The organism is Nonomuraea sp. NPDC049129, assembly GCF_040648495.1.
Taxonomy (GTDB): domain Bacteria; phylum Actinomycetota; class Actinomycetes; order Streptosporangiales; family Streptosporangiaceae; genus Nonomuraea.
Map to the genome: position 1 here is coordinate 1 of NZ_JBEZDU010000043.1, position 56,204 is coordinate 56,204.

At 68.4% G+C, this 56,204-nt stretch carries 57 protein-coding genes (1 of these 57 running past the window's edge); 32 read left to right on the forward strand and 25 right to left on the reverse strand.

Annotation, left to right across the window (positions count from 1 at the left end):
- Positions 1-378 precede the first annotated feature (378 nt).
- Positions 379-1,626, forward strand: coding sequence for a hypothetical protein (locus tag AB0B64_RS57295; RefSeq protein ID WP_358204341.1), 1,248 nt, complete (start codon positions 379-381; stop codon positions 1,624-1,626).
- On the opposite strand, the gene AB0B64_RS57300 is transcribed toward AB0B64_RS57295, so the two are convergent.
- The 4 genes from AB0B64_RS57300 to AB0B64_RS57315 all read right to left on the reverse strand — a co-directional run bounded on the left by AB0B64_RS57300 (position 1,623) and on the right by AB0B64_RS57315 (position 4,119).
- Positions 1,623-2,531, reverse strand: a complete 909-nt coding sequence (locus AB0B64_RS57300) for an aminoglycoside phosphotransferase family protein (RefSeq protein WP_358204347.1) — start codon at positions 2,529-2,531, stop codon at positions 1,623-1,625. The genes AB0B64_RS57295 and AB0B64_RS57300 overlap by 4 nt on opposite strands.
- Positions 2,528-3,220: a GntR family transcriptional regulator gene (locus AB0B64_RS57305; RefSeq protein WP_358204351.1), complete on the reverse strand. Its 693-nt coding sequence runs from the start codon at positions 3,218-3,220 to the stop codon at positions 2,528-2,530. Before AB0B64_RS57305 ends, AB0B64_RS57300 begins: the two co-directional genes overlap by 4 nt.
- 322 nt (positions 3,221-3,542) lie before the next feature.
- A complete protein-coding gene (locus AB0B64_RS57310; protein WP_358204354.1) occupies positions 3,543-3,863 on the reverse strand; it encodes a hypothetical protein in 321 nt (106 codons plus the stop codon).
- Entirely contained in the window at positions 3,847-4,119 is a 273-nt protein-coding gene (locus tag AB0B64_RS57315) for a hypothetical protein (protein ID WP_358204358.1), read from the reverse strand. The genes AB0B64_RS57310 and AB0B64_RS57315 overlap by 17 nt, the downstream gene beginning before the upstream one ends.
- A gap of 138 nt (positions 4,120-4,257) precedes the next feature.
- On the opposite strand from AB0B64_RS57315, the gene AB0B64_RS57320 reads away from it, so the two are divergent.
- Positions 4,258-4,713 carry a winged helix-turn-helix domain-containing protein gene (locus AB0B64_RS57320; RefSeq protein WP_358204361.1) on the forward strand — a complete coding sequence of 152 codons (456 nt, stop codon included), beginning with the start codon at positions 4,258-4,260 and terminating at the stop codon, positions 4,711-4,713.
- A gap of 440 nt (positions 4,714-5,153) precedes the next feature.
- On the opposite strand, the gene AB0B64_RS57325 is transcribed toward AB0B64_RS57320, so the two are convergent.
- Positions 5,154-8,294: a WD40 repeat domain-containing protein gene (locus tag AB0B64_RS57325; RefSeq protein WP_358204365.1), complete on the reverse strand. Its 3,141-nt coding sequence runs from the start codon at positions 8,292-8,294 to the stop codon at positions 5,154-5,156.
- 577 nt (positions 8,295-8,871) lie between these two features.
- Here AB0B64_RS57325 and AB0B64_RS57330 point away from each other — a divergent pair.
- Complete coding sequence (locus AB0B64_RS57330; protein WP_358204370.1) at positions 8,872-9,915, forward strand: serine protease; 1,044 nt, start codon at positions 8,872-8,874, stop codon at positions 9,913-9,915.
- Positions 9,916-10,949: 1,034 nt separating this feature from the next.
- On the opposite strand, the gene AB0B64_RS57335 is transcribed toward AB0B64_RS57330, so the two are convergent.
- The 9 genes from AB0B64_RS57335 to AB0B64_RS57375 all read right to left on the reverse strand — a co-directional run bounded on the left by AB0B64_RS57335 (position 10,950) and on the right by AB0B64_RS57375 (position 19,426).
- Positions 10,950-11,297 carry a hypothetical protein gene (locus tag AB0B64_RS57335; RefSeq protein WP_358204379.1) on the reverse strand — a complete coding sequence of 116 codons (348 nt, stop codon included), beginning with the start codon at positions 11,295-11,297 and terminating at the stop codon, positions 10,950-10,952.
- Positions 11,294-12,853 (reverse strand): Na+/H+ antiporter, encoded by a 1,560-nt coding sequence (locus AB0B64_RS57340; protein WP_358204385.1) that lies wholly within the window; start codon positions 12,851-12,853, stop codon positions 11,294-11,296. Before AB0B64_RS57340 ends, AB0B64_RS57335 begins: the two co-directional genes overlap by 4 nt.
- A gap of 166 nt (positions 12,854-13,019) precedes the next feature.
- Positions 13,020-13,340, reverse strand: coding sequence for an Atu4866 domain-containing protein (locus AB0B64_RS57345; protein ID WP_358204391.1), 321 nt, complete (start codon positions 13,338-13,340; stop codon positions 13,020-13,022).
- 157 nt (positions 13,341-13,497) lie between these two features.
- Positions 13,498-14,874, reverse strand: coding sequence for an amidohydrolase family protein (locus AB0B64_RS57350; protein WP_358204395.1), 1,377 nt, complete (start codon positions 14,872-14,874; stop codon positions 13,498-13,500).
- Between the two features lie 25 nt (positions 14,875-14,899).
- Positions 14,900-15,469, reverse strand: coding sequence for a flavin reductase family protein (locus AB0B64_RS57355; protein WP_358204401.1), 570 nt, complete (start codon positions 15,467-15,469; stop codon positions 14,900-14,902).
- A 70-nt stretch (positions 15,470-15,539) separates the two neighbouring features.
- Complete coding sequence (locus tag AB0B64_RS57360; protein WP_358204408.1) at positions 15,540-16,322, reverse strand: SDR family oxidoreductase; 783 nt, start codon at positions 16,320-16,322, stop codon at positions 15,540-15,542.
- Between the two features lie 156 nt (positions 16,323-16,478).
- Complete coding sequence (locus AB0B64_RS57365; RefSeq protein WP_358204416.1) at positions 16,479-17,321, reverse strand: SDR family NAD(P)-dependent oxidoreductase; 843 nt, start codon at positions 17,319-17,321, stop codon at positions 16,479-16,481.
- Positions 17,322-17,508: 187 nt separating this feature from the next.
- On the reverse strand, positions 17,509-18,381 hold the full coding sequence (locus AB0B64_RS57370; RefSeq protein ID WP_358204422.1) for a helix-turn-helix transcriptional regulator: 873 nt from the start codon (positions 18,379-18,381) through the stop codon (positions 17,509-17,511).
- A 112-nt stretch (positions 18,382-18,493) separates the two neighbouring features.
- On the reverse strand, positions 18,494-19,426 hold the full coding sequence (locus tag AB0B64_RS57375; RefSeq protein WP_358204429.1) for an NADP-dependent oxidoreductase: 933 nt from the start codon (positions 19,424-19,426) through the stop codon (positions 18,494-18,496).
- A 245-nt stretch (positions 19,427-19,671) separates the two neighbouring features.
- On the opposite strand from AB0B64_RS57375, the gene AB0B64_RS57380 reads away from it, so the two are divergent.
- From AB0B64_RS57380 to AB0B64_RS57410, 7 genes are all read left to right on the forward strand, one after another.
- On the forward strand, positions 19,672-19,926 hold the full coding sequence (locus AB0B64_RS57380) for a hypothetical protein (protein WP_358204434.1): 255 nt from the start codon (positions 19,672-19,674) through the stop codon (positions 19,924-19,926).
- The gene (locus AB0B64_RS57385; RefSeq protein ID WP_358204442.1) at positions 19,923-20,630 is read left to right on the forward strand and encodes an NADP-dependent oxidoreductase; all 708 of its coding nucleotides are present in this window, start codon (positions 19,923-19,925) and stop codon (positions 20,628-20,630) included. Before AB0B64_RS57380 ends, AB0B64_RS57385 begins: the two co-directional genes overlap by 4 nt.
- An 80-nt stretch (positions 20,631-20,710) precedes the next feature.
- Complete coding sequence (locus AB0B64_RS57390) at positions 20,711-21,469, forward strand: ATP-binding protein (protein ID WP_358204450.1); 759 nt, start codon at positions 20,711-20,713, stop codon at positions 21,467-21,469.
- A 7-nt stretch (positions 21,470-21,476) separates the two neighbouring features.
- Positions 21,477-23,420, forward strand: a complete 1,944-nt coding sequence (locus AB0B64_RS57395; protein WP_358204455.1) for a helix-turn-helix transcriptional regulator — start codon at positions 21,477-21,479, stop codon at positions 23,418-23,420.
- Between the two features lie 27 nt (positions 23,421-23,447).
- Entirely contained in the window at positions 23,448-26,180 is a 2,733-nt protein-coding gene (locus AB0B64_RS57400; RefSeq protein WP_358204462.1) for an AAA family ATPase, read from the forward strand.
- 106 nt (positions 26,181-26,286) lie between these two features.
- Complete coding sequence (locus AB0B64_RS57405) at positions 26,287-27,105, forward strand: helix-turn-helix transcriptional regulator (protein ID WP_358204469.1); 819 nt, start codon at positions 26,287-26,289, stop codon at positions 27,103-27,105.
- The gene (locus AB0B64_RS57410; RefSeq protein ID WP_358204474.1) at positions 27,105-27,503 is read left to right on the forward strand and encodes a hypothetical protein; all 399 of its coding nucleotides are present in this window, start codon (positions 27,105-27,107) and stop codon (positions 27,501-27,503) included. Before AB0B64_RS57405 ends, AB0B64_RS57410 begins: the two co-directional genes overlap by 1 nt.
- Positions 27,504-27,974: 471 nt before the next feature.
- Here the strand turns inward: AB0B64_RS57410 and AB0B64_RS57415 are convergent, their stop codons facing one another.
- Positions 27,975-28,643: a Type 1 glutamine amidotransferase-like domain-containing protein gene (locus AB0B64_RS57415; protein ID WP_358204480.1), complete on the reverse strand. Its 669-nt coding sequence runs from the start codon at positions 28,641-28,643 to the stop codon at positions 27,975-27,977.
- Positions 28,644-28,889: 246 nt separating this feature from the next.
- On the opposite strand from AB0B64_RS57415, the gene AB0B64_RS57420 reads away from it, so the two are divergent.
- Positions 28,890-29,315: a hypothetical protein gene (locus AB0B64_RS57420; protein WP_358204486.1), complete on the forward strand. Its 426-nt coding sequence runs from the start codon at positions 28,890-28,892 to the stop codon at positions 29,313-29,315.
- Between the two features lie 401 nt (positions 29,316-29,716).
- On the opposite strand, the gene AB0B64_RS57425 is transcribed toward AB0B64_RS57420, so the two are convergent.
- Positions 29,717-29,872 (reverse strand): hypothetical protein, encoded by a 156-nt coding sequence (locus AB0B64_RS57425; protein WP_357954921.1) that lies wholly within the window; start codon positions 29,870-29,872, stop codon positions 29,717-29,719.
- A gap of 221 nt (positions 29,873-30,093) precedes the next feature.
- Between AB0B64_RS57425 and AB0B64_RS57430 the strand changes: the two genes are divergently transcribed.
- Positions 30,094-31,719: a hypothetical protein gene (locus AB0B64_RS57430; protein WP_358204496.1), complete on the forward strand. Its 1,626-nt coding sequence runs from the start codon at positions 30,094-30,096 to the stop codon at positions 31,717-31,719.
- Between the two features lie 58 nt (positions 31,720-31,777).
- Here AB0B64_RS57430 and AB0B64_RS57435 read toward each other — a convergent pair whose 3' ends face one another.
- Entirely contained in the window at positions 31,778-32,062 is a 285-nt protein-coding gene (locus AB0B64_RS57435) for a DUF3027 domain-containing protein (protein ID WP_357954925.1), read from the reverse strand.
- 169 nt (positions 32,063-32,231) lie between these two features.
- Between AB0B64_RS57435 and AB0B64_RS57440 the strand changes: the two genes are divergently transcribed.
- On the forward strand, positions 32,232-32,600 hold the full coding sequence (locus tag AB0B64_RS57440; RefSeq protein WP_357954927.1) for a hypothetical protein: 369 nt from the start codon (positions 32,232-32,234) through the stop codon (positions 32,598-32,600).
- A gap of 35 nt (positions 32,601-32,635) precedes the next feature.
- Here AB0B64_RS57440 and AB0B64_RS57445 read toward each other — a convergent pair whose 3' ends face one another.
- Entirely contained in the window at positions 32,636-33,109 is a 474-nt protein-coding gene (locus tag AB0B64_RS57445; RefSeq protein ID WP_357954929.1) for a GNAT family N-acetyltransferase, read from the reverse strand.
- Between the two features lie 48 nt (positions 33,110-33,157).
- Between AB0B64_RS57445 and AB0B64_RS57450 the strand changes: the two genes are divergently transcribed.
- Together AB0B64_RS57450 and AB0B64_RS57455 are read left to right on the forward strand one after the other, a co-directional pair.
- Positions 33,158-34,099, forward strand: coding sequence for an RNA polymerase sigma-70 factor (locus tag AB0B64_RS57450; protein WP_357954931.1), 942 nt, complete (start codon positions 33,158-33,160; stop codon positions 34,097-34,099).
- A gap of 81 nt (positions 34,100-34,180) precedes the next feature.
- Positions 34,181-35,365 (forward strand): FAD-dependent oxidoreductase, encoded by a 1,185-nt coding sequence (locus tag AB0B64_RS57455; protein ID WP_358204512.1) that lies wholly within the window; start codon positions 34,181-34,183, stop codon positions 35,363-35,365.
- 121 nt (positions 35,366-35,486) lie between these two features.
- On the opposite strand, the gene AB0B64_RS57460 is transcribed toward AB0B64_RS57455, so the two are convergent.
- Positions 35,487-36,254, reverse strand: a complete 768-nt coding sequence (locus AB0B64_RS57460; protein WP_358204519.1) for a DUF4184 family protein — start codon at positions 36,252-36,254, stop codon at positions 35,487-35,489.
- 56 nt (positions 36,255-36,310) lie between these two features.
- Positions 36,311-37,069, reverse strand: a complete 759-nt coding sequence (locus tag AB0B64_RS57465) for a helix-turn-helix transcriptional regulator (RefSeq protein ID WP_358204525.1) — start codon at positions 37,067-37,069, stop codon at positions 36,311-36,313.
- Positions 37,070-37,159: 90 nt separating this feature from the next.
- Between AB0B64_RS57465 and AB0B64_RS57470 the strand changes: the two genes are divergently transcribed.
- From AB0B64_RS57470 to AB0B64_RS57480, 3 genes are all read left to right on the forward strand, one after another.
- Positions 37,160-37,966, forward strand: coding sequence for a phytanoyl-CoA dioxygenase family protein (locus tag AB0B64_RS57470; protein WP_357954939.1), 807 nt, complete (start codon positions 37,160-37,162; stop codon positions 37,964-37,966).
- Positions 37,963-38,223, forward strand: a complete 261-nt coding sequence (locus tag AB0B64_RS57475; protein ID WP_225302771.1) for a hypothetical protein — start codon at positions 37,963-37,965, stop codon at positions 38,221-38,223. The genes AB0B64_RS57470 and AB0B64_RS57475 overlap by 4 nt, the downstream gene beginning before the upstream one ends.
- A gap of 230 nt (positions 38,224-38,453) precedes the next feature.
- Entirely contained in the window at positions 38,454-39,245 is a 792-nt protein-coding gene (locus AB0B64_RS57480) for a phosphatase PAP2 family protein (protein WP_357954941.1), read from the forward strand.
- Positions 39,246-39,315: 70 nt separating this feature from the next.
- Here AB0B64_RS57480 and AB0B64_RS57485 read toward each other — a convergent pair whose 3' ends face one another.
- Positions 39,316-40,071, reverse strand: coding sequence for a TetR/AcrR family transcriptional regulator (locus tag AB0B64_RS57485; RefSeq protein ID WP_358204537.1), 756 nt, complete (start codon positions 40,069-40,071; stop codon positions 39,316-39,318).
- A gap of 73 nt (positions 40,072-40,144) precedes the next feature.
- Between AB0B64_RS57485 and AB0B64_RS57490 the strand changes: the two genes are divergently transcribed.
- The 12 genes from AB0B64_RS57490 (at position 40,145) to AB0B64_RS57545 (ending at position 52,564) form a co-directional block, all read left to right on the forward strand.
- Entirely contained in the window at positions 40,145-41,590 is a 1,446-nt protein-coding gene (locus tag AB0B64_RS57490) for a DHA2 family efflux MFS transporter permease subunit (RefSeq protein ID WP_357954945.1), read from the forward strand.
- A 229-nt stretch (positions 41,591-41,819) separates the two neighbouring features.
- Positions 41,820-43,499 carry an aromatic amino acid ammonia-lyase gene (locus tag AB0B64_RS57495; protein ID WP_357954947.1) on the forward strand — a complete coding sequence of 560 codons (1,680 nt, stop codon included), beginning with the start codon at positions 41,820-41,822 and terminating at the stop codon, positions 43,497-43,499.
- A 377-nt stretch (positions 43,500-43,876) separates the two neighbouring features.
- Entirely contained in the window at positions 43,877-44,155 is a 279-nt protein-coding gene (locus AB0B64_RS57500) for a hypothetical protein (protein ID WP_358204550.1), read from the forward strand.
- A gap of 51 nt (positions 44,156-44,206) precedes the next feature.
- Positions 44,207-45,607 carry a DHA2 family efflux MFS transporter permease subunit gene (locus AB0B64_RS57505; protein ID WP_358204557.1) on the forward strand — a complete coding sequence of 467 codons (1,401 nt, stop codon included), beginning with the start codon at positions 44,207-44,209 and terminating at the stop codon, positions 45,605-45,607.
- 116 nt (positions 45,608-45,723) lie between these two features.
- The gene (locus tag AB0B64_RS57510) at positions 45,724-46,398 is read left to right on the forward strand and encodes a hypothetical protein (RefSeq protein ID WP_358204563.1); all 675 of its coding nucleotides are present in this window, start codon (positions 45,724-45,726) and stop codon (positions 46,396-46,398) included.
- Between the two features lie 426 nt (positions 46,399-46,824).
- Positions 46,825-46,989, forward strand: coding sequence for a hypothetical protein (locus AB0B64_RS57515; protein WP_357954955.1), 165 nt, complete (start codon positions 46,825-46,827; stop codon positions 46,987-46,989).
- 49 nt (positions 46,990-47,038) lie between these two features.
- Complete coding sequence (locus tag AB0B64_RS57520) at positions 47,039-47,299, forward strand: hypothetical protein (RefSeq protein WP_358204571.1); 261 nt, start codon at positions 47,039-47,041, stop codon at positions 47,297-47,299.
- 135 nt (positions 47,300-47,434) lie between these two features.
- Positions 47,435-47,755 (forward strand): GYD domain-containing protein, encoded by a 321-nt coding sequence (locus tag AB0B64_RS57525; protein ID WP_357655454.1) that lies wholly within the window; start codon positions 47,435-47,437, stop codon positions 47,753-47,755.
- Between the two features lie 324 nt (positions 47,756-48,079).
- Complete coding sequence (locus AB0B64_RS57530) at positions 48,080-48,643, forward strand: glycoside hydrolase family 3 N-terminal domain-containing protein (RefSeq protein ID WP_358204579.1); 564 nt, start codon at positions 48,080-48,082, stop codon at positions 48,641-48,643.
- Positions 48,644-48,690: 47 nt separating this feature from the next.
- Positions 48,691-49,554 (forward strand): glycoside hydrolase family 3 C-terminal domain-containing protein, encoded by an 864-nt coding sequence (locus AB0B64_RS57535; protein WP_358204585.1) that lies wholly within the window; start codon positions 48,691-48,693, stop codon positions 49,552-49,554.
- 100 nt (positions 49,555-49,654) lie between these two features.
- Entirely contained in the window at positions 49,655-51,160 is a 1,506-nt protein-coding gene (locus tag AB0B64_RS57540; protein WP_358204591.1) for a glycoside hydrolase family 2 TIM barrel-domain containing protein, read from the forward strand.
- A gap of 276 nt (positions 51,161-51,436) precedes the next feature.
- Complete coding sequence (locus tag AB0B64_RS57545; RefSeq protein WP_358204654.1) at positions 51,437-52,564, forward strand: hypothetical protein; 1,128 nt, start codon at positions 51,437-51,439, stop codon at positions 52,562-52,564.
- Here the strand turns inward: AB0B64_RS57545 and AB0B64_RS57550 are convergent.
- From AB0B64_RS57550 to AB0B64_RS57560, 3 genes are all read right to left on the reverse strand, one after another.
- Entirely contained in the window at positions 52,553-53,530 is a 978-nt protein-coding gene (locus AB0B64_RS57550; RefSeq protein WP_357954966.1) for a LacI family DNA-binding transcriptional regulator, read from the reverse strand. The two genes, AB0B64_RS57545 and AB0B64_RS57550, sit on opposite strands and share 12 nt — an antisense overlap.
- 67 nt (positions 53,531-53,597) lie before the next feature.
- Complete coding sequence (locus tag AB0B64_RS57555; protein ID WP_358204602.1) at positions 53,598-54,224, reverse strand: hypothetical protein; 627 nt, start codon at positions 54,222-54,224, stop codon at positions 53,598-53,600.
- Between the two features lie 29 nt (positions 54,225-54,253).
- The gene (locus tag AB0B64_RS57560; protein ID WP_357954970.1) at positions 54,254-54,556 is read right to left on the reverse strand and encodes a helix-turn-helix domain-containing protein; all 303 of its coding nucleotides are present in this window, start codon (positions 54,554-54,556) and stop codon (positions 54,254-54,256) included.
- A 107-nt stretch (positions 54,557-54,663) separates the two neighbouring features.
- Here AB0B64_RS57560 and AB0B64_RS57565 point away from each other — a divergent pair, with 107 nt between their 5' ends.
- On the forward strand, positions 54,664-55,110 hold the full coding sequence (locus AB0B64_RS57565; protein WP_358204609.1) for a DUF4440 domain-containing protein: 447 nt from the start codon (positions 54,664-54,666) through the stop codon (positions 55,108-55,110).
- A 175-nt stretch (positions 55,111-55,285) separates the two neighbouring features.
- On the opposite strand, the gene AB0B64_RS57570 is transcribed toward AB0B64_RS57565, so the two are convergent.
- A complete protein-coding gene (locus tag AB0B64_RS57570) occupies positions 55,286-55,873 on the reverse strand; it encodes an XRE family transcriptional regulator (protein ID WP_357954974.1) in 588 nt (195 codons plus the stop codon).
- 107 nt (positions 55,874-55,980) lie between these two features.
- Between AB0B64_RS57570 and AB0B64_RS57575 the strand changes: the two genes are divergently transcribed.
- Positions 55,981-56,204 carry the 5' end (the start) of a class I SAM-dependent methyltransferase gene (locus AB0B64_RS57575; RefSeq protein ID WP_358204616.1) on the forward strand. It continues 451 nt past the right edge of the window, so 224 of the gene's 675 nt are visible here — the first part of the coding sequence; it begins with the start codon at positions 55,981-55,983; its stop codon lies off the right edge, out of view.

Genomic DNA, 56,204 nt, shown 5'->3' on the forward strand with positions numbered 1-56,204 from the left:
CTGCAGCCCGAGCAAGGCCGGCCACCTCTGCAAGGCCATCGCCGTCCTGCAAAATCACCGCGTTGCCCAAGCCGCCTGGGGATGAAAAGGGGTCACCGTGCTCATGATCGGGACTGAATGCACAGGGGGTGCTTTATGGGGGTGATTCAAGCCCTGACCAGGAGAAACGCGAGCCGGAATTTCTCGGGAACGCGGGCCTATGAGGCCGTGTTCGCGTCATGATTGCCGAGGCGTGCACATGTGGAGGTGAAGATGTCCCGAATGCCCAATGTGGGGCTTGCAGACGCGATGCGGCGTGCTGATTGTTCTAATTCGGGGCTGGCTTCACGAGTGCGACAGATTGCACAAGAAGATGGCGTAACGCTGAGTTGTACACATGTGGACGTCAAACGCTGGCTTGACGGGGTGAAGCCGCGGCCGGCCACTGCGAGGTTCATTGCCGACGCGCTCAGCAAGAAGGCGGGAACGACCTTCACGCTGGATGACATCGGTTTCGCGAGCGTTGTGACGCCGGAGACACTGGAACGCAGTCTTGCACATGGCGGCGGCATATCCGATGTGGGAAGCCGACTGCTGGGCCTCACGCGCCGGGACCTCGCCGACGATCCTGTGGCGCTTCAGTCGGTGGTCGTTCCGGATGCGTGGAACGAATCTCTCATCGCATGGCTGCTGTCGCGTCCGGAGCCGCTATCGATGAGAGAGCATGCGCGGTCATCCGTTGGTATCTGGGATGTCCAAACCATTCGCGCCACCACCGAGCTGTTCGCGAACATGGGTTTTCAGTTCGGCGGCGGCCATGCGCGTTCTGCGCTGGTCCAGTATTACAACCGTGAAGTCGTTCCCATGCTCGATGGGAAGTTCGAAGAGTCGGTAGGACGAGCGTTGTACGCGGCGGCGGCCGAAATCACGGAACTGGTCGCCTGGACGGCGTACGACCTCGGCCGGCATGGGCTCGCACAGCGCTATTTCCTGCAAGGGCTGCGTCTCGCTCAGGTGTCCGGAGATCGTATGCTGGGTGGCCTGATCCTGGCCGACATGAGTCACCAGGCCAACTACCTGGGCAGATATGATCAGGCCATCCAACTCGCGCGTGCGGCGCAGGAGGGCTGCCGTGGCGCGTCCACCGCGACGCCCATGGCCTTGTTCTTTGCCATGGAGGCCCGTGCCCACGCTGGGAATGGCGATGAAACCTCCTGTGCGCGTGCCCTGCTTGAGGCTGAGAAGTGGTTCGCGAAGCGCAACGTGGACGATGATCCGTCGTGGGTCGGCTACTTCGACGCCGCCGAGCTGGCGAGCGAAGGCGCGCATTGTTACCGCGATCTGCAGAGGCCGTCGCAGGCGATGGAATTCGTCGGCCAGGCGGTCGGGCTCTGCGATCCAATGTACGTGCGAACCCTGGCCTTCGACCGGCTGGTCCAGGCGGCGAGCTACGTGCACATGGGCGAACCTTCCCAGGCTGCGGCTGTCGCATTGGAGGCCATCGACCTCGCCGGGCCGCTCAAGTCGGAGCGCTATCTCCGGTACATCCGAGACCTGCAAGCAGACCTGAACGCTTACGCGGGCGATGGTCGCGTAGCAGAGTTCAATACCGTTGTTGCTCGGAAGTATTCGCTGGAGAGCGATTAGAAAGCGCGCCAGAGCCGGGGCGCGTCGGGATTCCGTAGGGAGTCCATGCGATTGCGGAACTCCTGCGCTATGGCTGCGTCTTCATCGACGTTCTGCATGAGCCAGGTCGTCATCTTCAGTTCATTGATATCTCTGAGAACTGGGTAACCGTCCCACGCCAGAACGTCGAATCCGTACCGCTCGGCGAACTGGTCATATTCGGCTCGCGTTCCCCATCCGACGGTGTGCTCGATGGCGGTGACGGCGAGGTCCGTTTCCGGCGGGCCGAACGCGAAGCGCTCGAAGTCGATGAGAAGGACGGTTCCGTCGACGGTTCTGATGAGATTTTCGTTGTGCGCGTCACCATGAACCGCGCATGGTGTGAGGGGGAAAGCCAGCGCGTCGTAGGCGCTTTGCAGCTCGCGCCGCCGCGTCAACAGGAAGTCCCGATCCTCGTTCGTGAGGACGGACGCCGCGTTGATGCGTTCCGAGACGCGGCTCAGGATGTTCATTGCGGGCAGTCGGAGATCGGCGGGGACGGCCAGTCGGTGGAGTTCGCGGAGGACGCTGGCCAGGTCATCGATGGTCGCCGACGAACCGCTGTCGGAAATGAGGTGCCAGAGCGTTACCGGCCGGCCTCTAACGATGAGCGGTTGTTCATGAGCCGTCGTTCTCGCTGCCGGTATCCCGGACTCGTTCAGCCAAGCTGAGACTGCTACTTCCTTGCGTACGTCATTCAGCACCTCAATACTGCGCGCGATCCTCACGACCACTTGTTCGGCAGGAAGTACGAACAAGGCGTTCTCACCGAGGCGGATCAGGCGGGCGTCTTGATCGGCAAGTCCTGCTGCTTCGCAGGTCTCCTGCAAGGTCGCCAGCGCCTCAACGGAGGTGAAGGGGATCGAGGGCGTCTGAGATACGGTCACGTGTCACCTTTGGATCGTGCTTTGACGACGCGGCCCAGGCCGGGCCTCTTCTCGACGACTCCTTCCGCCTCCAGGAGCGCGAAGGCGCGCCGGATCGTGATGCGGCCGACGCCGCGCTCTTGGGCGAGTGTGTTCTCTCCGGGCAGGACGGACCCCACCGCGAGCTTGCCTGTGGCGATGTCCTTCCGGAACTCGGCGGCGACCACGTCGGCGCGGGTCCGCGCGTGCTCGGGACCGCCGACGAACCAGCCCTTGCCGTGGATGGCCGCGATGAGCCGTTCGCCGGCCAGGAGTTGAAGCGCCTGACGAGCCGTGCCCTTCGACACCCCGAACTCCTCGGCGATGGCGGTCTCACCGGGCAGCTGCTGGCCGGCGACGAGATTGCCGCTGTCGATGCGCTTGCGAAGCGTCTCGGCGATCGTCTCGTACTGCGTGGCCGCCGCGCGGGTGGCCGTTGCCGGGTCGCTGCCTATCACGCGACGACCGCGGCCGGCCTCGCTGGCCACCAGCCCGGAGCGCTCCAGCTCGGCCACCGCCTGGCGGACCGTTCCTCGCGCGACGCCGTATGTGCGGGCAAGCGTGGCCTCGGAGGGCAGCATGGCGCCGGCGGGGGGATCGCCCTGGAGGATGCTGCTGCGGATGTCCTGGGCTATCCGAACGTAGGTAGGGGCATCCGTCGCCTTGCTCATCGCGCTCCCTCGCCGAGGCACAGTGTCTCTAGGGTAGGGCGGGCACGCGTGGCCGGCGGGGCTTACTGGCCTCACGTCCCTCTATTCCTTTCCCGTCATGAGGGTGCCGGACGCGAGGCGGCACCAGGTTGTTGCCGTGCGGCGATGAGCTGCGATCTTGCCTGTACGGCCGCGCAATTCGCAGAACTCGCGGTAGTGCGTACAGGCCGGGGCGGTGTGTGGCTCACGTACGCGTCGGTGAAGATCCGCGTTATGCCGCACAAACTCGCAGATTGCTCAGGAGGGGTGAAGCGGGGGTGTCACGTGCTTGGGCGAGTGCGTGTCATGCGGCTTCCTCACCGCGACGTCCACGAAGACGGCGTTCGCGTCTGGCGGCGGCGCGAACCGCTTCCTCGTGCCGGTGTTGCAGGTTGTGGAAGATCAGGAGTTCCGCCCAGACCTCGCGTGCCCGTCGGTACAGGCCTCTGGCTGTCTCCTCGTAGCGGCCCAGCTCCTGGGCGGGGCGCAGGATGAGGAAGTGCCCGCCCTGAGCGGCCCATTCGTATGCCCCGCAGCACGAGGTCTCGGTGATTCGGATGCGGTCCCGGGGCGGGCGCTGGTACGGCTCCCACAGCACAGGGGGCGGCTCAGGAGGCTGACTCAAGGGTCGCGCTCCTCTTGGCGTACCTCTGCAGGTAGCGGTAGACCTTGCGGCGGCTTCGCTGCCACGTGCACTTGTAGGCGAGCTGGATGGGGGAGTCGGCGACCAGCTCCGGCAGGATCCGATAGGCGATCTCTTCGCTGGTCAGCTTGGGGAGTGGCCTGGCGTGCCAGGTGCCGTCGGGGTAGTGCCAGACGTAGAACCCCCTGAACGCGCCACGGAGATCAGGGTCAGACAGAGCCTCGCGAGCTGTAGTCATGAGAGATTGCGTACTCCGTCCTAATTTTGGATAATTGGTTTCTTGAAAATCTCCACTGAGAGGTGTTTGCCCACGTTAACTCTAGGGCCTCATGGCCACAAGGCTCATGGCAATATGGCCCTGTGACACTTGTGTGCCGTGATCGACTACAGCTCTGGGGTGCCGGTCTACCGGCAGGTCGCGGCTGCGATCCGCGACGACATCACGGTCGGCCGGTACCGGCCGGGAACGTGGTTGCCCTCGGAGTCTCAGCTCTCACAGATGTACGAGGTGGGCCGCGACACCGTACGCGAAGCCCTGGCCCACCTCCGCGCCGAAGGACGGATCACCACGGTGCGCAAGCGGGGATCGATGGTGGCCGTTGAGCCGACCCGCGAGCCGTACCCTGTGCCGGCTGGAGCGCGAGTGATCACGCGCATGCCGACACCGGACGAGCGGCGAGAGCTGGCCACGTCCGCGGAGCTGCGGGAGTTCGGCGGGATGCCGGAGGGCGTGCCCGTGCTTGAGGTCGTACCGGGGCCACGGAAGCACCGCAAGGTCCTGCGTGGGGATCAGGTGGAGCTGGTCATCGAGGATGAGCTGCACGGCAAGTGACTCCAGCGAGCGGCGGTTCTGCGGAATACTGCGGCAATCTACTGAGCAGCTGGAATCATTGTGCGGCTGACGCAGCCGAGCTGTGTGACCTGCGTGGACGCGTCGACGCCTCCATTGTGCGGATTACGCGGAACGTCGGCTGCGATTAGGGCGGGACATCACCGCGATTAGCGCTTGAAAGAGCTTTGCAGACCCGCGCACCCAACGTGCGTGGGAAGGACGGCAGGGGTGGCCTGATGGCCAGGCGCGCCACCGGATCACCCTCGCGGGGGGCGATGTGCTGAACTACCACGTCGGCAAGAATCTCGAATACCGGTCCCCATGCCGTGGGAGTGGACTGAACGCCCTCGGGCACGATCACGCGGCCCTTGCCCCAGTCCCCTCGCCCGTGCGTGGGGAGGACCTGATGCCCTCCGGCTGGTAGAGGCGACGGCATAACGTCACGAGGATGGCGAGGCCGCAGTCGGAGGTAGGCTAAGTTTCCAGGTAACTACTCCAAGCGAAGCTGAGGCGGTGGCGAGCAACACCTCAACAGGTGTTGATCTGTCACAGCGGACCGCTAGTGCGGCGATCCCTTCTACCCAGGCCTGCAGGTGCTGTTCGCCCGTATACACATCGATCAGGTATACGCCGTTATCGGTTCCTGCGATGACCCACTGGCTGCCCGGGCTGACGCTTAAGGCCAACACTTCGGAGTCCAGGCAAATTTCACACGTCAACCTTCGCGCGGCGAAGTCAAAGATATATACTTTCCTGTCGTCATCTTCGCATCCGCCTGCCACGACCCAGCGGCCGTTAGGGGCAGCAGCCACTGCGCGCGGCAGCCCAAAGCTGTCGGGTATATCAAATACTCGCTGATCGCCTTCGCGCATGATGTTCCAAGCAAACACGAGGCCGGTGTCGCCGCCTATTACCCATTCACAGTCTGAGCTGAACGTAACTGCTTCAACCCACTCTGTGCTGTCACAGAGGTATCGTGGCTGATGTTGGCCAAGTAGGTTCCACAACAGGACACAACTCCTCCCGGCGGAGACAAGGAAACGCCCGTCCGGGCTGTATGCGAGCGCCGATACGCCACCGCTGTGAGTACCGAGTTCGCGTGGCGACTCGCGGCCAGTGGCATCCCCCAACCAAATGGCGCCATCAGCACCTCCCGAGGCGACCTGCTGTCCGTCGGGGCTGAACGCCACAGCCCATACCGGGTTGGTGTGGCGACCTAGCTCCTGCTCAGGCTGTTCAGATCCGACCGTCGTGACACGTACCTCCCGATCGAGGTTGCCAGATGCGAGCGATCGCAGGTCCGGACTAAAGGCAAGCGCGTCGCGAGGGCCAATTCTGGTGGTGGGTGCGGCCTTGACTTGGTGGACTTCTGCCTTCCCAGGCCCGAATGAGAGGTCCCATTCTCGTAGAGTACCGTCGCCACCGCCAGTGATGACCCCTGTCCCATCCGGAGTGACGACCATCGCGCTGACTCCTTTCGGATGGTGGCCGAGCTCATGCATCGTCGACCATGACTCAGCCGTATCGTGAACCAATATGTTGCCGTCGTGGTCTCCGGAGATCAGCGACCTTCCATCCGGGGTGAAGGCCACTTCGGTGACGGTTGTCCTGTGTCCCGTCAGCTGCAGCTCCGGCTGCTCGCCGGTCAGATCCCAGATTTTGACCGCCCGGTCTCTGCCGCCCGTGGCTATCCAGCGTCCGTTTGGGCTGACCGCCACCGTGGTGATCCAATTGTTGTGGCGGCCTACTAGCCGCGATTTCTGGGCATCGGTGAGATCTCGTACCCAAACGGTGCCGTCGCCACCGCCGGATACCGCCGATCGAGCGTCCGGGGTGAAAGCCAGCGCTACTGGACCTCCACCCCGGATGGAAGGTCGCTGATCTCCGGCTCGATGCTGCCCGACGTTCCGCGGCGGCTGTTGGCCCGTCAAATCCCATACTCGATACAGGCCGTCTCGAGTGCCGGTGATCATCCATCGGCGATCCGGGCTAATCGCGGCCCCGCTCGAGCCGCGGCCTAGCTCGCATCGTATGATTGACTCTTGTGTATCCCAGCGCTCAATGGTCCCATCGGCGGAAAAGGAAAATAGCGAACTTCCATTGGGGGCGAACGCCAACATATCTACCGTGCCCACCTCACCCAACTCCCTAGGGGGCCCCTGGCCCTCAAGGTCGAATACCTTCAGTACCCCCTCAAAAGCGTCGCTGGATGCCACCCAACGCCCGTCGATGCTGATTGCCAATGCATCGATTCCCGAGTTGTGTCGCCCGAGAATGCGCAGGAGTGTCGATCTGGTGATGCGGTTGGCTGCCGTGGCCGCCAACTGCGGTCCCGGGCGAGCGAAAATTCGCTGATGCCACTGGCGGACCGTGTCTGATGCCGAGTCGCTGCAGACCGCAGCCAGACAGAGCTGCCGGGCAATATATTCGTGTTGATCGATTAGGTACGGCGGTCGTAGGTAAGGAGCTGCAATGCCCAGTAGCCGTCTGGTCTGGGCGATGCTCGACCCTCCGCCGGGAAAGCTGGCTACGGCGCGTAGGACTTCGTCGATGCCTAGCCGACGGATCGCTATCTCCAACCAGCCTGGCTGGTTGACGAGACTGCTCGCTTCGCTGTCCTGCTGAGCCAGGATGCCCGGGTAGTCGCGGAGCAGGTATTCGGGGCTGTCGTGAGGCCACCCTTCGTCTGCCCACTGTTGTGCCCAACTTGCCAGAGCATCCTGATAAGGGGGCAGCCGACGATCGGTGAAGAAGTGGCGGCGGCTGCGTTCGAGGAGGGTTTGGTGCGCGAACTGATAACGTGGTGGGCTGCCTACCGGCTCGAGCACGCGCCCCGAATGCCGCTGCACAAATCTTTCGATGTCGAATACGGGCCGATGGGTGAGATCTGCCAGATCGTCTACGCTCAGTGCCCCTTGTGCAGCCGTAAGGACTCCCAGAATCTGCTGCGCCATCATTGGTTGGTCAATGGGTTGCTGAGCCGACGTCAACAGCCGGTTGAGCTCATGCTGCGCCGCCTGCTCGATGTTCCGCGCCTCGGGTGCCTGCTCAAGGACGGTGGGGTGCGTCATTCGAAGGGGATGATCAGCATCAACGTCGTCAGGCAGCGGTGGATTGAATCGACTGGCGATGAGCACATGCGTCCGCTCCCCCATATGGGTGGGAAGTACAGCGGCGATACTCGGCTGACCTCGCGGTCGGAGGTCCTCGTCTAGTCCGTCCACCATGAGCAGTAGGTGCCGATCCAATAGCTCAGCGCGCGTACTGGCACGTTGCCACAGGTCGGCGAGCACGTGCCGATCCGGGACCGCTGGAGCATCTTCATCAAGTAGCCAGGCCAGTTGAGCGACCGCCGCAGACATGAAATGCAAGGCGTCGGCGTCGGCGGCGCGGCTCTGCAGGAAATAGCCGATGATGTCGACCTCAGCTGGGGGTGCCCAGAAGAATTTCGCCATCAGCGCCGTCTTACCCGCCCAGGGGATACCGACAAGCCAACGGAATCTTTCACCGGACGTGGCGAACCGGCGAAGTTCGTTAAGCTCGACGCGTCGGTTGGCCAGCGCCGGTGTGCGCTCGTCCACTTCCCTCGCAGTAGCCAAATACGCCGGAAGTTGTCGTTTGTTCGACCCAGATGCCTCCGGCGCGCCGTCTGGTGCTGTCGGTGCCCCAGTGCGCTTACTCGATCGGCCTCGTCTACTGTCGCGTTCATCCCGTGCGGCACGATAGAGCTGGTGCAAGGTGCGAAACTCTGCCGTGCCTTCGGTTACCTCCTCGGGGCCCTGCAGCAGGGCGGACACCATCGCCAGCAGGCTGGCTCTATCGCTCGGCACGGTCTTGCCACGCAGCCAGTCGCTGATCGTTGAGATGCTCAGTTTCCCTGGCTTCGCTCGCTTAACTATCGACTCGTAGCTCGGTGATCCCAACTGCTCATGTAGAGCGCAGAGGGCGCGCCGGAATGCCCGTTCCGCTTCTGTGGGCGCTTGTGTCACGTCCCTATTAGAACACCAGCGGATGTTCTTCCGGGCAACCTCCTCGAAATCCCCGGAATATAGGGCCTGGCCTGCGACATTACCTCGTCCGAGGTCCTGGCGGACATCGCCGTGGGGGGCTGGCTGATGCAACAAAGGACTACATCGCGAGAGTCGCGAGCCGTCGGAGGTGGACAAGGGCATGCCTAACCGCGTACGCGTCAAACCTGCAGGCAAAATCCGGCTCTATGCCATGATCATGGCCGACTATGCTGAAGAATTGGGCGATCTCCAGGCCGCTCTGCCTCAGGTCGACTTCGAAGGCTCGGAATTGGTCGCCCTCGGGGAACTCGTCCAAATGCTGGAGGCTTATAGACAAGGGATATTGCAGCCCAAGGCTCTCGGACGACTCCTCAAGGCTGTCAGCGAGATGGGAGCTACGATGCGCCAGGGGTATGCGCTCCTCGACCGCGTCCTCCAGCAACATGGACTCATGATTCCCGGCCGGACGGCGGACATCGCCGCGCCCGGGTCGGGCCCGATCAACCTCGCCAAGACCGAAGAGAAAATCATCGGCGAAAATACCCTCCGCCACCTGTTCTTCCTGGAGAAGGGCTTGGAGGCGGCTAGGCCGGTCGCCTTCGTCGATGTCGGCGCGTGGACGGGCACAGCCTTCCTGGTCGCCTCCGATCTGGTGCTGACCAACCACCACGTCGTAACCGATCGCGGACAAGCAGCCAGAGCGGTGTTCCGGTTCAACTACCAGCTGAACGCGAACGGCACGCAGAATCGGATTGAGGAGTATCGGGTTGCGCCCGATGGCTTGTTCCTCACCGACAAGAACCTCGACGTCAGCCTCATCCAGCTTGCGGAACCGGTTGGCGACCGCTGGGGTACGCTGCGCTTGAGCCTCAGGACAACCGTCTTGGGCCAGCGACTCAACATCATTCAGCACCCCGCGGGCATGCCCAAGCAGATCTCGCTGCAGAACAACTTTGTCCAGTACGCCAACCACCGCGTCGTCCAGTACCTTACCTCCACTCTCGGCGGATCGTCGGGCGCACCGGTGCTCGACGATCGGTGGGACGTGGTGGCCGTGCACCACGCCGGCGGTATGTTGAGCGAGCCAGGGTCTGACACACTTTTCTGCCGTAATGAAGGCATTCTCACCGGAGCGATCCTCCAGATTCTTCCACCTGACGTGAGACGTCGGCTCCAAATAGTCTCCGACTAAAGCATTGGGTACGCTAGCCTCCCCGCGCCGTCGCGCGCCGCCGGTAGGGGGCAGGATCACCAGTCGAGTGAGGGGGACGTCGGAGCTGACCAGTGCGCGAGACGAGCTGGCGGCCCTGCCCTGATCCGGCACGCCTTCATAGTGACTGGGACTACACCCTGCATTTCGCATTGCCGTGGCCCGGGCTGCACCAGCCAAGCCACCAGCTCAACGGTGGGACCTACGGATGCTCTTTGATCCCACCCTGACGGATGTCCTACCGCACCACCTACAGCACCGGCAAACTGCTTGATCGGTACGACTACCCGCATCAACCAACGCCTTCTCCGCGTCTTCTATGGGTCGTGCTTGCACGCGTCCTCGCCGAAGACACTAAAGGCTCCAACGACAACGAACCCGTGAGGCTCCAACGACAACGAACCCGCGTGGTAATCGTGTGCAGGTCCCTCGAAGCGTGACCGCGGCCAATGCGCGGCCAAGTGGGGATAGTTAGGGGAGAAGGGCCAGATCAGGGCCTGATTGTGACGGGTCTGTAAAACCGTCGGCTCAGCCTACGCAAGTTCGAACCTTGCACCTGCCACACCAGCGGGAAGAGGCCCGTCACCAGCGCAAACGCGGTGACGGGCCTCTCGCTTTGCGTCCGGCTGTCCGCGGGTGACACCGGCGCTCTACGGTTGATCGTTCTCTAGCGATCTTGGTTGATGGGTCGCAGCGCCTGGGATGTGTCTGCGGCGACACTGGCTCCCTCGACGCGCGCGTCTACCGTCAGAAGGAACGTCACAGAGCCCTCAGGAAACGACTCAAGCACCTTGGGACGGCAGCGCAGCTACTCCGACAGCACAGTCGCCGCCCTCTACGTGCTGGCGCAGGGTACGTGCTACTGGCCTGACCCTCCGTGCGATCAGCCAATCGTGAAGATGATCGATGGCATTCCGAACTCAACGTAGAGAAAGCCCACATCTACGCAGCTAATCCCGGCGGTCCTTGGGAGCATGACGACCTGGGCCCGGAAGAGCTGGATGACTTCCCCAACATCATCCTGATGCCGCCCACACCACCGAAGGATCGACGGGCGCAGACGAGATCTCTATCCGCCGCAGGTGTTGCAGGAATGGAAGCGCCGGCGGGAGGGCCTGGGACTGATGGTTCTGGAAGGCTTGGGGAGGCTTACGCAGGAGCGGCTGCCGGACGTCGCTGATGGAGAGTTGGGCGGTGGCCGCGGCCGGGCTGCTGGGTCTGCTGGCTGCCGCCGGGGCGCTTACGGCCGCGCTGACCGTCACCAGCAGCATCACCGGAGTCGCGACGGTGGCCGTTTTCTGGCCGCTGGCGGGCACGATGGTGGCGGGTGTCTTCCTGACGGCCGGGGTGACGAACGTGCTCACGACCCGTGCGGCCCTGCGTCGACCCGGAGTTGTTCGGCGTCCAGCCGGGATTGCAAGCGACGTAGGACGATGTCGTCGATGTGGCGGCGATCGCGGAGCTGGATCAGGGTGGCGCGCTGGACCTGGAGCAGGGCGAGCTTCAGCTGCCGGGCGTGCTCCGCCGCTTCCGCCTGGCCGTGGCGTCCGGGACCGGCGAGCTCGCGGGCGAGCGCGTCGGCGATGTGGGCGGGTGTGCCGAGGCGGGCGGCCTGCTCGGGAAGGGCGGTCAGGGCCGCGCGGGTGATCTCGCGGACGGCCAGGCGCTCCTCCCGGGCCTGGGTGGGGTCGGCGGGCAGGCGGGCCCAGCGGATGAGGGCGGGCAGCGGCGGTCCGAGCAGGACCAGGCTGGTCAGGATGACGATGGTGGTGATGAACACGATGGCGTCGCGGTCTTGAACGGGTAGTCCTTGCGCGGTGAGGGCGGGCACCGACAGGGCTGCGGCCAGGGAGATGGCGCCGCGCATGCCGGCCCAGGCGAGCGGCAGCCGGTGCCGGGCCGCGATGCGTCGTTCGCGCTGGCTGGGCCGCCGGTCGAGGAGCCGTACCAGGTAGGGGACGGTGTAGAACCACAGCAGCCGCACGCCGATGACCACGGCGCTCACCGCCAGGGCGAGCAGGAGCGCGTGCGGCAGCGCGAAGGACGACAGGCCGCGCACCGCGGCCGGGAGCTGCATGCCGACCAGGACGAACAGCGCTCCGTTGATGAGGAACGTGGTGACCTCCCAGAAGGAGACGGCCTGCAGCCGGGCGGCCGGCGGGATGAGCCGGGGGCCGGCCTGGCTGAGGGCCAGGCCGCAGGTGACGACCGCCAGGACGCCGGAGGCGTGTAGGAGTTCGGCGGGAAGGAAGGCGGCGTAGGGGGTCAGGACGCTCAGGCCGCTGTTGAGCATGGGGTCGCGCCAGCGGCGGCGGATGACAACGATGACCCCGGCGACGGCGAGCCCGGCGGCGATGCCGCCAGCGTAGGAGACGATGACGCGCAGCGTGGTGCCGCTCCAGGAGAACGGCACACCTTCCACGGCCGCTTCGAGCGCGACCGCGAGCAGCACCAGCGCGGTGGCGTCGTTGATCAGGGATTCGGCGCGCAGCATGGTGACCGTACGGCGGGGCAGACCGCGGGCCACCGCCGCCACGGCCACCGCGTCGGTGGGGCCGAGCACCGCGCCCAGCACGAACGCCAGGGGCCAGGACAGACCGGCGGCGTGGGCCAGAACCGCCACCGCCGCGGTGGTGAGCACGACCAGGCCGGTGGCCTGCAGGGTGATGGAGCGCAAATTGGCCCGGATCTCGCGCAGCGAGGTCGTCAAGGACTCGTAGTACAGCAGGGCCGGCAGGAACAGGAACAGCACGACCTCCGGCGGCAGCGGGATGTCGCCGAAGTGGGGCAGCAGCCCGATCAGGGCCCCGCCGGCCAGCAGCAGCATGGGCTCGCTGAGCCGCAATCTCCTGGCGATCCAGGTCAGGGCCAGCACGGCCGTCACCACGACGACCACGATCTCGATGCTTCGGTGGCTCATCGGCGGGGTTTCCTCAAGGGTTGCTACTGGAAGGGCATAAGACGGACGAGGCGGCCGGGAATGGCGTCCTCCACGTACCAGACGCTGCCGTCGCCGGCCACGGCGACGTCCCGGATCCGGCTGCCCATGGCCCAGCGTTCGGCTTCGCGGTACGGGTCGGGCGCGGTCAGGTTTCGCGGTAGAGCACCAGGTGCTCGTGGTAGAGCACGCCGTCTCGCACGTCGCCGGTGGCGGTGAAGCCCAGGTCGTCGTGGTAGTCGAGGTGGGTGCCGGTGACGGTGTAGCGGCCGGTGTAGGCAAGCTTGCGGCCGTCGCGTTCCTCTTCGTAGCGGCCGGTGGCGAGGAGTTCCTGGCGGATCCGGCCGTCGGCGGTGACCCACATGCCGACGTACGGGTGAGGGGCGGATTTCGAGCGGCCGTCGCTCGCGGCGGCGCAGGCGAGCAGCGTAGTGAACAGTCCGAGGAGGTGCAGGGTGTTTCTGAACACGGACGGGCTCCTTGCCAGTGAGAGGTGATGGGCATGGCGGGCCGGCCGAGGCGAGCGGCCGGGGCCGGTGACGGGGGAGGGCGGTTGCCGGCGCGTGCGGGCCGGCTGGGCAGCCCAGGCCGATCCCGCTGATCGCGCCGGCGACGGTGCGGCCGGGTCAGGGCCGGTCGGCGGAGCCGGAGGCGCGCAGGACGCGGTCGCGGGAGGCGCGCACGTCCTCGCGCAGCGCGGCCAGGTCGACGTCGAGGACGGCGCCGGCCCACTTGCGGACCTGACCGGCGATGAAGACGGCGTCGATGTTGCGGGCGTCGGAGCCGAGGACGAGGGTGCCGATGGGGTCGTTGAGCGGCATGTTATTGAGGTCGTCGGCGCGTACGACGAGCACGTCGGCCTGCTTGCCCGGGGTGAGGGAGCCGGTGACGCCGCCCAGGCCGATGCTGGCGGCGCCCTGCAGGGTGGCGAAGTCGAGCACGTCGGCCACGCCGATCCGGGCGGGCTGGTCGCCGGTGCCATAGGCGGCGTTGACGGCGCGCATGCGCTGGATGGCGTGCAGGGCGCGCATCTGCGTGAACATGTCGCTGGCGAGCGCGACTTCGACGTCGATGCTCAACCCCGGCCGGATGCCGACCGCGAGCGCCTCGTCGATGGCCGGGATCGCGCTCTCCAGGCCGATCTGGGCGTCGGAGGTGGGGGCGAGCGCGACGTTGGCGCCGGTGTCGGCCATCGCCTGCCAGGCTTGCGGGGTCAGGCCGGTGCAGTGGATGAGGGAGATGTCCGGGCTGAGCAGGCCCTGCTTGGCCCAGCCGAGGATGGCCTCGGAGGAGGACTGGCCGAAGACGGCGTCGATGCTGACGCCGATGCCGAGGTCGCGGGCGGTGCGGGCGAGGTGTTCGCCGTAGGCGAGGTCGGGGCCGGCGACCTCGTCGGTGGCCAGGGCGGCCAGGCGCAGGGTGAGCAGCCCGCCGACGGCGAAGTAGGTGTCGTGCAGGCGGGTCAGGTCGGCGGGCCACTGGCCGTCCCAGTCGCCGAAGTGGGGGCGCATTGAGGCGTGCACGCCGCGGATGCCGGTGTCGGCCAGCGCGCGGATGGCGGCGTCAGAGTGGGCGGCGGTGCGGGAGTTGTGGGAGAAGTCGAGCATGGTGGTGATGCCGCTGTCGATGGCGGTCAGCGCGGCCAGGCGAGTGCCGATGTACATGTCCTGCGGCTGGTAGGCGGGGGCGATGCCGGCCAGGGTGGAAGTGACGTACTCACCGAGGTCGTTGACGTCCGGCATGATGCGGCGCAGCTGCGCCTCCCAGGCGTGGCGGTGGGTGTCGACGAAACCGGGGGCCAGGACGGCGCCGGTGACGTCGATGACCAGCGCGTCGCCGGCCTGCAGGTCCACGCCGACGGCGGCGATCCGGTCGCCTTCGATGAGCAGGTCGGCGCGGGGCAGGACGCCCAGCTCCGGGTCCATGGTGACGATGGCGGCTCCGGTGAGCAGGATGCGGCGGCCGGGGACGGCGCTGCGCAGCTGGTCCAGGGTGGCGTTCATGGGGCTTCCTTCGAGGTGGGAAGGGTCAGTCGTGGGTGAGGTACTGCCACTTGGTCATGCGGTGGCGCAGGTCCACGGTGGCGGCGTTGGCGGAGAAGGTGCCGTCGCCGCGGTGGTGGAACTCGCCCGCGCCGCGCCGGCCCGGATCGATCCAGGCCCGCTCGGCGCGCAGGATCCACAGGTGGTGGTCGTCGGCGAGCCGGTCGTCGGCGACCGTGCATTCGAGGTTGGCGAAGCACTCGGCCACCAGTGGCGCGTCCACGGTGGCGGCGGGCACGGGAGTGAAGCCGAAGCGGCTCCACTTGTCGGCGTCGCGGCCGGAGGTGTTGCCGACGTCGACCACCTGCTCGGCCAGGTCGATGGACGGGATTGCCAGCACGCACTGCCCGCTCTCGCGCAGGGCGGTGTAACTGTGGTCCCACGGGCCGACGATGAGGCCGATGAGCGGCGGCTCGTGCGAGACGGGCATGTTGAAGCCGTTGGTCATCAGGTTGGCCCGCCGGCCGTCGAAGGTGGACACGAGCAGGACGGGCCCGGGTTCGATGAGCCGGTGCACCTGCTCCAGCGGATACGGGATCAAGTCGGCGCGATTCATGACGTGCTCCTTGGGCTCCTTGGGGAGAGGCCGGCCCGGCTCCTCGCAGGGAGCCGGGCAGGAGGCCAGGTCAGACGGCCTGCGCGGTGGGCAGGATGGTGATCTCGGTGAGGTTCACGTGGCGGGGCGAGGCGGCGATGAACGCCACCGTCTCGGCCACGTCCGCCGACTGCAGCGGGTCGATCTCGGTGAGCAGCCCCTCCATGAGGGCGCTGGCGTCGGGGTCGGTGACGTGGCTGGGCAACTCGGTGTCGACCATGCCGGGCTCGATGGTGGCCACCCGGATGTTCTTGGGGCCGAGTTCGACGCGCAGCAGCCGGGTGAGGTGGCTGATGTACGCCTTGGTGCCGGAGTAGACGGAGAACTTCTCCAGGATCCGGGTGGCCGCGATCGAGGAGGTGGTGATCAGGTCCGCGGACCGGCCGGCCTCGGCGGCGGCGGTAAGGTGCGGCAGGAAGGCGCCGATGACGTTCATGACGCCGGTGATGTTCAGGTCGATCTGGCGCTGCCAGTCATCCTGGCGCAGGTCGGTGATCGGCGAGATGAGCTGGACGCCGGCGTTGTTGACCACCAGGTCGGCGGTGCCGAGCCGGTGGGCGACCTGCGCGGCCGCGTTCGCGACGGCTTCCCGGCTGGTGACGTCGACGGCGATGGCGATCGCGGTGCCGCCGGCGGCGCTGATGGCGGCGGTCAGGTCGTCGAGCTTGTCCTTGCGCCGGGCCAGCACGGCCACGCTCGCGCCGAGTTCGGCCAGGCGCAGGGCGGTGGCGGCGCCGATGCCGCTGGAGGCGCCCGAGACGACGGCCACGCGGCCGGCCAGCGGGGTTCCGGTGAGCAGAGCAGCAGTAGACATGGCAAAGGCTTCTTTCGTGTGCGTGTGTGCGGTGCCCGCGGTCAGCGGCGGGCCAGAAGATGTGCGGGTAGGGAGGGCAGGCGCCAGCGCCGGCGCCGTTCGCAGGATCCCTCCGCGAAGGTGGAGCCGCGGTCGCCTGTAGCGGCGGGCTGTTGGTCAGGCTGCGGCGTCGTCGTGGGCGGTGGCGGCGGACTTGGCTCGCCAGGGGGCCACGTCCCGCTCGATCTGGTCCAGCTTGACCTGCAGCCGCTCCAGCGTGTCGGGGCCCAGGTACAGGTGCGAGGGCAAGCTGTCCTGGCCGGTGACCTCGTAGATCAGTGCCGCGCCCTTGACCGGGTCGCCGAGCTGGGTGTGGTTGGCGGTGCCCGCCCAGTCGAGGGTCACATGGGCCGGGGTGCCGTCGTAGGCGTCGATCCGTCCGGCGGCGACTGACAGGGAGCTGGCGTCCAGGAAGTCGGTGCGCAGGACGCCCGGCTCGACCACCATCGATTGGATGCCGAACGGCTCCAGCTCCTTCGACAGCGCCTCGCTGACGCCCGCCACGGCGAACTTCGAGGCGCTGTACAGGCTCACCCCGGGCTCGCCCTCGAACCCCGATCGCGAGCCGATGTGCAAGAGCTTGCCGGAGCCCTGGCGGCGCATGACGGGCAGGACGGCGCGGGTCATGTCGATGAGGGCGAAGACGTTCAGGTCGAACAGCGAACGTGCCTCGGCGTCGCTGATCTCCTCCAGCGCGCCGAGCAGGCCGCGGCCGGCGTTGTTGACCAGCACGTCGATCCGGCCGAATCGGTCGACGGCGGCCTGGACGGCGGCCGGGATGGCCGCGCTGTCGGTGACGTCCAGGGCGACGGTGAGTACGTTGCCGGCCTTGGCGAGGTCGTCCGGCACGCGGGCCGGGTTGCGGACCGCGATGACGACGTTGTCGCCCTTGGCGAGGGCGGTGCGGGCGATCTCGGCGCCGAGCCCGCGGGATGCTCCGGTGATGAACCAGGTGGCCATGACGGTGTCCTTCGTTCCGTTCCGTTTGGCTGACATGTAAAGTTTGCCCAGGTCAGCGAGGTGGAAGAAGGTCGCGGAATTCCTGGGAGTGTCATACCTAGGAACCGCGCCGTGCGGCGTAACGGCCGCGCACGGAAAGAGGCCGGGGCGTGGCCCCGGCCTCTTGGCATGGTCGTGTCGTGGTGGGTCAGTCGGCTCGTGCTGTCAGCGCCTGATCCGCGTCCTGCATCGCCCTGGACAGTGCGTCGTCGGCGCGGGCACGCAGCCGTTCGAACGCCTGTGCGGTGGGCGAGGCGGGCTCGGCCTGATACACGACGAGCTGCTGGTGCGGCGCCCCGTTGACGGTGAACGCCGAGAACAGGATGTGCAGGTCGCCCACGACCGGATGGCGCAGGTGCTTGCCCTCCTGGGTCTTGGGCTTGACGTCATGACGGCCCCACAGCTCGGCGAACTCGTCACTGGCGGCCGACAGGTCCGCCACGACCTCGGCGATGCGCGGATTGTCGGGGTCATGGCCGTAGGCGGCGCGGATCTCCGCCACGCACGAGTGCGCCGCCCGCTCCCACTCCTGGTAGAACTCCCGTCCGGCCGGGTCGGCGAACACCATGCGGGCCAGGTTGTCGGGCGGGTGAAAGCCCTCGTGCAGGGCGGCGGCCATGGGGTTGCAGGCCAGGATGTCCAGCGCGGGGCCGAGCGCGAAGGCGGGCGAGGTGGACCAGCCGTCCATCAGCTGCAGCAGTTGCGGACTGACGGTGGTGTCCTGCGCGCGCCGCCAGCTACGCGCCTCCGGCGGCTGCACCAGCCGCCACAGGTGTTCGGTGGCGGCCGCGTCCAGGCGCAGCGCCTGCGCGACCGCGTCGACGACCTGCGGGGAAGGGCTGGACTCGCGGCCCTGCTCCAGCCGCACGTAGTAGTCGCTGCTCATGCCGGCCAGCATCGCCACCTCCTCGCGGCGCAGGCCCTTGACCCGGCGGCGGCCGTACTCGGGCAAGCCGATGTCCTGCGGCTTGAGCGCTTCGCGGCGGGCGCGCAGGAAGTCGCCCAGCGGGGTCCCGGTCACGCCGCGTCCCCGGCCGGAGCCTTGATCGGGCTCTTGATCGGCGCGGCCTGCATGACCGTACCGAGCGTGCTCGTGCGGGCTGTCATGTCCGTCCTTTCAACGTGCGGAACCGTCAGAAGGTGATGGTCACCTTCCCCTGGCTGTGCTGCGTGGCCAAGTCGATGAGCGCCTGGGGGGCGTCGGCGAACTCGTAGGTGGCACCGATCACGACCCGCAGAGCGCCGCGTGCCGCCTGCTCGGCGAGGGCGTCCAGCCTCCCTGGCACGGGGACGGTGCCGGTGTAGATGGCCTGCACGCCGCGGGCAAAGCTGGACGGGCCGCCGAGTGGAGACACCAGCCGGCCACCCACGCGGGCGGCGTCAGCGCTGCGTTCGAGCCGGGGCCTGGCGTTGGCGAGGTCGATCACGACGTCGGCGCCGTCCGGGAACAGGTTCAGCAGTTGAGGCGCGACCTCCGCCGCAGTGTGGTCGATCACCGCGCCGGCGCCGAGGCCACGCAGGAAGGCGAACTGCCCGGCGCGACCGGTGGCGATGACGCGGGCTCCGGCCTGCGTGGCCAGTTGGACGGCGTAGGAGCCGAGGCCGCCGGCGGCGCCGACGATGAGAACGGTCATGCCCGGGCCGAGCGCGGCGGCCTCGATGAGAGCCGCGGCCGTCAACGCGCCCGTCGGCAGCGCCGCCGCCCGCTGCGGGTCGAGGCCGTCGGGCCGTCGCGCGCTGGCGGGCCCGGTGTCGACGATGACGTATTCGGCTAGCGCGCCGGAGCGGACGCCGTTCCAGGCCAGGACGGGCTCGCCGACCGCGAACCGGGTGGCCCCCTCGCCCAGCCGGGTCACCACGCCCGTGATGTCGACGCCGGGCACGAACGGGTGCGTGACCGGGATGGCCGCACGCATCGCGCCCGTGACCAGCTTGACGTCGATCGGATTCAGCGCCGCGGCCTCAGCGCGGACGAGCACCTGTCCCGGCTCCGGGACCGGAACGGGCACATCGGCGAAGGACAACTCCTCAAGAGGCCCGTACGCGCGGGAGACTAGCGCCCTCACCTGCTGCTCCTGTCCTTCGCCGTCACCGCTACAGCCTCTCTGACCAGGGGCGATACCGGCATCGGCGAGAATTACTCATATAGCGATGAACGCCGCATTCGTTGAGTAACTTCCGCCGAGGCGGGCGCCGGGCGCGCCGCGCAATCCTGATCTCCCGATCCACCCCCTGTTGGGAGGCCCCCATGCCCGGTGATGCCTGCCGCGTCACGCCACGATGGCGGCGCCCGGCGAGAGGACCCATCGTGATGAACGGAGACGTGCGCGTGCCCCGAGCAGTCAGATTCAGCAGCTACGGCGGCCCGGAGGTGCTGGAGGTCGTCCAGGTGCCCCGGCCGTCGCCAGGCCCCGGCCAGGTGCTGGTCCAGGTGAACGTCGCCCCCGTCAACCCCGGCGAGATCGGCATCCGCGAGGGTGTCTTCGCGGACCTGTGGCCGGCGGCATTCCCCGAAGGGCAGGGCAACGACCTGGCCGGCCAGTCGTGGAGGTGGGCCAGGACGTGACGGGCTTCGCGCCAGGTGATGAGGTCATCGGCTACGCCCCGCGCCGCGCCCAGGCCGACTACGTGGTCCACGACGCCGCCACCCTGGCCCGCAAGCCCGCAGTGCTGTGCTGGGAGGAGGCGGCCCCGCTCTCGGCGGTGGGCGTGACCGCCTGGGCGGGCGTCGAAGCCGTGCGGCCCCAGCCGGGAGAGACCGTGGTGGTCTCGGCCGCGGCGGGTGGCGTCGGCGTCCTGGCCGCCCAGCTGGCCCGCCTGCGCGGCGCCACCGTGGTCGGCACCGTGGGTCCGCACAACCTCGACTTCGCCCGATCGCTGGGCATCACACCGGTGCTGCACGGCCCCGGTCTGGCCGAACGGCTGCGCGCGGCGGCCCCGAACGGGGTGGACGCCTTCATCGACACCTTCGGCGCGGGCAACGTGCAGGTCGCCATCGACCTCGGCGTGCCGCCGCAGCGCATCAACACCATCGCCGACGGCGCGGCTGTGCGCCGTTACGGCGTGCGCAGCCAGGCCCAGGAGGACGCCTTCTCACCCGGGCTGGTGGAACGGCTCGCGGCCCTGGTCGCCGAGCGGCGGCTCAGCGTGCCGATCCACGCCGTCTACCCGTTGGAACGGGTCCGCGACGCTTACGTCGAGCTGGCCCGGCGGCACACGCGCGGCAAGATCGTCCTTAGCCTCGTCCTGTCCCCGGAAGGCCACCCGTAGGCTGACTGAGCTGCTCACACAACACGAACGACACAGGCATGTGACAAGGGCGGGTAAACCCGCGGGTAGGGTCGGCCTCGATGAACGACCCGAGCCCCACTCGCGCCGCCCCGGTGCTGTACGGACGCCGGCACGAGAGCGAGAAGCTCGACCGGCTGCTGGAGCACGCCCGCGGCGGTCGTGGTGGCGCGGTCCTGCTGTACGGGCCCGCGGGGGTTGGCAAGAGCGCCCTGCTGGGGCACCTGCGGACTCGGGCCGTGGGCTTTCGCGTCCTGCAGGCCGCCGGTGCCGAGTCCGAGAGCCGTCTGCGTTTCGCCGCAGTCCATCAGCTGTTCGCCCCGCTGCTGAGCGACCTCGGCCGGATGCCGCCGTACCTGCGCGCCACCGTCGAGGCCGCCTTCGCCGCCGGCGACGGGGAAGGCGAGCCCGCCTGGTTCACGATGGGGCTCGCCCTGCGCGCGCTCGCGCAGCAGAGCACCGCGGGCCGGCCGCTGCTGTGCTTGGTGGACGACGCTCACTGGCTCGACCGGCCCTCCGCCCAGGCCCTCGACCTGATGGCGCGGGGACTGTCATCGGCCGGTGTCGCCGTAACGCTCGCGCTGCGCGAGCCGGCGGATCGGCCCGAGATCGAGGAGCTACCCCGGCTGCGCCTCGGCCCCCTGACCGAGAGCACGGCAGGCGCGCTGTTCGATGCTCACACCCTGGTACCCGTCGACAGGCGGGTGCGCCGCAGGATCCTCGCCGAGGCCAGGGGCATCCCGCGCGCTGTTGCAGGCCCCGTCCCCGGCGGTCACGGCGGGCGGTTTCATGCCCGTCGCACATCCGGCCGTGGGCAATGACCGCGACTTGCCTGCCGCTGTCACGGCGCTGAGCGCGGCCGGCCGCATGCTGCTGCTGGTCGCGGCGGCCGACCCCACCGGCGATCGAGCGCTGCTGTGGCGCGCCGCCGGCGAGCTGGGCCTGGATGTGGCCGACGGCCAGGAGGTGCAGGACACGGGGCTGCTGGAGCTGTCGAACCCGGTGCGATTCGCGGACCCGGCTCTACGCGCCGCGGTCTATCGCGGCGCGGACGCGCCAGCCAGGCGCCGGGCGCATCACGCCCTCGCCGAGGCCAGCGGCTCTCGCGCGGACGCCGACCGCCGGGCCTGGCACCGAGCCTTGGGTGCACTTGGCCCTGACGAGCAGGTCGCCACAGAACTGCAGGCCCGCGCTGGGCAGGCGGGATGCAACGGCGGCGCGGCGGCCGCCGCCGCGTTCCTGGAACTGTCCGCCTCGCTCACTGCCGACCCGCGCCGCCGCGCGGGTCGCGCGCTGGCCGCCGCCGAGGCCAAGCGGGAGATCGGCGCCGACGACGAGGCGCTGGCGCTGGCGCTGGCGAGCCTGCTGGACGCGGGCCCGGCGGAGCGGATCCGCGCCACGACTGTGCGCGCCCGGATCCGATATGCGGCCGATCGGGGCGAGGCCACCCTCGACACGCTCCTGGGCGCTGTCGCCGCCGATCTGCCCCAAGCGCGCGCCTGCCTGCTCGAAGCGCTCGCCGTGACGATCATGATCGGCCGCGACGCCTCAGTGCGCCAGCGCCGAGCCGTGGCTGAGGCCGTCGCGGTGCTGCCCGCCCCGCCGCAGCCCATCGACGAGTTCCTGGCAGCGATCGCCGCCCTGCTCGTGGCCGGTTCCGACCAGGCCATGCCCCTGCTGCGGCACGCGCTGGAGGCAGGCCCGGCAGTGCGGGGGCCACTGCCGGCGATCGCGACGGTGGAGGTCTGGGACTTCCCACGCTGGCAGCAGATCGCAGAGGCCCGGGTGCGCGCCGCCACCAGCAGCGGTGCGCTGGCCGAGCTGCGCTCGGCTCTGGACGACCTCGCCGTGGCCCGCCTCTACACCGGGGACCTGGCCGTCGCCGACCGGTACGTCCGCGACGGTCAGGCCATCGCCGCGGCCATCGGCGCCGTCTCGATCACGCCAGGAGCGCTGCTGTGTGCCGCGTGGCGCGGGGACGAGTCCGCCCTGACGCGTCTGCGACGACGCATCTCGGCCGAGGACGTCCCGGCCAAGGACGGCAGGCGGGGCGCGTTCGCCGAACTCGCGCATGCGGTGCTGCTGAACGGCCAATGCCACTACGACATGGCCTGCCAGGCGCTGACCGCTGCCATTGAGCAGACCGAGCCCGGCCTGTGGCCGCTGGCGGCGATGGAGTTCGTCGAAGCGACCGCCAGGGGTGGCCGGCCGGACCTGGCGGCGCCGGCAGCCAGCCGCGTCCGCGAGCACGCCGCTGCGGCGGGCACCGGCTGGGCAGTCGGGCTGACGTCGTGGTGCCAGGCGTTGCTGAGTGACGGCTCCGCCGCCGAGCCTTCCTATCGGGACGCCGTCCGGGCGTTGTCCTCCGACGGGCCGCACCCGTCCGCCTTCCTGGCGCGCGCCCACTTGTCGTACGGCGAATGGCTGCGCAGGCAGGGCCGCAGGACCGACGCCGGCGAGCAACTGCGCACCGCCCACGCCCTGTTCACCTCGATGGGCGCCGAGGCCTTCGCCGGGCGCGCGGAACGGGAGCTGGCCGCGGGCAGCGCGCCCCCGCCCGGGCACGGTCTGGTCCTGCTGACACCGCAGGAGGAGAGCATCGCCCGGCTGGCCGCCGCGGGCACCACGTCGAAGGAGATCGGCCGGCGGCTGTTCCTCAGCCCGCGCACCGTGGACGCCCACCTGCGCAGCGTCTTCACCAAGCTCGACATCACCTCCCGCAGACAGCTGAGGGAGACGGCGTTCGGAGCAGGGCACCCCCCGCAGCAGTAATTCAATCTTGAACTACTATCGGGTTCGATGAGCGAGTACACCACGCATACCGGTCCTGACCTGCCGTTTTTTCGCCTGGCGCGCCGTGAGATGCCGCACGTGTCCCGGCTACTGGAGCAGGCGCGGCAAGGCGCCAGCACGGCACTGGTCGTCCACGGAGAGGCCGGGCTGGGCAAGACCGTTCTGCTGGACAGCGTGGTGCCGGCCGCCGTGCCGGGCAGCACGATCCTGCGCGCCGCGGGCGCGGAGTTCGAGCAGGAGCTGGCCTTCACCGCGCTGCACCGGCTCTGCCTGCCCCTGCTCGGCCTGACCGGCCGACTGCCCACACCGCAGCGGGCGGCGCTGCAGGCGGCATTCGACCTGGGTGAAGGGTCGGCTCCGGAGCCGCTCGTCATCGGGCTCGCCGTGCTCGGCCTGCTGGCGGAGGCGGCCACCAGCGCACCGGTGGTCTGCGTCCTGGACGACGCCCAGTGGCTGGACGCGGGCTCGGCCCAGGCGCTGGCCTTCGTCGCCCGCCGCGTTCAGGCCGAGCCCGTTACCCTGCTGTTCGCCATGCGCGACCCGGACGCCGTACCCGCCTTGGCCGCCCTTCCCCGCCTGCCGCTGTCCCCGCTCACCGAGCAGGAGGCCGCCTCCCTGCTGGCCGCATTGCCGCACGCCCCGCTGGACGCGGAAATCCGCCGCCGGCTCATCGCCGAAGCGCGCGGCAACCCGCTCGCCCTGCTGGAGCTGCCCCGAGACCTCGACCCCGCCGGCTACCCCAGCTACCTCGACGCGCCCGTGACCGACCTGGTCGAGCAGAGCTTCCAGCACCGCTTCAGCACGCTGCCCGAGCGCACCAGGCGGCTGCTGATGCTGGCCGCCGCCGAACCCCTCGGCGACACCGGCGTGCTGCGGCGCGCCGCGGAGTCGGACGGGCTCACCCTGTCCGACGTCGAACCCGCCGAAAGCACCGAGCTGGTGCAGGTCGGTGCGGATGTCCGCTTCCGCCACCCGCTGGTCCGATCGGCGATCTATCGGCTCGCCACCGAAACCCAGCGCCGCCACGCCCATCGCGCCCTGGCCCGCGCGTTCGACCCCGAACACCGCCCCGACCGGCGCATCTGGCATCTGGCCCATGCCGCGGACAAGCCCGACGAACACCTTGCCGGTGAGCTGGAGCGCTTGGCCGGCCGGGCCCGGCGCCGTGGCGGTGTGGCGGCCGCCGCCGCGTTCCTCGAACGCGCCACCGAGCTGACCCCGGATCCCGCCGCACGAGCCGAGCGCGCGCTGGCCGCCGCCCAGGCCAAACACGAGGCAGGGGCCTCCGAGCAGACCGGCGCTCTCCTCACGGTCGCCGACGCCGGCCCCCTTACCGACGCCGGGCGGGCCCGCCTGTTGCGGCTGCGCGGACAGATCGCCTTCTCGCTGCGCCGCGACGACGACGCCCCCGTGCTGCTGTTGGAAGCGGCCGAGCAGATGGCGCCGCTGGACGCGGCCCTGGCCAGGCATACCGCGCTGGACGCTCTGTGGGCCGCCACCGGAGCCGAACGCAACGGCGACGCGCACGGCATCAAGGCCGTGGCCGCCGCCGTGCTGCATGGCCCCGCCGCACCGCCGATGCCACAACCCGCCGACCTGCTGCTGGACGGCCTGGCCACGTTGTTCACCCAGGGCCAGCGCGCCGCCGGGCCGCTGCTGCGCGCGGCCGTCGACGGCTTCCGCCAAGCCGATGATCCGGGCTGGCTGCCTGTCGCCTGTCGCGCGGCCTGGGACCTGTGGGACGAGGTCGCGCTCGACGATCTGGCGACCCGCTGCGTCGAGCTCGCGCGGGAGGCGGGGGCGCTGACGTTCCTGCCGCTGGCGCTCAACTTCCAGGCTGTGGCGGCCACCTACGCCGGTCGCTTCACCGCCGCCTCGGCCATGACCGAGCAGGCGCACGCCCTCACCGAGGCCATCGCCGGAGCTTTCGTCCCCTACGCGGCCATCGTGCTGGCCGCCCACCAGGGCGACCGAGGCCGAGCCCGCGCGCTGTTCGAGCAGAGCATGCGCGCGGCCGCCGACGGCGCCGGCGGGTTCGTCACGATCGTCGAGTACGCCACCTCCGTCCTGCACAACGGGCTCGGCGAACACGCAGCGGCGCTCGCACCCGCCCGCCAGGCCGCCGGCCGCACCCGCCTGTTCTGGAGCGCCGCCGCGCTGCCCGAGCTGATCGAGGCCGCCGCCCGCACCGGACGGCTCGATCTGGCCGGACCCGCCCTGGACGAGCTCGCTGAGCTGACCGAGGCCGCCGGAACCGGCTGGGGGCTCGGCGTGCTGGCCCGCTGCCGCGCCCTGCTCAGCGACACCCCGGACAAGCTGTACGAGGAGGCCATCGACCGCCTCGCCGGCACCCGGGTCGCCGTCCAGCTGGCCCGTACGCACCTGCTGCACGGCGAGTGGCTCGCCCGCTCCGGCGCACGGCCACGAGCCCGCGCGAGCCTGCATGAGGCTCACCGCATGTTCGACGGTATGGGCGCCACCGCCTTCGCCACGCGCGCCGCCCGGGCGCTGCGCGACCTCGGGGATCGGCCGGTCAGCTCCGCCAGCTCCCCCCTGGACGCCCTGACCTCGCAGGAGGCCCACATCGCCCGTCTCGTGGCCACCGGCAGAACCTCCCGTGAAGTGGCCGCCGACCTGTTCCTCAGCCCGCGCACGATCGACAACCACCTGCGCAACATCTACCGCAAACTCGGCATCGGCTCCCGCCGTCATCTGCGTGAGCTCGACCTCAGCACCTGACCGGCGCGGCTCGCGTCGTTCATCTGGGGTCGTTCACCGGGGGTCGTTCAACCTGGGAGTGATGCACCCAGGCAGCCGGTCCAGCGTTTGCCTAACCTCGGATGTCATGGACAGTGATCGCAACGACCCGCTGGGGAGGTTTCTGCGAGAGCGCCGCGCGCTCGTGCGGCCCGAGCAGGCCGGTCTGCCCGCGGACGGCCGCCGGCAGGTTCCCGGGCTGCGCCGGGACGAGGTCGCCCACCTGGCCGGCCTCAGCGTCGGCTACTACGCCCGGCTCGAACAGGGCCGCGAGCACCCCACCCGCCAGACGGTGGAAAGCCTGGCCCGGGCGCTGCGCCTGGACGAGCATGCCCTAGTGGAGCTGTATCGGCTGGCCCGGCCCACCGCCGGGCGCCGCCGGCCCGGCCGCGTCGAGCGCGTCGCACCCGAGGTGCTGGCCCTGCTCAACGACTGGACGGTGGCCCCGGCCTTCATCCTGGGCTGGTCCGGCGACGTGCTGGTCCGCAACCCGCTGGCGAACGTGCTGCACAACCGCTTCGTCCTCGGCGACAACCTGCTGCGCATGATCTTCCTCGACCCGGCAGGACGGCAGTTCTTCCGCGACTGGACCAGCACCGCCCGGGCGGCCGTCCACGACCTGCGCCAAGTGGCCCGTCAGACCCCGGACGAGCACCACCTGCGTGAACTCGTCGGCGAGCTGGCGATCATCAGCCACGACTTCCGCCGGCTGTGGGCCGCCCCCGAGCCGCGCGGCGCGCTCACCCCCGGCACCCGCTTCCACCACCCCGACGTCGGCGACCTGCACCTGCGCACCGAGATTTTCCCCATCGCCAGCAGGCCCGGCCTGCGGCTCATCGCCCACCCGGCCGAGCCGGACTCGCCCTCGGCCCAAGCCCTGGCCCTGCTGGGCACGCTGGCCACCTGATGGGCACCTCGGACGTCTCCCCGCGGGCCGCCCGCCTCGGCGATCGTCTGGACGCGGCCCGTAACGCCGCCTTCACCGGCCGCGCCACGCACCTGGCCGCCTTCCGCGACGCCCTGACCGGCGGCCCGGCCGCGGTCTTGTTCATCCATGGCCCCGGCGCCGTGGGCAAGAGCAGCCTGCTGCGCCGCTACGCAGACGAGGCCCGCCGTGCCGACCTGGCTGCGGCTGGAGGCCGAGCGGCCCGAGGAGATAGAGGGCGACCCGGTCGTGGCCGCCGCGTGGCAGCACGCGCGCCCGCCGTCCGCCACGCCGGGGCGAGCACCTCGGCGCCGCCAACCCGCTGCTCCGTACTCGGCTCCTCGCCGAGACGGGGACAGGCGAGGACACCGATCGGCTGAGGCGCCTGCTGACCAGCGCGATCGACGCGCTGGCCGACGACCCACACACCACCGAACTGCACCGTGCGCTGGCCACCGCGTACCTGCACGCCGCCCCCACCAAGGGGCCGGCGCCGAACCGCTGCCTGCAAGCCGTACTCCGTGACCCGCGTCGCGCGCTGCAGTTGAGCCGGTCGGCCGTGTCCAGCGGAGGCATGGTCACGGTGCCTCACGATCGCTCCTCGTGCCCTGAAGGGCCATGCGTACAGCAGTCATGTGCCCCCAGATGCATGTCCACGGGATACGCGGGATGGATCTTCAGGTGGATCCTGAGACGATAGCCGTATGGCCAAGTCAGAGGCATGACGCGGGCGAGAACATCGGTCCGCTGTAAAACCGTCGGCTCAGCCTACGCAAGGCGGATGGCCGCAGCGCACGCGATCTGCGGCCTGAGTAGGCGCCTCGCCCACTCAGGCGGTTGGGCGTCGGTGGCTAGGAGGAGAAGAACCTCCAGCGCCTCTCGGAGACGACCTCGACGGTGCCGTCGGTCACCTTGATGGCCGTCTGGTCGTCGATGGCGTACGCCGGACCCGCGATGTCGGCGGCCCATCTCTCGGCGTCGGCCATGGTGTTTCCCGGCATGAGCTCGTGTCCCAGGTGCGGGAAGATCGAGAAGTCGACGACCCCTAGGGTGCGGTCGCTTCCGGTGGGCGGCGTCCATTCGACGAAGTAGTCACCGATCCGGGGGGTCATCACCATGCTTCCGGCGCTCACCCCCACCCAGACCGTCTCGGACAGCGATGGCAGCAGATCCGCCAGCCCGGACTGCCGCATCCAGTGGCACAGGTACGTCGCCTCGCCACCGTCCACCAAGAGGACGTCGGCCTCCTGGACCCAGGGGACCCAGCGGTCCTTGCCGATACTGGGCAGTGCGGTGAGCTCGAGGAGGCCCACCGACTTCCAGCCCAGGTCGCACATGGGTGCTGGGGTTTGTCCGGCGATGAAGCGCCAGGCTGAGGCCGGCGTGCACATGGGGTGGCCATACTCCGCCGTAGGGATGCAGAGGGCGCTGGAGTCGGCGATCGGCTTGCCCAGCAGATCGACCAGCGCATCGCGGATGCCCGCGTTCGTGACGCCTCCGGAGGTGAGAAGAAGCTTCAAGATGTCTCCCGATTCGAGTGCGATGGAGCGGTGTGACGTGTAGACGTGGGACCACCGCGAGACTCATCGCTGCTGGGAGCAAACGCCTGGTAGATCAGTCTCCAACCCTTCGCTCTCCAGGTCCTCACAGCCTGGACGGCGCTGGCGACAAGCTGCTTGACGGGCTGACAACCTCGATTTTACAGAGTATTGGGATGGCCGATACGGTTGATTCGGTCAAGATCTTTGCTCTTATGAGGTTGAAGCATGAAGAAGCTCACATCCGTTCTGCTTGGCTCCGCCGCCGCGACGGCCATGCTGCTGACACCGGCGACCGCAGGCTCCGCACAGGCAGGCACCGCACGGACGAGTACGGAGACCGCCAGTACGAAGGCCATCGCCGCGTCGGCTCAAGCCGGGGTCGAGCGCGACAGCATCAGTTGCTCCCGGCCCAGAGGCAAGTGGGCCAACTACTCGTGGGGTGAGGGCAACACGAGCGTGACCATCTACTTCAACAACCACTGCAGCCACAAGGTCAGCGCCAAGATCATGTTCGTGAGGAAGGGCTCGGTCGGCGACAAGGCGGCCAAGTACCGTTGCATGACGGTCAACGCCCACACCAAGGGCAAGAAGAAGTTCTACGCCGCTGCCTACAAGCCGTATTCCGTGACCCGCGTCGCGCGCTGCAGCTGAGCCGGCCGCCCGCGTCCAGCGGGGCATGACAGAGCCATGCTCACGGCGCCTTAGTCTACGCAATTTCGAACCTTGCACCTGCCACGCGCAGTTCAGAGGCCCTACGGGGCCTCTTCTGCGTTTCAGGGGCGGGCAGCTCTGAGCGGCTGTTCGTCGCTGATTCCGGCTGAACGCCTCGATCTACGACCAAGTGGCGGCCCTCTTGCTTCCGTTACCGGCGATTCACTCACGCTGGGTTGACCCTGGCGGCGCCGGCGGCTCCCGCCTCGCGTACTGCCTGGTGGGACTGGATGGGATGCGCCTCGGTCAATGGTTAGCTCTACGATCGGTACGGAGTGGTCGCGGCCGGGGGCGCACTTCATACGCCGTCGCATCAGCTTCTGCGCCAGGGCCTAAAGCAGTCAGTTGCGCCGGGTGCCAACTAGATCGGCCAACACTTCGATGTACATGTAATCGTCGTCCGACGTATCTTCGTTGCACAGCGCGATGATGAGGCCCTGCTCAACCAGGGCGCAGCCAACGCCGTCACTTTCGCTTTCTTCCAGGCCGCTGACCACGAACTGTGGGAAAAGGAAACAGAGCCACTGACTGGGCACACTCCCTGTACGGTGGTGCCGCGCTAAGATCGCGTCCCGTGCTTTCGGTTAATTTATGGCGGATTATCAGGATTGGATTAGTCGGTCTGGTCCTTGCGGCGGCTGTCGCGGGCCTAGTGCTCGGCGACGCCTGGCTTTGGGCGGCCGTCGAATGGTCGCCGCCGGCCTACGCGGAGTTCTACATGCGCGGAGGGTTCGACACTCCGACGACTGTGGTGCTGCTCGTGGCCGCCCTGGTGAAGGCCGCGCTCCTGTGGCTGATCCTGCGTGCCCCCGCACCCGGACCGCTGAACCGCCGGGCAAAGGCGCTGCGCCGGCTGCTGTATCTCGCGGCCGCGTACAGCCTCGTGCTGTGGTTCCCGATCGCGCTGCTCCCCGACGCGGTCAACATGGCATTCCAGCTCGCGTTGTGGACCGCGATCGACGTCCTCTACCTGCTCGTTATCCGCTGGCGGTCCCGCATGCTGCGGGCGGCGGCCGGAGGGATGTTCGCGGTCGAGTTGGCGGGGATGGCCAACGTACTGCTCGACGATCTCGACCTCCCCGAGCTTGGATCGGGCGGCGTCTTCGAACTGGGCTTGATGCTGAGCGGAGTGGCGGCGACCATCATCACGATTGTCGGGCAGCGGCGCGACGGCCGGTGGAGCCGCGGCACGCAGGTCGCCGGGTTGTTGTCGCTGGGTGTCTACACGCAGGCGATGCCGTTCAACGTACTCTCCGGCGGCAATATGGCGTTGCCGATCATGATGGACGCGGTGGGGCTCGTCAGCACCGTGTGGATCGCGGCGACCGCCCGTGAACTGCCCGCTGAGGACCGCCTGGCAGACCCTCCGGCCGCACGGCAGCGCGTGATCCGCGTCGCGGTGGCGGCCGTGACCGTACTGCCGATCATCGCACTGATCCAGCCGGAGCAGGCCGCGCACCTCACCTACACCGGCCGGTCGATGGGCTGCTACGACCGGCCGAGCTTCGGCGACCTGAAACCCGCGGAACGCGACGCCGCGTTCCTGTGCCGAGCGCGGAGCAGAGACGGCGGAGTCCCGCCCATGTTCCCTGACAGCGTGCCGGATCAGGCGATCCTCGCGTACGGGCGGGCTCTGTGCCGTACAGAGGACCGCGACGAGCAGAAGGCGATTCTGACGCGGGCCGGGAGCGCGCGGCCCGCCTGGGGCGTGGACCCGTGGGACCTCGTCTACGTGTGCCCGGAGATCGTCGGTGCGACAAATCCCGAGCTGCTGCGGTCGACCACGGAGACGGAGGCGGCGAACGCCGCCTACATCGCCGAGAAGAACGCGAAGTGCCGCGACCCGTGGCCTCGGACGAAGGGTGTCGTCCAGGGTACGGCCAACTACTTCCTGTTCGTCGACGGCGATCCCGGCTATCTGGTCCAAGATCCCAAAGACGCAGCGGCCCAGGAGACGGCGGAGCAGGCGATGGACAAGGTCTACGACGACGACAGCAACCTCATCGGGGTGGCCGGCAGCGCGGTGCTCATCGGGCACGTCGAAGACGTCTCTGACCTGTGCCTTACCGTGAAGGCCTTCCGCACCGCACCGCCGCAGCGGACGGCCGGGTGGGATCAGGTCAGCGAGGTGCCGATCGTCAGCCGCAGCGGCCGGCTCACTGTGCCGTATATGGGCGAGGGCGGAGAGGTGGGCGCGGGCGCCCCGATGCCGAACCTGGCGATCGCGGGGAAGGGCCGCTACCGGCTCCGTGTCTACGTGCGGGTCGACGATGCGGGGGAGGAGCAGCACCTGGTCGTCGTGTTCCCGGGTGCGTCGAAGAAGAGGCTTGAGCTGAAGCCGTGAGCGGTGGCGGGGCGCACACTCTCCTCGGTCGGAGCTTCATGCCGCCTGACCGGGGCTGCTACCCGAACGAGCCGTCCTCGCGGTCGACGAACCGCACGCAGCCGTCATGCTCGAAACGCACCCGCCCGTCAAACGACGAGGCGGGGTTGGTGCAGGCCCCATAGTCCAAACCGAGCTGACCGCTCAACGCGATCCAGAAACGGCATCCTCCGCACTGGGAGTAGTACCACTCGTCCAGGTAATCGGCCTGGGCGGTGGAGCGATTCAACGAGGCACCCCATCGCGCATGGCACTGATCATTGTGATCTGGATCGTTACCCGTCCAAGGCTCACCAGCGGCCATTCTCGGTGCCTCCGTCTAAATCCGAGACCGTCAGCTCCGGCGATTGCCCGGGGGCTCGTATTCTTCCAGCTGCAATAGGGAGAGCGTTTCTACGGGCACCCTACCGAGCGAAGGGATCAGCGAGTTGACGCTGTCGACAGCCGACCTCACTGCATCGGATCATGAAGCCATGTCGGAACAGATCCCCGCCCACCTTGACGGCATCGGCCAGGGCTGGCATCCGCTGCTGCAACGCCTGCACGAGGAACTGCTGGCCGTAAGCCCCGGCTACAGCGTCCAACAGGTCAAGGAGAAGTACGGCACCTTACGCGTCTACCTCCTCACCGGCCTGTTGCGCCACCTGCACCAGGGGGGCGACAAGTGGCCCGAACCACATGAGGCGGAACGCTACAAGCGGGAGGACGACGCGGCGACACTCCTCGTACACGCCGCTGAACAGGAGTCGGCCAGGATCTGTGAGTACTGCGGTAATCCCGGCCAGGCCAGGAAACGCCCCTGGATCAAAACCCTGTGCGACGATTGCGACGCCTGTCGCTGAGACTGTGAGCGTTTTCGCGGCAGCCACCCCTGCCATTACGAGGGCTTCGTCAGGTCCAGCACGCCGACCGTCTGGCCCCCGCTCTTCTCACCTGTGAGCTGAAACCCGAGCTTCTGGTAGAAGCCTTCGGGGCTGCCCGCTCCCGGTTCCCACGTCACATACATCTGCGTGCCACCACGACGCCTGACTTCGCCCGCCACTGATTCGACGGCGAAGCGGCCGACTCCCTGCCCTTGTGCGTCGGGTGTGACGTTGAGGCGCCACAAGCCGGACCGGAAGTCGACTCCCTTGCCGTCCCAGTCGATATCGAAGAAGGCCATGAGGAAGCCGACCGGACGGTCGCCGTCGAGGATGAGGCGTGGCCAGGCCACGTTCGGGTGGACGTACGCCTCGGCCAGCGACTTCACCACAGGTGAGACGAAGTGTTCTTGTTCGGGGCGGACTTTCACGGCAATGGCCGTCTCAAAGTTGGCGGGGGTGATAGGCGCGAGGCGGAGGCTTTTAGGCATGCGAGAACCATATGAGTTGGTCACGCATGAAGAGTTAGGATTCGGGCCATGCCTCTAACGGTGATTGACGTGGACAGGTTCGAGCTGTCGAGGCCCCGTCTGGAGGCTATCGCCTACCGTCTCCTCGGCTCCGCTGACGAGGCAGAGGACGCCGTGCAGGAGACCTTCCTGCGCTGGCAGGCCGCCGACGTCGACCGCGTCGAGGTCCCCGAGGCTTGGCTGACGAAGGTGCTCACCAACCTGTGTCTCAACCAGCTCACCTCCGCGCGGGCGCGCCGCGAGACCTACGTGGGCCAATGGCTTCCCGAGCCGCTGCTCGCCGGGGACCGGATGCTCGGCCCGGCCGACACCGCCGAGCAGCGCGAATCGGTCTCGTACGCGGTCCTCACCCTCATGGAGCGCCTGTCCCCCAACGAACGGGCCGTGTACGTGCTGCGGGAGGCCTTCGACTACCCGCACCGGGAGATCGCCGAGATCCTCGACATCACCGAGGCGGCCAGCCAGCAGATCTTTCACCGCGCCAAGAAGCATGTCGCGTACGGCAAAGCCCGCACCGAGATCGACGAGGCCGCCGCCCGGCGGATCGTCGAGGAGTTCCTCGCGGCCGCCACCAGTGGTCAGACCGATGAGCTCGTACGCCTGCTCACCAAGGACGCCATCTCCATCGGCGACGGCGGAGGGAAGGTTCCGGCGCGCACCAAGGCGTTCGAGGGAGCCGTCGCGGTCGCGAAGTTCGTGTGGGGCCTGTTCAAGCCCGCCGAGGCCAAGCGCGCCGTCGTCGGCGGCTCGCCCGAGATATACGCCTGGACCGCCAATGGCGAACCCGCCGTTGTGGCCGTCGTGGAAGGCCGGGTCGTCGCCATCATGTGCCTGGAGGTCACCGCCGAGGGCATCACCGCCTGCCGTACCCAGGCGAACCCCGACAAGCTCGAACGCGCGACCGAGCAATGGGCGGCGGCCGGCCATGGGGAGCCCCTGCTCGTGATGTGACGTGTCTCACAACGCGTTCCTGTCAGGAAACAGCGGGCCATCCGGTTCAAGAGGCACATCCGAACCGGACAGGAGCCTGAAATGCAGCATCGCGTCATCGTTCTCGGAGCCGGATACGCCGGAGCCAGCGCCGCCGGCCGCCTCGCCAAGCGGTTGCGCCGCGAGGACGTCGCCATCACCCTCGTCACCGCCGAGCCCGACTTCGTCGAACGCGTCCGCAATCACCAGCTCGCGACCGGCCAGGACCTCAGGCCCCGGCCACTCAGCGAGATCTTCGCCGGCACCGGCGTCGAACTGAGGCTCGCGAAGGTCACCGGCGTCGACGTCGACCGCAAGACCGTCGCCATCACCGGTGCGAACGGTGCCGAAGAACTGGAGTACGACACCCTCGTGTACGCCCTCGGCAGCGACTGGAACAGCCAAGGCGTACTCGGGACCGCCGAGCACGCCTACCAGATCGCCAGCCGTACCGGAGCGCTCCGGCTACGCGAGCGCCTGGCGGGCCTCGACGCCGGGCAGGCCGTGGTGGTGGTCGGTGGCGGCCTCACCGGCGTGGAGGCCGTCACCGAGATCGCCGAGGCCCGCCCGGACCTCAACATCGCCCTGTCCGTCAGCGGCGGCCTCGGCGACTGGCTCTCACCCAAGGGGCGCGAGCACGTAAGGAAGGTCTTCGGCAAGCTCGGCATCACCGCGTACGAGCACGCCGCCATCAGCGGCGTCGAAGCCGACCACGTCACCACCGCCGACGGCAAGGTCATCCCCGCCGCGGTCACCGTATGGACCGCCGGTTTCGCGGTCCACCCGATCGCGAAGGCGACTTCCCTGGAGGTCTCCGGCACCGGCCAGATCGTGGTCGACCGGACCATGCGCTCGGTCTCACACCCCGATGTGTATGCCGTCGGCGACGCGGCCATGGCGATGGGCGCCGGAGACAAGCCGCTACGGATGTCGTGCGCCTCTGGCATCCCCACCGCCTGGCTGGCCGCCGACGCCATCGCGGCGCGCCTGAGCGGCCGGAAGGTCCCGAACAAGACGATCGGCTACTTCAACCTGTGCGTCTCACTGGGCCGCAAGGAGGGCCTGATCCAGTACGTCACGGCCGACGACCGTGCCAAGCAGGCGGTCCTGACCGGCCGACTGGCCGCCGCGTACAAGGAACTGGTCTGCAAGAGCGCCGCATGGAGCGTCGCCAACCCGACACTTGGGCTGCCGACCCGGCCCAACCGCGTTACGCGTGAGCAGACGCTGATGCGGGAGACCGCATGAACATCGTTGTGGACGACCTTTCCGGCCCGCGGTTCGGGCGGGTCGACGGCGGACGGCTGGAAGGTCGTCGGTTGATGTGGCATTTGGGCGCGTGCCCGTTGTCTGCCTCATGGGGCGCCGATCACGGTGGTGGCTTCGGCCTCGATGAGTTCCTGCAGCATGCGCTGCTCACCACGTTCCGCCCATGCCAGACGAGTACGTAGCACGCAAGTATCACAGCGGCCCCGTCGGCGCCTCCCAGGAGGATGCTCCGAACCAGGTCGTAGCCGCTCACCGCGGCGCGGTCGGTCACCGCTCCGGCGGCGGCACCGGCGATCGCGGCCACCGTGACCATGGCCAGCACCGCGCCGCGCACCCGGCCCGCCACCCCGGGCAGCCGTTCCGGCCGGACCGGGGTCCGCCGATACCAGAGCGCGAACCATCCGGCCAGGGCTACCAGACCACCTGCCGAACTGGCGTACATGAGCACGTTGAACACACGATGCGGGCCGACGACCGGTAGCCGCAGCACCTGCCAGTGCGCCACCGCGAACCCGCCGACCTGCGTGAACCCGTCCCAGACCAGGTGCGTGGCCATCCCGGCGACCAGCGCCGCCACCACCGTCACGGGCGCCGGCCGCGGCGCGACGGGCAGCCGGGCGCGCAGCCCGGCCGGAGCCAACGCCACCAGCGGCGCCCGGAGCACCTGGTGAAACAGCACCAGCAGCACCGCGCCCGACGGCACCCCCAGCAGCAGCACCCCCCACCATGCGTGCGTGCTCGCCGACGAGAACGGCAGTGGCAGGTAGTACGGCAGATCAGGTATCACCGCCCCGCCCGCCAGCGCCGACGGCGGTAACCATCGCCGCAGTGGCAGGATCGCGGCGACATGGCTCAGGGTGAACGGCACACGCCATTATCGGCACTCGCCGTCCGGACGGTGATCTATATCGATATGTCAGTGGATCATCGCCGCGCGCGCAGGACACGGGGAGAGGCACCCAGCTCACGGCGGCACGCCTTGTTGAACGCCTGCAGGTCCGCGATCCCCACTGCCGCGGCGATCGCCGGGATCGCCAGCGTCGACTCGCGCAGCAAGTGCAGAGCCCGCGACAGCCGACGGCGGCGGATGTAGGCGACCACCGTGTCACCGCTCTGGGCGCGAAACAGCCGGGTGAGGTGGTTGTGCGAAACCCCGGCGGCCCTGGCGACGTCCGGTACGGTCAGCGGTGCGGCCAGGTTCGCCTCGATGTACTCGATCGCCGCGGCCACCACGGCGGGCCGGCTGCCGACCACGGGCAGGCTCGCCACCCGCCAGAGCACCGACCACACCTCGGCCGACGCCCTGGCCGGGGTGCCGGGGACGGCCGCGATGGCCTGGCGCAGCGCGGCGCCGATGACCGGGGCCTGGTCGCCGGCGTCCCGCATGACCGTCACGGTGCGGCGCTCGTCCTCGCCGGGCAGGCGGAAGTGTGCGTACAGGTGCTCTGATCTGCCCCGATAGTGGTAGTGCACCTCGGCGCCAGGCGGGATCAGGCTCACGTGTCCCGGCTTGATGGCGTGCGTGGTGTTGTCCAGGACGAGTTCGGCCGCGTAGCCGTACAGGTGGAGTTGCCACAGGTCGGGCAGCCGAAACACGTCGTGGAGACCGACGACGCCGTGCACGCCCACTCCAGCCCCGGCCACCACGGGCGGCTCGGAGAGCGCGATCGTCAGGTGACGCACAGCGCATGTCTACCCCAATGGGGGAAAATCAACCAGTAGATGAGGATTACAACCCACGACACGGCGAGTGTCCGATTCTAGCTTTGAGGCATGAGAACCACTTTGCTCACCTCCGCGCAGGTGGCCGGCTTCGTGGCCGCCGGTTACCTGCGGCTCGACGGAGTCGTCCCGGACGAGCTCAACGACCAGGCGATCGACGTACTGGAGGCGGGAATCCCGCGCCTGCCGTACGGGACCCCGATCGACAAGGCATTCCCCGAGGGGACGTTCGCGCGCCGCCTCATCGAGCTGCCCCAGGTCGCCGGGGCCTTGCACTCCCTTGTCGGGCCCGGCCCGACCGTCGACCACCATGCCGTGCACATCCGCGAGCCGTACAACGGACAGGCCCAGCCGCTGCACGCCGACGCCATCATCGACACCCGCGTGGACGCCTTCGACGTGCAGCTCATGTACTACCCCCGCGAGGTCACCGCGGACATGGGCGGCACCCTCGTGGTGCCCGGCAGCCACCTGCGCCGCGTCAACGAGAGCGACACCGGCCGCTACCAGAACCTGCTCGGCCAGACCCGGCTGACCTGCCCCGCCGGGACGGTGATGCTGCTGCACCACGGCATCTGGCACGGCGGCAGGCGCAACGACAGCGCGGTCCGGCGGTACATGTTCAAGATCCGGTTCAACCCCACCGTCCCGCAGGTGCTCCTGTGGGACACCTCCGACCTCGCCGACCCCGCCGTCCTCGACGAGCTGGGCAGGCGTTTCCCCTGGTACGAGCAGGCAACCGGCCGGCTGGAGTACCACAATCGGGCACTCCTGTGGCGCGCCATGACCGCGGATCCCTCGTTCGACATCGACTACTGGATCACGCGTGTGAACAACCGCCCCGGGAGGGTCGCATGAAGCAGCAGGTGCTCGTTCTCTACTTGGCCACCTCCGCCCTCGACGCGCAGGTGGTGGGATGGTCCCGCTACGACGGCACCGGGCGTACCGATCCGACGGCGGGCGACGGGGACGAACCGCCGTACGAGACGGGGGTGGACGCGCTGCGCGACGGCTGGCGGCTGTTCCAGGCGTCGCAGCTGATCCCGCCGTACCCAGGGCACGAATACGACACGTCGTTTCTCAAGCACGAGTTCTTCTTCGAGAAACTGTCATGATGGCCGCTTCCCGGCCGCCAGGGCGACTGAGGCCACGTAGATACGTGGACCTTCGCAGTCGTCGTCAGCGGGCGGGAAGCACCGGTCGCCACCTCCAGCGCCCGCTTGTGCATGTCGATGGGGCGGGCGGTGGAGGTCAAGCCGCAGCTTCCTCGATTGCACCGCCGACACTGTGATCGCCCTCATCCGGCGCGCCTGCTTTGCAGGAACGGTGGGTTAGGGTGACCCGCGTGAGCCCACGTGAGGTGGCAGTAGGCCGATTGTCGAGCCTGGTCGCTCGTGCCCGATCGGCGGCACTTGTCGGGAAAATGGGTGGGCGCCCCGCACCACTCGTCGAAGTGGCCGCTCTGCTGCTCGTGATCCTGCTCTTCGCATGGCTTCATACCGCCGTCGGGAAGGACGTCGCAGCCGCCACCACCAACGCTCTGGCCGTGCAGTCCATAGAGCGGGCCGTTCATCTGGACATCGCGCTGAGGGCGAACCAGTGGCTGACCGAGCATCCGGCCCTCATCCAGCCGGCGGTGTACTACTACCGCCTGTACTACCTCGCGATCATCGGTGTGCTGGTGTGGGTCTTCGTCCGGCATGCCGAGGTCTACGTCAAGGTTCGGCGGACCCTCGTCGCGATGGTCGTTCTGGTGCTGCCCGTTTACTGGGCGCTGCCCATGTCGCCCCCACGGTTCGCCTTACCGGGTGTCGTCGACATCATCGCCGAGTACGACATCCTGGGCGGCCATGCCTCACGAGAGATCGCGAACGGCCAGAATCTGACAGCGATGCCCAGCATGCACGTGGGATGGTCGTTGTGGTGCGCGTACGCCGTGTGGTGCGCGCTGCGGGCCTCCCATCCGCGATGGGCGTTGCTGCCGTGGATCTTTCCGTTGGGTATGACGGCAGTCGTGCTCGTCACGGGGAACCACTATGTGCTCGACATCGTCGGAAGCGTCGTGTTGCTGCTCGTCTCCATCGCTGTCGTAGCAGCGTGGAGCCACCTTGCCGAGCGCCGTCGTACGCGGCAGTGATGGAAGCTCGGCACTCGCTTGAGCAGGCCGGGATTGGAGTGAACACATAGCGGTATGAACGACGCCGAGGTCAGCGTCCGGTGAGGCCGTCGAGCATCAGGTTGAGGGTGAACTCGAACCGCTCGTGACCGGTGCCGGCGGTCAGTTCGGCCGCGTGCCGCCTGGTGTTGGGGAATCGGTCCTCGGGCAGGGCGGCGAAGCGGCTCAGCAGTTCGTCGCGGGATAGAACCCACTCATCGTCGGCGCCTTCCCCGTTGGCTCCGGTGTCGCTCTGCCGTGTGGTGCGCAGGGAGGCTTCCAGACTGTAGGCGTTGACGTACAGGGTCAGGGCGTCGCTGGCCCAGGCTGCGGTCTGCGGCTGCACGCCGCCGGCGAGGAGGATCGAAAACATCCCCTCGCCGACGCGCAGGGTTTCCAGGTTCGTCGGTACGACGGCCAGCGCGGCGCGGGAGATGCCGGGATATTTCTGGTATTGGTCGCGCATCTGCGTGCACACACCGATGATCTGTTCCCGCCAGGTGGCCGGGTCGGGCTCGGGGAGGACCAGTGCGGCGCTGAGGCGGCCGATGAGCAGGTCGTCCAGGTCGGTCTTGTTGACCACGTGGAAGTACAGCGACGCGGGCCCGGTCTTGAGAGCGGTGGCCACACGCCGCATGGTCAGCGCGTCGTACCCCTCGGCCGCCACGATGCCCAGCGCCGTGTCGACGATCAGGTCGACGGTGATCGGCTGCTTGCGACGGGCGGGCGCGGCAGTGCGGGCGGCGGTGTCCTGATCGGTGGGCTGCTGATGCCGGGCCGCGCGCCGCTGCTCGGGAGTGGACCTCATGGGCTCACCTTACCAGCGAATAGAACACCTTTCCATTTGTATGGAGCAGTGTTCTATAGTAGAACAGTGTTCCATGAGCATAGATGAACGTACCCCACCCGTGACGACGCTGAGCCTGCGGCACGCGTGGGCCGTCCTGGCCGTCGTCTTCATCGCCGACGTCATGGACCTGATCGACTCCAGCGTCGCCAACCTGGCCGGGCCCTCCATCCGCGCCGACCTCGGCGGCGGCCCGGTCACCCTGCAATGGGTGCTCACCGGCTACACCGCGGCCTTCGCCCTCGGCCTGGTCACCTCCGGGCGGCTGGGCGACCTGCTCGGCCGCCGTCGGTTGTTCCTGATCGGCATGACCGGCTTCACCCTGGCCTCGCTGGCCTGCGGTCTGGCCCCGAGTGTGGCGTTCCTGATCGTCGCCCGCATCCTGCAGGGCCTGTTCGGATCCGTCATGATCCCGCAGGGCCTGGCCCTGGTGAAGGTCGTCTTCCCGCCCGAGCACCTACGCAAGGCTCTGATCCCGTTCGGCCCGATGATGGGCCTGGCCACCGTGGCCGGGCCGATTTTGGCGGGCTGGCTGCTGCATATGGACCTGTTCGGCAGTCAGTGGCGGTCCATCTTCCTGATCAACGTCCCGATCGGCGTCATCGCCGCCGTGCTCGGCTGGCGTGTCCTGCCCCGTCGTGGTGGCGAGGACGCCACCGTCCGCCTCGACCTCACCGGTGTCGCCCTGCTCACCGCCGCCTCGGCCCTGCTCATCATTCCGCTCGTCCAAGGCCGCGAGCTCGGCTGGCCCGCATGGACGTACGCCATGATGATCGCCGCCGCCGTCGCCCTGGCGCTGTTCGTCGTCTCCGAACGCCGCAGCCGGCACCCGCTCATCACGCCCTCGCTGTTCCGCAAGCGCAGCTTCGTCGTCGGCCTGGTGATCACCGGCGGGTTCTTCGCCTCACTAGGCGGCTTCACCCTGGTCATCAACCTGCTGCTCCAGCTCGGCATGCGCTGGACTCCCATCCACGCCGGGCTCACCCTGATCCCCTGGGCCCTCGGCACGGCCATCGCCGTCGGCCTGGCCGGCGCCTTCCTCGCCGAGAAACTCGGCCGGGCAACCCTGCAGATCGGACTCGCCCTCGCCGTTGCCGGACTGCTCGCCCTGTGGTGGACCGTCGCGCACTTCGGCACCGCGATCACCTCATGGAACCTGGCCCCGGCACTGCTGATCACCGGCTTCGGCTCCGGCCTGATCTTCGTCCCGCTGGTCGACTACATCCTCGGCGACGCCACCCCCGAAGAGGCCGGCACTGGCGCGGGCATGCTCAACGCGGTCCAGCAGTTCGCCGGAGCCCTCGGCGTCGCCGCACTCGGCACGGTCTTCTTCGCCCGCGCCGGCCACCCCACCACCAACTCCTACACCGCCGCCGCCGAACTCGTCTTCGCCATCGCGGCCGCCCTCTACTTCCTCACCCTGCTCCTGGTCAGCCTGCTCCCCAAACACGCCCAACAAGCCCAACAAGCCCACGGCTGAGCCACGCAACCCGTCGGCTGGACGCCCCTCACCGTGCGCGAGCGCGAGGTGCTCATCGAGGTCGGGCTGGTCGATTGACCCAGGGCTTGGCTTGTCGAAGAAGTAAGTGCCGGTCATAGGACTGGTCGAGGCTGAGTCAGCCCTGTTGAGCCCTCTCTGGCTCTCCTGCGTCCGGTGGCTATAACGGAGCGGCATTGATCTTCGTCGTGACGCCCCGGGGGACAACGTGATGACCCACGTAGGACGAATGGCCGCCGGTGTGGGCCTGCTCGCCGCCCTGTGCGTGCCGGGGCAGGCGGTCGCCGATCCCGAACCGCCCCCAGCAGGGGCGGCGCCGCCGGTGATGGACCTGGTGCTGGACGGCGATTCCCTCTCTCTGCACGACTCCTTCGCGATCCTCGAAGGCCGTCCCGTCGTCGTGCGGCTCGCGGCGGACGCGTGGGCCCACATGAACGAGACGCGAACCGGAGCGCTGGCCGCCCTGGACGACCAGCGGGTGTACGGGTGGAACCAGGCGCTAGGACCGCTGAAGGACCGTCCGCTGACGGCCGAGCAGGCGGAGCAGTTCCAGCGCAACGTGCTGCGCTCCCACGCCGCGGGCGTCGGGGAGCCGCTGCCCGACAACGTGGTGAAGCTGGCCATGATCCTCAAGGCGAACCAGCTGGCCAGAGGAACGGTCGGCGTGCGCCCCGAGGTGCCCCAGCGGCTGCTGGCCATGGTCAACGCCGGGGTGGTGCCGCGAATGCCGCAAATCGGCTCGCTGGGCACCGGAGACCTGCAGCCGCAGGCGGCGGCGGGACTGGCGGCGATAGGCGAGGACGCGCCGGTGCGCTACCGGGGTGAGGAGGGACCCGCCTCCGAGCTGCTGCCGAAGGCCGGGCTGCCCGGCGACTTCACCTTGCAGGCCGGGGAAGCGCTGCCGATCATCAGCGGCAGCACGGTCCTGGCCGCCACGCTGATGGACGCCGTACACCGGGCCACCGTACTCGCCGACCAGGCAGAGGGCGCCTTCGCCCTGTTCATGGAGGCGACCAGGGCCGAGCAGGGATCGCTGGACGCGCGTACCCACAAAGAACGCCGCATCCCCGAGCAGAACGCGATCGCGGCGCGTCTGCGCGCGATGGTGGCGGGCTCGGGCTGGATGACGGAAGAGGGCCGACGGCGCCTCGATCCGGCGGACTACCACCCGCGGGTCCAGGACGCGGTGTCGGTGCGGGCGGCGCCGCACATCATGGCCGGGCTGCGGCAGGTTCTCGCCGACACGCGCCGGGCCCTGATACGGGAGGCCAACGCTTCAACCTCCAACCCGCTGATCTTCAAGCGCGATCAAGGGCCGGGGTACGAGTTCGTGATGGGCGGCAACTGGGACGGCTCCGTCATGGGGCATCTCGCCGACGCCGTGAACGCGGAGATCACCGACATCGGGGTGCTGTCGCAGGAACTGTCGGGGCGGTTGCTGTCCCCCAGGTGGAGCTACGGCCTGCCGGCCAATCTCGCCGGCGGGACGGTCGGCCTGAACTCCGGAATGGTGCAGGTGCAGACGGTGGCCGCCGCGCTGATCCCGGAGATGCAGGCCAGGGCCACACCCGCGGGCACCCTGTCCCGGCCGGTCAAGGATGGGCAGGAGGACCACAACACGATGGCGATGGCCTCGGTCCGGCACCTGCACGAGAACCTCGACCGGCTGGAAATCGTCCTGGCGGTCCAGTACCTGATGTCCGCTCAGGGAATCGACCTCATCGCGCAGCAGATGTCCGGCCTGCCGCTCGGCGCCGGCACGCGGACCCTGTTTGCGGAGCTCAGGGAGTACATCACGCCCCTGGGCGATGACCGCTATCTCACTCCTGACTTGGAGCGGGCCATCTGGCTGGTGCACAACCAGCACCTGGTGCCGTACGTCGTGGGGTGATGCGAGTGGCGTGCCTGTCCGTCTCGCGGCGCGGGTGGCCAGGATGCGTCCGCGACCATAGGCAGCAGAGCTTGACGATCTGGTCGATGTCGCTCGGCCGCCGCGCGATCACCTCACCCGTGTGCAGCGGCGTCGGCTCGCGATCCGGACGCATCCGGTAGAAGCGATGGGAAGATTTTAAAAGGGTTATTCCGCTACTGGACAAATCCCGCTCGCTATGGCCATGCGCCGATGAGCATGGAGACATCTATCTCATTGTGCGGAGCGCCATTTTATGGCCTCCCCATCGCTATCCCCTCTGACCTGGGACGCGACATCTCGGAAGCGGTTTTTTCGGCTTTTCGAGCGCCTGTGGCAGGCCATTAGGGTGCACATTCATGGAATCGACTTTTCAATCGGCCGAAGAACTCGCGGCCGCCATGCGTGCCGGTGAAGTGACCTCGGCGGAACTGACCGACGAGGCGATCGCCCGCATCGAGCGGGACGACAAGGTGATCAACGCGATCTGTGCGCGGGTGTCCGTTGCGGGCGATCACTTCCAGCGGGCCGTAGCTGCCAGGGGTGCAGGTCGGTGCGCCAGAACCGCTGGTCGCCCAGGTCGGCGAAGCAGGCGCGAACCAGTGGCCGAGCATGGAGAAGATCCCGCACACCATTGACCGCGTTCAACAGCGTGAGACCAGTCATTAACTGCTTTAGAAGGGATTTGCGTGAAAGCGTTGCTCACCCTGACCTGCGCGGGTCAGTTCATGGTGCTGCTCGACAACACGATCGTCGGCGCCGCCTTGCCCGACATGCAGCAGCGGCTCCACACCGGGCTGACCGGCCTGCAGTGGATCGTCGACGCCTACGTGCTGCTGGTGGCCATGCTGCTGCTGTCGGGCGGCGTCTTCGCCGACCGGTTCGGCCGCAGGCGGGTGTTCCTGGCCGGGGTGGTGGTGTTCACGGCCGCGTCGGTGGTGTGTTCGCTCGCGCCTTCGATCGGCTGGCTGATCGCCGGGCGGGTGCTGCAGGGCGTTGGGGCCGCGGCGCTGAGCCCCGCCTCGCTGGCGTTGCTCGCCGCCGCGTATCCCGCTCCGAGGGAGCGCGTCAGAGCGATCGGGTTGTGGGCCGGGTTCAGCGGCATCGGCCTGGCCGCCGGGCCGCTGGCGGGCGGGATCCTGGTGGAGGCCTTCGGCTGGCCCGCCATCTTCCTGGTCAACGTGCCCATCGGGGCGGTCCTGCTGCTGGCCGGGCTGCGCGTGCTGGGGGAGTCCCGCAACCCGAGCGCGCCGCCGATCGACATCCCCGGCACGGTCCTGTCCGTCGCGGGCGTGGGCGCTGTGACCTACGGCCTGATCGAGGGCGGTTCCCGTGGCTGGACCTCGCCGGTGATCCTTGGCGGCTTCGCCGCCGGGCTGGTGCTCCTGGCCGCGTTCGTCGTGGTCGAGGGCCGTGTGTCAACGCCGATGCTGCCGCTGCGGCTGTTCCGTCAGCGGCTGTTCACGGTGTCCAACACGGCGATGGTCGTGGTCGGGTTCGCGCTGATGGGGTCGTCGTTCTTCTTCTCCCAGTTCTTCGTCTACGTCCAGGGCACTTCGATCCTGGTCGCCGGGCTGCGGACCTTGCCCGTCTCGCTGGCCATGGTGATCGTCAGCCCGTACGCGGGCCGGTTCGCGGCCAGGTACGGCTTCCGCGTCGTCGTCGCCGTCGGCCTGGCGCTGGCCGGGCTGGGGCTGCTGGCGCTGGGCTTCGTCCACGCGAACACCGGCTACGGGAACGTGTGGTGGCGGCTGGCGGTCGTCGGCATCGGGTTCGCTCTCACCATGTCGCCGCTGACCGGGGCCGCCATCCAGGCGGTCAGCCCGCAGGAGGGCGGCCTCGCCTCGGGCGTCAGCAGCACCACCCGGCAGATCGGCGCGGTGCTCGGCGTGGCGGTGCTCGGGGCGATCGTCCACACCCGGGAGTCCGGCGGCGCCTCCTTCGAATCCGGCCTCAACAGTGCCTTCCTCGTGGCGGGTGCCGTGACGCTGGCCTGCGCCGTGTTCACCGGCCTGTGGCTGACCGCGGCCCGGACGCCGCGGGCTATCCCGGGCGGCGCCCCCATGCCGAGATCAGCGGCGCGAGGGTGAGGTCGAGCTCGTCGGACGGCGGTATGTACGAACCGTCCCTCTCCTTCAGTCTTCACCGGCAAAGGACGCGAGAACAAGACTGTTTCTAGTTGCTCCATCTTGTGAGACTGACGGGCATGACCAGCCTGAACGAATATGACTTTGCTGATCTCGTCCGTCGGCTCGCGCATGTCCGCTGGATCGCCGGAGGTGCCGGCGCGGGCAAGAGCACCCTCAGCCAGGTCTTGGCCGAACGCTATGACGTGGTCGTTTATGACGGCGATCTGGCCGAACGTCGCTACATCCATCGGTGTTCCCCGCAGCGACATCCGTACATGTGCGCGCTGCTGCAAACACCCCGGGAACAGAGATGGACGGGCCGCACGCCGGAAGAGATCTTCCAGAGCATGCCCAGTCTGCACGGCGAGACAATCGGACTCGTCATAGAAGACCTGCTCACCCTGCCAACCGACCGCCCCGTGCTGGTCGACGATTTCCGTACCTTGCCCGAACACGTCGCACCATTGCTGAAGTGGCGCGAGCAAGCTGTATTTCTGCGGCCAACGCCCGAATTCCGGCGTCACGCATTGGGCGCCCGATTCGCTGACCCAGCCCGAGCGCGAGCCAACTGGGGAAACTGCGACCACGCCGAGGCGATGGTGAATCGGCTGGGCCGCGACGAGCTCTGGGACGACGAGGTGCGACGTCAGGCTCTCAAGCAGGATTTGCCGGTGCTGGATGTCGACGGCTCTCGAGGCATCGCTGAGCTGGCCGACGATCTGGCCGCGAGGTTTCTCCTGGCCCGGAACTGACTGTGCACGTTCGGCTGGTCTTCTGGGAGACACCTGAACGGACGATAGGGCAGACCTGAACGGTCGCCGACGGCGCGGTTGGTCCCGCGTCCCGTGGCGCCCGCGATCGGCGTCATCCGTAAGATCACTGAGGCCCAGGAGGAACACCTCTCGGCGGCCGCCGTCGGCATGACCTATGGAGGCATGCCTCCTGGCGGAATGCCTCCCGGTGGCGTGGCGCCTGGTGCTCCTGGCGGTGGCTATCCGGGGTACTGACGGTCGTGCCGAAGGCCGGTCGGTTGGTCTTCAAACAGGCGGCGCTCAGCTCCGGGTGCGAGGGCCTGTCCGCTTGTGGCCACTCGGCCATTCTGGGGTGGACGGGCGGGGATGTGGCACTGATGCTGGTGCACAGTACCGTCATGATCATCGGCCGACTGGGAGAGCCGTATGAAGACCCGTACCTGGACTCGCCGTGCCGCCGCTTTGACCGTCGGCCTGGCCGCCGTGCTGGCGCTGGGCATCACTCCCGCGCATGCGGATACCGTGATCCGCAAGCCGCAACAGCCATCACCGCAAGCGGCCATGGTGCTGTCCACCCAGGGCACACATTGAGTACGAGGTACTCAGGCCATGCTGGCCCGACCTCGGCACGCTGGGTCACATGAAGTCACACATCCTTCGCACGGCAGCCGTCATCGCTCCCCTCCTCGCCCTCGGCGCGACCACCGCCACCCCGGCATCCGCCGCGCCGTCGTCCACGGCCGTCTGGGCCGCGTCGAACGTCCAGCTAGTGAACTGGCAGACCGGCAAATGCCTGACCATCGCCGGCGGCGTCAGCACCGAGAACAACATCGAGGCCGTCCAGTACACCTGCGACAGCCACCCCTCTCGCTTCTGGGAAATCCGCGACTACTACGGCTGAGCCCCCACGAAGACTGCGGCAGGGGAAAACCAGTACAGCGGGAGGGATTACCGTCGCCCTAAGCCGAGAATTTCGACCTCGTGACCGCAATGGCCGCCCAGCGCAGGGTGGCGGCACGAGAAGAGGGACTCGACCATGCCTAAGTACATGATCCAGGCGACCTACACCGCGGATGGCCTCAAAGGAGTGTTGCGAGATGGCGGCACCGGACGCCGGCAAGCGGTGGAGCGCATGGCGGAAAGCGTCGGCGGGCGGGTCGAGCAGATGTATTTCGCGTTCGGCGAGACAGACACGTATGTGATCGTCGAGCTGCCGAGCAACGCGGCTTCGGCCGCTGTGGGGCTCACGATATCGGCGACCGGGGCGGTACGAACGAAGACGGCTGTCCTGCTGACGCCAGAAGAGATCGACGATGCCGCGCGGATGGAGGTGGCATACCGGGCTCCTGGCGCCTGACAGATCTCTCCAGGCCTGGGGAGCAGGCACCAATAGGACGGTCCTAGAGGCCCGTCACCAGCGGAAACGTGGTGACGGGCCTATCGCGTTGCAGGCGCTTTGTTGCTGACTCGTTACAGAGCCATGTCTTGCCGTCTCCACGATGCTTGCTGTTAGCGTGGTTACGCGCGTTGGTTACGCGAGTAATCAGATCTGCTGAGCCTTCCGTGAGCGTCGCAAGCGGATGTTCCAGGGGTCATCTGCTGGAAGGACCGGTACGTGTGCGACCGGGACTTCGACTGACCCGCCCTGCGGCATGCCGCTCGTACGACGGATGGACGTTCCATGAACGAAAAGATCAATATCCAGGACCTCTCCCTGGAAGAGAAGGCCGCACTGCTCTCCGGCCGCAACGCGTGGGAGACAGCGAGCATCGAGCGCCTGCCGATCGCGTCGGTGGTGCTGACCGACGGCCCGCACGGCGTACGGAATCTCGCCGCGGAAGTCCGGCAGGCCGGATTCGGCGTGGCTGAGCCCGCGACGTGCTTTCCCACGGCGGCGGCGCTCGGCTCTTCCTGGGACGCCGACCTGCTCACCCGGGTGGGCGAGGCGCTCGGGGCCGAGAGCCGGGCCGCGGGAGTCGCGGTCCTGCTGGGGCCGGGCGTCAACATCAAGAGATCGCCTCTGTGCGGACGCAACTTCGAATACCTGTCGGAGGATCCCCTGGTCACCGGCCGGCTCGGGGCGGCGCTGGTGAGCGGCGTCCAGAGCAAGGGCGTGGGCGCCTCGGTCAAGCACTTCGCGGCGAACAACCAAGAGACCGACCGGATGCGGGTCAGCGCGGAGGCCGACGAACGTACGCTGCGGGAGATCCCAGGTGGGCCGCTGCTGAGTCGGCCGTTCTCCTGAAGAATGACGGCTCGATACTCCCGCTGGACGCTTCTGGGAGCATTGTGGTGATCGGTGAGCTCGCGCGTACGCCGAGGTTTCAGGGCGCGGGATGTCCCCAGGTCAATCCCGTCAGGGTCGACAACGCCCTGGAGGCTCTGGAGCTGCTGTTCGAGCCCGGCTACCTGCTGTCCGGCAAGCCGGATGCCACTCTGCTTGACGCGGCGGTGGCGGCGGCCGCGGCGGCAGAGGTCGTCGTGGTGTTCCTGGGCCTGCCGGAGGGGGAGGAGTCCGAGGGGCTCGATCGTCGGCACCTCGATCTGCCCGCCGTCCAGCTCGACCTGCTCAAGGCCATCGCCGAGGCCAACCAGAACGTGGTGGTGGTCCTGGCCAACGGTGGCGTGGTCGAGGTCGCGTCCTGGCAGCATCACGCCAAGGCCGTCCTGGAGGGCTGGCTGGCCGGTCAGGCCGGTGGCGGCGCGCTCGCCGACCTGCTGTTCGGCCGCGCCAATCCCTGTGGCCGGCTGGCGGAGACGATCCCGCTGCGTCTGCAGGACACCCCCGCCTACCTCGACTACCCAGGGTCTAACTACGGCGAGCGCTTGTACGTCGGCTACCGCTACTACGACGCCAAGGACATGCCGGTCGCCTATCCGTCCGGGCACGGCCTGTCGTACACCACCTTCGCCTACTCCGACCTGCGCACTGAGGTGGACGGCGACACCGTGCGCGTACGGCTCACCCTGACCAACACCGGCCCGGTCACGGGGCATCGCGCCCCTCATCGCACCGATCTTCCTGGCGATCGGCGCCACCGGCGGGGAGAAGAACTACGCCCTGCTGTACTTCATCGCGGCCGCGTTCACCGTGGCCGGTGGCCTGGTCGTCCTGCTGCACGTCAAGTCCGTTCGCTAATCAAGGAGTACGCGTGATCCGCACGTCCTTCAACGACAACTGGCAGGTACGGCTGAAGACCAACCCCTTCGCCGAACTGTCCGGTCAAACGGTGCCGTATCGGGAGGTGACGATGCCATGATCGAGCAGGTGCGGGTGCCCTCTGAGGAGGGCGGTGCGGGCGGGTATTTCCCGGGTGGGGAGTACGAGTACCGCAAGACGTTCTTCGTGCCCGAGGAACATCGGGGCAAGCGGGTGGTCATCGAGTTCGAGGGTGTCTACCGCGATGCGGTCGTGTTCATCAACGGCGATTACGCCGGGCAGCGGCCCTACGGTTACTCGCTCTTCCGTATTGATGCCGATCGGTTCCTGCGGTTCGGGCAGGACAACGAGATCCGTGTCGAGGCCCGTGCTCACCAGGATTCGCGTTGGTACAGCGGTGCCGGGATCTATCGGGACACCTGGCTGCTGGTCGGCGAGGTGGTCCGGATCGCACCCGACGGCGTCCGCGTGGCCACGCCGGACATCGATGCTGAGCGGGCGGTGGTCGAGGTCGCCCCGACCGTGGTCAACGACTCCATCGAGATTCGCACGGCTGATCTTCTTATCGAACTGCGTGACGTCGCCGGGGCCGTGGTGGCGACCGGCGCCGGCAAGATCACGGTGCTGCCTGGCGAGTCTGCGATAGCCCGGCAGCGGCTCTACGTGCGGGATCCCGCCCTGTGGAGCGTCGCCGAGCCTGCCCTGTACACGTGCGACGTGACGCTGGTCGGTCTCGACTCCGAGCGGGTCACGTTCGGCATCCGGTCGCTGCGCCTCGATCCCGTGCACGGCCTGCGTCTCAACGGTGAGAGCGTCAAGCTGCGCGGCGCCTGCGTGCACCACGACAACGGTGTGCTGGGCGCGGCCACTCACGCCCGCGCCGAGGAACGCCGCGTACAGATCTTGAAAGAGGCCGGGTTCAACGCGATCCGCATGTCCCACCACCCGATGAGCAAGGCCATGCTGGACGCCTGCGATCGGCTCGGCATGCTGGTCGTGGACGAGGCGTTCGACGTGTGGACCTCGGCCAAGAGCCCGTACGACTACAGCCTGAGCTTCCCCGAGTGGTGGGCACGCGACATCGAGGCGATGGTCGCCAAGGACTACAACCATCCCAGCGTGATCATGTACTCGATCGGCAACGAGATCCCCGAGACCGGCACCCCCTCCGGCGCCGCCTGGGGCCGCAAGCTCGCCGAGAAGGTCCGCGCCCTGGACGGCACCCGTTACGTCACCAACGCGATCAACAACATGCTGGCCGTGATGTCCGAGCTGGCCTCCCTGAGAGAGCAGGCGGCGGGCATCAACACCCTGATGGCCGACGCCGGGGACATGATGAACGCCGTCGCCGTCTCCGACGTGGTTACCGAGCGCACCGCCGAGTCCTACAGCGTGCTCGACGTCGCCGGCATGAACTACTCCGACAGCCGCTACGCCCTCGACCGCGAGAGGTTCCCGGACCGGATCATTCTGGGCACCGAGACCTTCCCCACCCGCATCGACCGCAACTGGGCCCTGGTCCAGCAGTACAGCACGGTGATCGGCGACTTCACCTGGACCGGCTGGGACTACCTGGGCGAGGTCGGCATCGGCCGCCCCTAGTACGGCTCGACGCCCACGCACGTGGCGCCGTACCCGTACCTGCTGGCCGGCTGCGGCGACATCGACATCACCGGCCACCGCCGCCCCGCCTCCTACTACCGCGAGATCGTCTTCGGCCTGCGCACCCGGCCCTACCTGGCGGTGTGGCGGCCCGAACACCACGGCCAGACCTTCATCGGCAGCCCCTGGGCCTGGAGCGACACCCTGCCCAGCTGGACCTGGCCCGGCCACGAGGGCGCACCCGTCACGGTCGAGGTCTACGCCGATGCTGATGAGGTGGAAGTCCTCCTCAACGGCCGCTCCCTGGGACGCCGCCGCATCGGGCTCCTCCTCAGACCCGAGGCAGGCGCACCGGGAGAGACCGACCCCGCCGTACTCACCGACCCGCGTCAGCGCCTCGACCTGTGGACCGGCACCCTCACCAGCGTCTTCACCTACGCCGGACACCAGGTCCGCGTCACGACCGTCGCCGACCCGCACCACGCCCCTGTCCATCCTCGACACCGCCCGGGAGACCGCCCGCAGCCAGCACTACGAGGGGGTCCGCTGGCCCAAGCACGTCGGCCCGGACGGCCGCGAGAGCCCGTCCGACATCGGCTCCCTGCTCATCTGGCAGCAGCCACACCTCCTCTACCTCCTCGAACTGCTCCACCGCACCCGCGAAGAGGACCTGCTGACCCGCTTCGCCGGCCTGGTCGAGGAGACGGCAGCTTTCATGGCCTCGTTCGTCGAGGAACGCGACGGCGTCTACCACCTGCCCGCCCCCGTCATGCCGGCCCAGGAGTTCTACGACGCGAAGACCACCGAGGACCCCACTTTCGAGCTCGCCTACTGGTGGTGGGGCCTGGAGATCGCCCAGCGCTGGCGCGAACGGCGCGGCCTCAAGCGACACCAGCACTGGCAGTACATCCAGGACAACCTGGCCCGGCCCCACCAGCGCGACGGCATCTACTCCGCCATCGCCACCGGGCCCTACCTGCGCCGCGACGACCACCCCTCGATGTTGTGCGCCCTCGGCGTCGTCCCCGAGACCCCGCTCATCGACCCCGCCGTCATGGAGGCCACCCTCCTCGACGTCCGCGATCACTGGGACTGGAACAGCGCCTGGGGCTGGGACTTCCCCGTCATGGCCATGACCGCCACCCGCCTCGGCCGCCCCGACCTGGCCGTGGACGCCCTCCTCACCGACACCGCCAAGAACACCTACCTGGCCACCGGACACAGCCCGCAGATCGGCAGCATCCTGCCCCTCTACCTACCGGCCAACGGGGCTCTCCTCACCGCTGTCTCTCTCATGGTCGCCGGGTGGGAGAGCGCGGACAGCGACGAGTGTCCGGGCTTCCCCAGCGACGGGAGCTGGGCCGTCCAGCACGAGGGCTTCCAAGCATGGCCCTAGGTGGATGAGCGTTGGACGACGTGCGGATGGGTCGAGGCATCGATGTGGCTGGGGGCCTGGCCCGCGCCGGCGAGGCTGGTGACGATCGTCGCGGCGCGGTGTCGTGCCACGTCGTGCAGGTCCCAGCAGACGGTGGTGAGCGGCGGGGCCGCCAGGCGTGCCGTGGGAATGTCGTCGGCTCCGACGACGGCCATGTCGGTGGGGATGGCGAGGCCGTGGTCGTGCAGGCCCGCGAGCACGGCGAGCGCGGTCTCGTCGTTGAAGGCGCAGACGCCGGTCACCGCCTGTTCGCGCCAGCCGGTGATGGCCTGCGCCGCGCTGGCGATCTCCAGGTGTACGGTCAGCGCCACGGGCGGTTCGAGCCCGGCCTGCGCGCACGCGTCGGTGGCGCCTTGCCGGCGTTCGTCGGCCATCTGCCGGAAGGCGGGGTGGCCGGGCAGGGCATAGCCGAGGCGTCGATGGCCCCGGCTGATGAGGTGCTCGGCCTGCAGGCGGCCCAGGTGCCGCATGGGCGAGGCGTCCTCGGGTTCGGAGGGGAGTACGAGATCGGCGCCGGCACGGTGCAGAGCCTGGACGGTGTCCTGGTCGAAGGAGGAGAAGCCGACGACCACGGAGGCGTCGACGGCCGCGCACACATCGGGCAGTGACCGGCCGTGTGCCGCGGCGAGGTGGGTGACCAGCGTCAGGCCGTAGGCCGCCAGCGCGGTGGCCAGCTCTTCGACGAAGCGGCTGATGCCCGCCCCGATGGGCAGGTCGGGGATGGCCAGGAGCACGACGTCGCTGCGGCCGGCCGCCAGGGAACGGGCGGAGGCGTGCGGACGGTAATCCAGCTCGCGGGCGGCCTCCAGGACTCGGCGCCGGGTCTCCTCGGTGATGCGCATCCCGGGCTTGTCGTTGAGCACGAAGCTCACGGTGGCACGGGAGACACCGGCGGCCCGGGCGACGTCCGAACTGGTGATCCGCTTGACGGGCATGCGGTCCTCTCATCGATCGCATTCCTTGGCAGGACTCATCGTAGGACCTGCCGGTTAACGCGAGTAATCAGCCGGAGACGCGTTCGGCGAGGGCGATGGTGGATTCGTGCTCGACAAGCAGGTGGATGATCGCCCGTTCGTCGGGAGTGGTGTTCGGCTGGTGCAGGGTGAGCGCGAGCCTCCCGTCGCGGAGCCGTACGATCATGCCGTGGCCGCCGTCCGCGGACCACAGCGCCTGCTCCTCCTGCGTCCAGGGCCCGGTGACCTGCCCGGACGACGAGTGGGCGATGCCCATCGCGTACCCCTGCTCGCCGAAGCTGGACCACAGCATGAGCAGATGCCCGCTGGTGAGGCGGAAGAGGAACGGGCCGTCGGTGACGTACGTCGCGGAGTGGTCGAGAGGCTTGGCCCACGGGGCTTCGGAGGCATTGAAGAGGAAGACAGGTGTGCCGGCCGATTGGCGCAAGTCGCCGGTGAGGCGCGTCGCTCCAGGGCGCGAAGGAGCCCTCGGGCGTGTCCGCCACGAGCGCCTGGGTCCCGCGGGGCCGGACCAGATGTTCTTGTCCGTACTGCCGTAGAGCCAGTAGATCGATGTCGAGCGGTCGTTGAGGATGAACGGGTCGCGGATCTGGATCTCGTCGAGGGTCAGGTCACTCAGTGTCGTACGCCCGGTGAGCTCAACGTTGTCAGACATCAGTCGTTTCTTTCTCCCGCCTGCCGGGTTCACCTTCGTTCGGTCGAAGAGAGCTGGTGCTCCGCGCCCCAATCCCATAGTGCTTGCAGAACGGGGCCGAGACGGCGCCCATCTGCGGTGAGTGTGTAGGAGACCCGGGGCGGCCAGCCAGGCTGACGGTGGCGAGCGAGCACACCGGCTTCCGTCAGGTGCGCCAGCCGATCGGACAGGACCTTGTCCGACAGCGCGGGCAGGGCATGGCGGAGTTCGGTGAAGGTGCGATCGCCTTGCAGGAATTCGCGAATCACCAGGGTCGTCCAGCGGCCATGCAGGGCCGCGAGGGTGATCTCCACCGGGCAGGAGGGGGTGGGTTCGGTGACGTTGGCGCGAGGGTCGTCGGGCAAGCCTGGCCGGACTGGGTAGCCAACCGTTTGGTGAGTCACGAGGGCGCCTCCTAGCGTTGCCGCGTCTGGCTGATTTGTACCTGATGGAAGGACATGCAGCGATGATGCGGCAGCTTGCTGAACGCCCCGAAGACGTGCCTACGGTGTTCGCCGAGCGGTTCAACACCGGCGATGCGGAGGCGGTGGCGGAAGTCTATGAGGGCGGGGCGGTGTTCGTCCCGGAGCCGGGCTCGCCGCTGACCGGGCAGGAGGCCCATGCCGCCAATGAGCGATTCTTGAGTCTCGGGCTGCCGATCACCGTACGGCCGCGACATGTCTACACCGCCGACGACATCGCCTTGCTGATCGTCGACTGGGTCATCGACGGGACGGATCGTGACGGCCGTCCCGTACACATCGAGGGCACCGCCACCGATGTCGCCCGACGCGGACAAGATGGGCGCTGGCGATACGCCATCGACAACCCCTTCGGCGTGAAACCGGGAATCGGCGGCCAACCGTGATCTGTGAGCCGGGGGAAGCGGCAGTGCTGTCGTTTCCCCCGGCTCAGGGGTCATCGGCGCAGGCCGAGCCGTTGGATGAGTCTTCCAGCGCCATGATCTCCCTTGATCTCTGGAGGTCGGTCAGCGCGCGCAGGCAGGCCGCCGCAGCCCGGTCGACGCGCAAAGCACAACTGGTTCATCCCTGCGAAGGCCTGGCCGGTGCCAGATGGGCGCGTTCACCCTGCGCGCTGAACAGGGTGAGCACCTCCGCGGGCCGGCCGTCGGCGCTGCCGATCCAGTGCGGTACGTGGGTGTCGAACTCTGCGGCCTCGCCGACGCCGAGCCGGAACTCCTGCTCGCCGAGCACGAGCCTGACGTGTCCGTTGAGGACGTAGAACCACTCGTATCCCTCGTGGGTCCGCAGGTTCATCGTGGGCGCTCGGCCGGCGGGTGGATAGATCACCTTGTACGCCTGTATGCCACCGGCCCGCCTGGTCAGTGGCACCATCACCAGCCCGGATCGTCGCACGGGCCGCAGGTGGATGCGCGGGTCGCCGGTGGGCGGCGCCGCGACGAGATCATCGAGCGGGACGCCGTGCGCCCGGGCCAGCGGCAGTAGCTGCTCCAGCGTGGGTCGGAGCTTGCCGTTCTCGAGGCGGGACAGGGTGCTCGCGGTGAGGCCGGTTTCGTCGGCCAGCGCCGCCAGCGTGGTGCTCCGCGCTTTGCGCAGGGCGCGTAGACGAGGCCCGACTCCGGCCAACACGTCTTCTGCGGGGTTGTCCATGCCTCCCGATAATGCGGATCCGCAACTTTTCTTGCAAGCGGGAAGCGGCGGTGGCGATGCTGTCGTACATCACCGGCGCCATCACGACTGACGAAGGGGCAACTCACATGGATTCCAACCGACGCCGACGACCCGCCACGGGCGACCAGGGGGCGACGGACGAGGAGGCCGAGCTGTTCTGGGAGCGGCACTACCGTACCCGGCGTACCTGGGACGCACGCGTCAACCCGCTGCTCGCCGAGACCGCCGCACCACTGCGCCCCGGCGCCGCCCTCGATCTGGGCTGCGGCGCCGGCGGCGACGCCATCTGGCTCGCCCAGCAGGGCTGGCA

Excerpts from the sequence above, each read along its gene's own strand:
- AB0B64_RS57305 (WP_358204351.1), bottom strand. The coding sequence starts at position 3,220 with ATGAGCAAGGCGACGGATGCCCCTACCTACGTTCGGATAGCCCAGGAC.
- AB0B64_RS57315 (WP_358204358.1), bottom strand. The coding sequence starts at position 4,119 with ATGACTACAGCTCGCGAGGCTCTGTCTGACCCTGATCTCCGTGGCGCG.
- AB0B64_RS57340 (WP_358204385.1), bottom strand. The coding sequence starts at position 12,853 with ATGAGCCACCGAAGCATCGAGATCGTGGTCGTCGTGGTGACGGCCGTG.
- AB0B64_RS57350 (WP_358204395.1), bottom strand. The coding sequence starts at position 14,874 with ATGAACGCCACCCTGGACCAGCTGCGCAGCGCCGTCCCCGGCCGCCGC.
- AB0B64_RS57355 (WP_358204401.1), bottom strand. The coding sequence starts at position 15,469 with ATGAATCGCGCCGACTTGATCCCGTATCCGCTGGAGCAGGTGCACCGG.
- AB0B64_RS57360 (WP_358204408.1), bottom strand. The coding sequence starts at position 16,322 with ATGTCTACTGCTGCTCTGCTCACCGGAACCCCGCTGGCCGGCCGCGTG.
- AB0B64_RS57365 (WP_358204416.1), bottom strand. The coding sequence starts at position 17,321 with ATGGCCACCTGGTTCATCACCGGAGCATCCCGCGGGCTCGGCGCCGAG.
- AB0B64_RS57380 (WP_358204434.1), top strand. The coding sequence starts at position 19,672 with ATGAACGGAGACGTGCGCGTGCCCCGAGCAGTCAGATTCAGCAGCTAC.
- AB0B64_RS57390 (WP_358204450.1), top strand. The coding sequence starts at position 20,711 with ATGAACGACCCGAGCCCCACTCGCGCCGCCCCGGTGCTGTACGGACGC.
- AB0B64_RS57400 (WP_358204462.1), top strand. The coding sequence starts at position 23,448 with ATGAGCGAGTACACCACGCATACCGGTCCTGACCTGCCGTTTTTTCGC.
- AB0B64_RS57405 (WP_358204469.1), top strand. The coding sequence starts at position 26,287 with ATGGACAGTGATCGCAACGACCCGCTGGGGAGGTTTCTGCGAGAGCGC.
- AB0B64_RS57410 (WP_358204474.1), top strand. The coding sequence starts at position 27,105 with ATGGGCACCTCGGACGTCTCCCCGCGGGCCGCCCGCCTCGGCGATCGT.
- AB0B64_RS57420 (WP_358204486.1), top strand. The coding sequence starts at position 28,890 with ATGAAGAAGCTCACATCCGTTCTGCTTGGCTCCGCCGCCGCGACGGCC.
- AB0B64_RS57430 (WP_358204496.1), top strand. The coding sequence starts at position 30,094 with ATGCGCGGAGGGTTCGACACTCCGACGACTGTGGTGCTGCTCGTGGCC.
- AB0B64_RS57435 (WP_357954925.1), bottom strand. The coding sequence starts at position 32,062 with ATGGCCGCTGGTGAGCCTTGGACGGGTAACGATCCAGATCACAATGAT.
- AB0B64_RS57440 (WP_357954927.1), top strand. The coding sequence starts at position 32,232 with ATGTCGGAACAGATCCCCGCCCACCTTGACGGCATCGGCCAGGGCTGG.
- AB0B64_RS57445 (WP_357954929.1), bottom strand. The coding sequence starts at position 33,109 with ATGCCTAAAAGCCTCCGCCTCGCGCCTATCACCCCCGCCAACTTTGAG.
- AB0B64_RS57450 (WP_357954931.1), top strand. The coding sequence starts at position 33,158 with ATGCCTCTAACGGTGATTGACGTGGACAGGTTCGAGCTGTCGAGGCCC.
- AB0B64_RS57455 (WP_358204512.1), top strand. The coding sequence starts at position 34,181 with ATGCAGCATCGCGTCATCGTTCTCGGAGCCGGATACGCCGGAGCCAGC.
- AB0B64_RS57470 (WP_357954939.1), top strand. The coding sequence starts at position 37,160 with ATGAGAACCACTTTGCTCACCTCCGCGCAGGTGGCCGGCTTCGTGGCC.
- AB0B64_RS57475 (WP_225302771.1), top strand. The coding sequence starts at position 37,963 with ATGAAGCAGCAGGTGCTCGTTCTCTACTTGGCCACCTCCGCCCTCGAC.
- AB0B64_RS57485 (WP_358204537.1), bottom strand. The coding sequence starts at position 40,071 with ATGAGGTCCACTCCCGAGCAGCGGCGCGCGGCCCGGCATCAGCAGCCC.
- AB0B64_RS57490 (WP_357954945.1), top strand. The coding sequence starts at position 40,145 with ATGAGCATAGATGAACGTACCCCACCCGTGACGACGCTGAGCCTGCGG.
- AB0B64_RS57495 (WP_357954947.1), top strand. The coding sequence starts at position 41,820 with ATGACCCACGTAGGACGAATGGCCGCCGGTGTGGGCCTGCTCGCCGCC.
- AB0B64_RS57500 (WP_358204550.1), top strand. The coding sequence starts at position 43,877 with ATGGAATCGACTTTTCAATCGGCCGAAGAACTCGCGGCCGCCATGCGT.
- AB0B64_RS57510 (WP_358204563.1), top strand. The coding sequence starts at position 45,724 with ATGACCAGCCTGAACGAATATGACTTTGCTGATCTCGTCCGTCGGCTC.
- AB0B64_RS57515 (WP_357954955.1), top strand. The coding sequence starts at position 46,825 with ATGAAGACCCGTACCTGGACTCGCCGTGCCGCCGCTTTGACCGTCGGC.
- AB0B64_RS57520 (WP_358204571.1), top strand. The coding sequence starts at position 47,039 with ATGAAGTCACACATCCTTCGCACGGCAGCCGTCATCGCTCCCCTCCTC.
- AB0B64_RS57525 (WP_357655454.1), top strand. The coding sequence starts at position 47,435 with ATGCCTAAGTACATGATCCAGGCGACCTACACCGCGGATGGCCTCAAA.
- AB0B64_RS57530 (WP_358204579.1), top strand. The coding sequence starts at position 48,080 with ATGAACGAAAAGATCAATATCCAGGACCTCTCCCTGGAAGAGAAGGCC.
- AB0B64_RS57540 (WP_358204591.1), top strand. The coding sequence starts at position 49,655 with ATGATCGAGCAGGTGCGGGTGCCCTCTGAGGAGGGCGGTGCGGGCGGG.
- AB0B64_RS57550 (WP_357954966.1), bottom strand. The coding sequence starts at position 53,530 with ATGCCCGTCAAGCGGATCACCAGTTCGGACGTCGCCCGGGCCGCCGGT.
- AB0B64_RS57555 (WP_358204602.1), bottom strand. The coding sequence starts at position 54,224 with ATGTCTGACAACGTTGAGCTCACCGGGCGTACGACACTGAGTGACCTG.
- AB0B64_RS57570 (WP_357954974.1), bottom strand. The coding sequence starts at position 55,873 with ATGGACAACCCCGCAGAAGACGTGTTGGCCGGAGTCGGGCCTCGTCTA.